This window comes from Bradyrhizobium sp. CFUWI (genome assembly GCF_056429085.1).
Genome location: NZ_JBWJZE010000021.1, coordinates 56,048 through 111,253 on the forward strand (window position 1 = coordinate 56,048; position 55,206 = coordinate 111,253).

Genomic DNA, 55,206 nt, shown 5'->3' on the forward strand with positions numbered 1-55,206 from the left:
CACAGCCTCGGGCAGATCGATGGCCTGCACGCTGGCACCGGCGCGCTCCGCGGCCTTGATCGCGGCCAGCAAGCCCTGTTCGGCCGCCGGCTCCACGCTGCCTGCGAACTCCTGCCTGACCACGCCGATCCGCGGCGCCTTCGCCGGAACGATGCCGGAAAACTCGGTACGGCCCGTCATCGCCAGGAGTCCGCGCGCGAGATCTTCCGCGCGGGCGCCGAACAGGCCGACCGTGTCGAGCGCCCACGAATAGCACTTCACGCCGACCGTCGGCAGCATGCGGAACGACGGCTTGATCGCAGCAGTCCCGCAATAGGCCGCGGGCCGGATCACCGAGCCGCCGGTCTGGGTGCCGAGCGCCAGCGGGATCATGCCGGCGCCGACCGCCGCCGCCGAGCCCGCGGAGGAGCCACCCGGCGAATGACCTGTATTGTGGGGATTGAGCGTCGGCGTCGGATCGCGCGAGGCAAACGCCGTGGTCGTGGTCTTGCCGATGATGGTAGCGCCTGCCCGCTTCAGCATCATCACGACCGGCGCGTCAGCGCGCGGCTGCCAGCCGCGGTAGATCTCCGAACCCATCTCGGTCGGCATATTGGCGGTGTCGATGATGTCCTTGATGCCGACCGCGATGCCGCGCAGCGGGCCGGAAGCCTGCGCTGTTGCCGCCTTGTCGTGGCGGACAAAGGCGCGGACGTCCTTCTCCCGCGCCTCGATCGCCGCATGCGATTGGGCGATGGCGGCATCGGGCGACAACTCGCCGGCTTCGATGCGGTGCTGGAGGTCGGCGAGTGAGATCATGGCAAAATCCTTCTTATTGGCATCGCTTTTAGCATCGGCGCGAAGCCACGCAAGCGCACGTCGCTGTTGCGCAACGCCCTCAGGTTGTTCCATGCTGGGGCTACAAGGAGCCGCCGTGGACGCCATCAATCCGAGCGTGGAGCTGACCGAGGCTGAGCGGATCGACCGCCTGCGGCTGATCCGCTCCGACAACGTGGGCCCGCGCACCTTCCGCTCGCTGGTCGACCATTTCGGCACGGCGCGCGCCGCGCTGGAGCGGCTGCCCGATCTCGCGCGCCGCGGCGGTGCGCAGCGATCGGGCCGCATCTGTAGCGCCGATGAAGCCAAGGCCGAGCTGGCCGCGAGCCGCAAATTCGGCATCGCCTGGCGCGCGCCCGGCGAGGACGGCTATCCGGCCCGGCTGGCGATGATCGACGACGCACCGCCGCTGCTCGCCGTGCGTGGCGATACGAAAACCCTGATGCGGCCGATGATCGCCATCGTCGGCTCGCGCAACGCTTCCGGCGCCGGGCTGAAATTCGCGGGCCTGCTCGCGCGTGAGCTCGGCGAGGCCGGCTTCGTCGTCATCTCGGGCCTCGCCCGCGGCGTCGATCAGGCCGCGCATCGCGCCAGCGTCGAGAGCGGCACGATCGCGGTGCTGGCCGGCGGGCATGATTGCATCTATCCGCCCGAGCATGGCGATCTGCTCACGGCGGTGCTCGACCACGAGGGCGCTGCGATCTCCGAGATGCCGCTTGGCCACGAGCCGCGCGCCCGCGACTTCCCCCGCCGCAACCGCCTGATCTCCGGCGCCTCGCTCGGCGTCGTCGTGGTGGAGGCGGCGCACCGCTCGGGCTCGCTGATCACCGCGCGCATGGCGGCCGAACAGGGCCGCGAGGTGTTTGCGGTGCCGGGCTCCCCGCTCGATCCGCGCGCCGCCGGCGCCAACGACCTGATCAAGCAGGGCGCGACCCTCGTCACCGAAGCTGCCGACATCGTCAACGCGGTGCAGCCGATCATGGAGCGGCCGTTGATGCTTCCTGCGGGCGAGCCCGACAGCGAGCCGTTCGAGAGCGATCCGCAAGGCCACGACCGCGATCAGATCACCGGCCTGCTCGGCCCGGCGCCGGTTACGATCGACGATCTCGTGCGGATGTCCGGCGCCTCGCCCGCGATCGTGCGCACGGTGCTGCTGGAGCTGGAGCTGGCCGGAAAGCTCGAACGCCACGGCGGCGGCCTGGTGTCGCTGCTGTAGAGCCGTGCCTCGAACTCCCGTTCACTGAGGATTCGTCATTCCGCGGCGCGACGAAGTCGCAAGCCCGGAATCCATTCATCCATCTACGCTGGGGCCAAATGGATTCCGGGCTCCCTCGCTCCGCTCGGGCCCCGGAATGACCGAGAAGATCGTCGGATGTGCGCTATAGCGCACCGGCAATGTTGAACCCGTCATCCTGAGGCGCGAGTGGCGGGATGCGGAGCATCGCGCCGGGAGCCTCGAAGGATGAGCGGCCGGGATGCAGCCGGGCCATCGTCCTTCGAGGCTCGCCCTGCGTTGCAGGACGAGCACCTCAGGATGGCGGTGACAGACTTAGCTAGCCGTTATTGCGCCGATCGAATTGCGTACGTGCAGCCTCGATCTGCGTCAGGTGGTCCATCGCCCACTGCCCGAGCGCCTTCACCGGCTCCGACAGCCCACGGCCGAGATCGGTCAGCTCATAGTCCACGCGCGGCGGAATCGTCGGAAAGATCGTGCGCGTCACCAGGCCGTCACGCTCCAGCCCACGCAGTGTCAGGGTCAGCATCCGCTGCGAGATGCCGTTGATCATGCGCTTCAGCTCGTTGAAGCGCTTCGGCCCGTCGCCGAGCATCATGATCACCAACACGCTCCATTTGTCGCCGACACGAGACAGCACGGAGGCCACCCCGCGGCAGTCGGCATGATCAGGATCCGGCCGACGCGAGGCGGTCAAATCGGTGTGCGCAGGTTTCAAAGATGTGCCCATGGCCCAAAAAAGTGCGTTCTTGCGGGAGTTTCGATAGTCACTCATGTAGTCCTGGTTACAAACTTATACCATGGTGACCCCAAAATGAAACTGCTCCATCTCGACTCCAGCGTCCTCGGCCCCCAATCCGTCTCCAGGCAGGTCTCCGCTGCCATCGTCGACCGTCTCAAGCAAGCAACGCCCTCGCTCGAAGTGGCCTATCGCGACCTGACCGAGACGCCGCTTGCCCACCTCTCCGGCTCTCATCTCGCCGCCGCGCAAGGCGCGCCCGCGCCGGCGGAACTCGGACCCGACCTTGCCGCTAGCGCTGCCGCGCTCGACGAGTTTCTTTCTGCCGACATCGTTGTGATCGGCGCGCCCATGTACAATTTTACGATTCCCAGCCAGCTCAAGGCCTGGATCGACCGCATCGCCGTGAGGGGCAAGACGTTCAGCTACGGCCCTAACGGACCGCAGGGCCTCGCCGGCGGCAAACGTGTCATCATCGCGATCTCGCGCGGCGGCTATTACGGCGCGGGCTCGCCCGCCGCGGCGCTGGAGCACCTGGAAACATACTTGCGCAGCGTGTTCGGGTTCATTGGGATCAGTCCCGAATTCATCGTCGCCGACGGCATCCAGGTCGGGCCGGAGCATCGCGAGAAAGCGCTGGCCGGCGCCCTCCACGCCGCCGCAAGCCTGCGCGCCGCCTGAGGTCGCAAGACGCAGAATTCGGCCGGCGCAATTGCGGACGCGGCGCCGGCCGATTCAGATTGTGGCCGATTTGATCAGCCGCGATAGATCGGCGCGCCGCTTGGAGAGGCCACCGCGCCGCCGTCGACGAAGATCTCCTGGCCCTGCACATGCGCGGCATCGTCGGAGGCGAGGAACAGCACCGTCTTCGCTACGTGATCGGTCTCGCCGATGCGGCCGAGCGGCGTCGACAGCGCGATCCGCTTCTCGAACGCCTTCTCGGCTTCCGGCGTCGCGGTCGCAGGCCCCCAGATCGGCGTGCGGGTCGCGCCGGGCGCCACGACATTGACGCGAATGCCGCGCGGCGACAGCTCCGAGGCCATGATCCGCGCCATCGCCCGCACACCGGCCTTCGCGGCGCCGTACGCCGCGTAACCGGGAATGCCGAGCACCGAGATCACCGAGCCGTTGAGGACGATCGAGGCGTTGTCGTTGGGATGGGGCAGCGCCGACTGCACCGTGAAGAACACGCCGGTCAGGTTGGTGCTGATGACCTTCTCGAACACGTCAAGCGTGGCCGAACCCAGCGGCGTGCCGCCGGCGATGCCGGCATTGGCGAACACGATGTCGAACTTGCCGAACTTATCGGCACCCTGCCTGATCGCGGCTTCGGTCGCGGCGATGTCGGTGGCATCGGCGGCGAGCGCGAGCGCGTTCGGCCCGAGCTGCTTCGCCGCACTCTCCAGCGTCTCCTTGTTGCGCCCGGTGATCACCACCTTGGCGCCTTCGGCCACGAACAGTCTTGCGGTCGCAAGGCCGATGCCGCTATTGCCGCCGGTGATCAGGGCCGTCTTGTTCGTCAGTCTCACGCTCGCCTCCAATGGTTGCATCATAAAACTAGATTGCGATCTAGGGCACATGGTTTTATGATGCAACCACACAAGCGCGTGATCGGCGTTTGGATCGTGCGAACGCGACAGGACCGGAACGATGGTGAAACGAACGAGCTTCGAGGGCGATTCCTGCCCGATCGCGCGCTCATTGGAGGCGATCGGCGATTGGTGGTCGCTGCTGATCATCCGCGAGGCGCTGTTCGGCCTGCGCCGTTTCGGCGAGTTTCAGAGCAAGCTCGGCATGGCCAAGAACATCCTGTCCGTGCGGCTGCGTTCACTGGTCGATCACGGCATTCTGGCCACCGCCCCCGCCTCCGACGGCAGCGCGTATCAAGAATATGTGCTGACGCCGAAGGGCCGCGGCACCTTCCCGATCCTGGTGGCGCTGCGGCAATGGAGCGAGGAGTTCGACGACCACCCCGAGGAGATCGCGACCATCTTGGTGGATCGCGAGAAGGGCCGCCCGGTGAAGAAGCTGGAAATGCGCGCGGAGGATGGGCGCCTGCTCAGTCCCGCCGACACCACGCTGAAGCCGCGGCCGGCGCGACGGCGGTCGGCCTGATTGCGGCGACGAGCTGCCGCCACAGCGTCAATGCCAGCGGGGCGAACTCTGGCTAGCATCCGACCAGGGTAGCCCTGCGAACCATTTTCAGGCGATCGGCGCGTTGGCGCCGGCCGAACTCTGCCTCGTAGTTCAGATCATAAACGCAGCCGACCTTCATGGCGGCAAAGTCTGCATTCCGCTCGATAGTGTAATGACCGGAAGGCTCCGTCTTGAGATGGACGCGACCGGGCTCGAACCAAGCTTGATCGACGCCGCGATAGATCACCCGATCGGTCCAGCCGACGGTCGCAAACCAAAGGATCAAGCCTCCGATCAATGCCACCATGATCACGAGGCCACGAACATCGTTGCGGAGCTTGTCCGCAAGGCTCGAGGGATTGAAGGCGTTCTTCACATTGGCTTTGTCGTCGGTAGAACGCGATAGTTCACGCCAAACCATCCAGCCTTGTCATGACAGCTTGCGCTTGCTCCGCAGCCTCAAGTGCTCGTCGGCCTCGAGCTTGGTCATGCCCAACAGATAATGCAGCACGGCGAGCTTGTGCCGCTCGGCGAGCTTGCGTAGCGCCCCGACCTGCTCGGCGATGAAGGCGACGGCCTCGTCCGCGCCGCCCTCCCCCGGTTCCTCGTGACGCGAGCCTCGCGGCGCGCCGACAGCGGCGCGTGCCCGTTTCTTTCCCGGCCTAGTCACCAGACCCCACCCGAATCTATGCTCCACGCGACATTACGCCGACATCGGCCGCAACTCCAAGGTGGTGTTTTACAACTTTTTCGATATGAAACTTTTCCCATTCGGCGGGCCTTCGACACCCGTCGATTTGACAGCGGAGGCCTCACCACCCATGTTCGGGTCGAAACGGCCGACCCGAATCCTTTCGTTTTCGGCCTCAGATTTTCCCGTAAGTTACTGGAACTGCATGAATATCGTCATTGTGGAGTCGCCGGCGAAAGCCAAGACGATCAACAAGTATTTGGGCTCGTCCTATGAGGTTCTGGCCTCGTTCGGCCATGTTCGCGACCTGCCCGCGAAGAACGGTTCCGTCGATCCCGATGCCAATTTCAAGATGATCTGGGAGGTTGACCCCAAGGCGGCCGGCCGGCTCAACGACATCGCCAAGTCCCTGAAGAACGCCGATCGCCTGATTCTCGCCACCGACCCTGATCGCGAGGGCGAGGCCATCTCCTGGCACGTGCTGGAGGTGCTGAAGGAAAAGCGCGCGCTGAAGGATCAGAAGATCGAGCGGGTGGTGTTCAACGCCATCACCAAGCAGGCGGTCTCGGACGCCATGAAGCATCCGCGCCAGATCGACGGCGCGCTGGTCGACGCCTATATGGCGCGCCGTGCCCTCGACTACCTCGTCGGCTTCACCCTCTCCCCGGTGCTGTGGCGCAAGCTGCCCGGCGCCCGCTCGGCCGGCCGCGTGCAGTCGGTGGCACTGCGCCTCGTCTGCGACCGCGAGCTCGAGATCGAGAAGTTCGTCGCGCGTGAATATTGGTCGCTGATTGCGACGCTGCTCACCCCGCGCGGCGATGCGTTCGAGGCCCGCCTCGTCGGCGCCGACGGCAAGAAGATCCAGCGCCTCGACATCGGCACCGGCGCGGAGGCCGAAGACTTCAAGAAGGCGCTTGAGGTGGCGACCTACGCCGTCACCGCGGTCGATGCCAAGCCGGCCCGGCGCAATCCGCATGCACCCTTCACCACCTCGACGCTGCAACAGGAAGCCAGCCGCAAATACGGCTTTGCGCCGGCGCACACCATGCGGATCGCCCAGCGGCTCTATGAAGGCATCGACATCGGCGGCGAGACCACCGGACTCATTACTTATATGCGTACCGACGGCGTGCAGATCGATCCGTCAGCGATCACCCAGGCCCGCAAGGTGATCGGCGAGGATTACGGCAACGCCTATGTGCCGGATACCCCGCGCCAGTACCAGGCCAAGGCCAAGAACGCGCAGGAAGCCCACGAAGCGATCCGCCCGACCGACATGTCGCGCCGCCCCGCGAGCATGAGCCGCAGGCTCGATGCCGATCAGGCGAAGCTCTATGAGCTGATCTGGAAGCGCACCATCGCGAGCCAGATGGAATCGGCCGAGCTCGAGCGCACCACTGTCGACATCACCGCGAAGGCAGGCTCCCGCACGCTGGAGCTGCGCGCCACCGGCCAGGTCATCAAGTTCGACGGCTTCCTGGCGCTCTATCAGGAAGGCCGCGACGACGAGGAGGACGAGGATTCGCGCCGCCTGCCCGCGATGAGCCAGGGCGAGGCGGTGAAACGGCAGAGCCTGTCGGTCACCCAGCACTTCACCGAGCCACCGCCGCGCTTCTCCGAGGCCTCGCTGGTCAAGCGCATGGAAGAGCTCGGCATCGGCCGCCCCTCGACCTACGCCTCGATCCTGCAGGTTCTGAAGGACCGCGGCTACGTCAAGCTGGAGAAGAAGCGCCTGCACGGCGAGGACAAGGGCCGGGTCGTGATCGCGTTCCTGGAGAGCTTCTTCAGCCGCTACGTCGAGTACGACTTCACCGCGGGCCTCGAGGAGCAGCTCGACCGCATCTCCAACAACGAGATCTCCTGGCAGCAGGTGCTGAAGGATTTCTGGACCGGCTTCATCGGCGCCGTCGACGAGATCAAGGATCTGCGCGTCGCGCAGGTGCTCGACGTGCTCGACGAGATGCTCGGGCCGCACATCTATCCGCCTCGCGCCGACGGCGGCGACGTCCGCCAGTGCCCGAATTGCGGCACCGGCCGGCTGAATCTCAAGGCCGGCAAGTTCGGCGCCTTCGTCGGCTGCTCGAACTATCCGGAGTGCCGCTACACCCGCCAGCTCGCCGCCGATGGCGAGGCCAGCGCCGACCGTTCGCTCGGCCAGGATCCTGAGACGGGGCGCGATGTCTGGGTCAAGGCCGGCCGGTTCGGACCCTACATCCAGCTCGGCGAGCAGAAGGATTATGAGGAAGGGGAGAAGCCCAAGCGCGCGGGCATCCCGAAAGGCACCTCGCCCGCGGATGTCGATCTCGAGCTCGCGCTGAAGCTCTTGTCGCTGCCGCGCGAGATCGGCAAGCATCCGGAGACCGGCCAGCCCATCACCGCCGGGCTCGGCCGCTTCGGGCCGTTCGTCAAGCACGAGAAGACCTACGCCAGCCTCGAGGCCGGCGACGAGGTGTTCGACATCGGCCTCAACCGCGCGGTGACGCTGATCGCGGAGAAGGTCGCCAAGGGCCCGAGCCGCCGCTTCGGCGCCGATCCCGGCAAGGCGCTCGGCGATCATCCCACCCTCGGCACCGTCACCGTGAAGAGCGGCCGTTACGGCGCCTATGTCACTGCAGGCGGCGTCAACGCGACGATCCCGGCCGAGTTCGAAAAGGACACCGTCACGCTCGCCCAGGCGATCGCCCTGATCGACGAGCGCGCGGCCAAGGGCGGCGGCAAGGGCGGCGGCAAGGCGAAAGCCAAGAAGGCGGCCAAGCCGGCCAAGGCCAAGAAGACTGCAGAGAAGGCCGCGGACGGCGAGGACACCCCGCCAAAGCCGAAGAAACCGGCCGCGAAGAAGGCGGCCAAATCGAAAACCGAATCCATCAGCAAGGCGCGCGCCGCCGTGCCGTCGACGGCAAAAACGTCGCCGACCAAGGCCGCCGCCACCAAGGCTCCGGCCAAGAAGAGTGCCGGCAAGACTTGAGATCAAGAATTAGAGGTTAAGTGAAACGCAAGAATGACCATGGCTTTCCCGACCGGCAAGCCATCGTCGCCTTCATCAAGGCAAATCATGGAAAGGCCGGAACCCGCGAAATCGCACGCGAGTTCGGCCTGAAGAACGCCGATCGCGCCGAGCTCAGGCGCATGCTGCGCGAGCTCGCCGACGACGGAATCGTTAAGAAGAAGCGCCACAAGGTGTCCGAGCCGGACGCGCTGCCACCCACGCTGCTTGCCGACATTACGGGGCGCGACGCCGACGGCGAATTGATCGCCTCCCCCGCCGAATGGGACGAGGTCGAAAGCGGCGAGCCGCCAAGAATCCTGATCGAGATGCCGCGCCGGCCCAGGCCCGGCACCGCCGCTGGCGTCGGCGACCGCGCGCTGTTGCGCATCGAGCCGACAGGCGAGGACGACGGCCCGGCCTGGCGCGGCCGTATCATCAAGGTCATCGACAAGGCCAAGAGCCGCATCCTCGGCGTGTTCCGCGAGCTTCCCGAAGGTGGCGGGCGGCTCGTGCCTGTCGACAAGAAGTTCGCCGACCGCGAGCTGAACATCGCCAAGGCCGATACCGCCGGCGCGCAGGACGGCGACCTCGTCAGCGTCGACATCGTCCGCTCGCGCGGTTTTGGTCTGGCCTCGGGCAGGGTCAAGGAGAAGCTCGGCTCGGTCAAGTCGGAGAAGGCGATCAGCCTGATCGCGATCTACGCCCACGACATCCCGCTGCAATTCTCCTCCGCCGCGGAGCGCGAAGCGGAAGCCGCCGAGCCTGCGAACCTGAAGGGCCGCGAGGACTGGCGCGACGTGCCGCTCGTCACCATCGATCCGCCGGATGCGAAGGATCATGACGACGCGGTGCATGCGCAAGCGGACGACGATCCCAACAACAAAGGCGGCTTCATCGTCAATGTCGCCATTGCCGATGTCAGCTTCTACGTGCGGCCTGGCTCGGCGCTCGACCGCGACGCGCTCGATCGCGGCAACTCGGTCTATTTCCCCGACCGCGTCGTGCCGATGCTGCCCGAGCGCATCTCGAACAATCTCTGCTCGCTGGTGCCGGGCGAGCCGCGCGGCGCGCTCGCGGTGCGCATGGTGCTCGGCCCCGACGGCCGCAAGCGCTCGCACAGTTTCCACCGCATCCTGATGCGCTCGGCAGCGAAGCTCGCTTACGCGCAGGCGCAGGCTGCGATCGACGGTCGGCCCGATGACACCACCGGCCCCCTGCTCGATCCGATCTTGAGGCCGCTCTATGCCGCTTACGCCTGCGCCAAGCGCGCGCGGGACGAACGCGATCCGCTCAATCTCGATCTGCCCGAGCGCAAGATCCTCTTGAAGAGCGACGGCACGGTCGATCGCGTCGTGGTGCCGGAGCGCCTCGACGCGCACAAGCTGATCGAGGAGTTCATGATCCTCGCCAACGTCGCGGCCGCGGAAATGCTGGAGAAGAAATCGCTGCCGCTGATCTACCGTGTGCACGACGAGCCGACGCTGGAGAAGGTCCACGCGCTCTCCGAATTCCTGGAGACGCTCGACGTTCCCTTCACCAAGTCAGGCGCGCTGCGCCCGACGCTGTTCAACCGCGTGCTGGCCCAGCTCGAAGGCCACGATTATTACCCGCTGGTCAGCGAGGTGGTGCTGCGCGCGCAGGCTCAGGCCGAATATTCCTCGGAGAATTACGGGCACTTCGGCCTGAATTTGCGGCGCTATGCGCATTTCACCTCGCCGATCCGCCGCTACGCCGACCTCGTCGTGCACCGCGCGCTGGTCCGCGCGCTGGGCATGGGCGAAGGCGCCCTGCCCGACAGCGAGACGCCGGAAACCTTGAGCGAAGTCGCCGCGCATATTTCGGTGACCGAGCGGCGCGCCATGAAGGCGGAGCGCGAGACGGTCGACCGCCTGATCGCGCATCACCTCGCCGATCGCATCGGCGCCAGCTTCCAGGGCCGCGTCTCCGGCGTCACCCGCGCCGGGCTGTTCGTGAAGCTGAGCGAGACCGGCGCCGACGGATTGATCCCGATCCGATCCCTCGGCACGGAATATTTCAACTATGACGAGAGCCGGCACGCGCTGGTCGGCACGCGCAGCGGCACCATGTACCAGCTCGGGGACGTCGTCGATGTCCGCCTGATCGAAGCCGCCCCCATCGCGGGCGCGTTGCGCTTCGAGCTGCTGTCATCATCCAGCGAGACCGCGCCACGCCAGCGCCGGCCGCTCGGTGCGCAGCGCAAATCCTCCAAGCCCCATCCCGGACGCAGTCCGGAGAGAAAACGCAAGCCGGCGAAGCCGAAATCCGGCAAACCCGGGAAGGGCAAGGGAAAGAGCAAGGGCAAAGGCAAGAAGGGCAAGGCATGGTGACGATGAGCACGGCCCCAAAGATCTGGACGCGCGAGACGGGTCTCATCGAGAAGCGCGACGTCTTTGCGGCGATGAGGCGCGGCTTTCGCGGCCGTTGCCCGCGCTGCGGCGAGGGCAAGCTGTTCCGCGCTTTCCTGAAGACGGCCGACAATTGCGCCAAATGCGGTCTCGATTTCACGCCGCATCGCGCCGACGATCTGCCCGCCTATCTCGTCATCGTCATCGTCGGCCACATCGTGGTGCCGGCCGTCTTGTGGATCGAGACCAATTACACCACGCCGGTCTGGATCAGCTTCGCCGCCTATCTGCCCTTCACCTTCGTTGCCTCGCTCGCGCTGCTGCAGCCCGTAAAGGGAGCTGTGGTCGGCTTGCAATGGGCTCTGCGCATGCACGGGTTTGACGAGACCCCTCCGGATGGTATTCCGCCGGTGTAGGCAGAATAAGCAAGAACGGTCTGGGTGAGGACATGACGGATATTGCGCACGTCGCGGAGAAGGCAAAGGTCCACGAGGAAAAGGAAGCCGATCACCATCCCTATTTCCGCCCGAAGGATGCGGCGACCCTGATCCTGGTCGATCGCAGCGGCGCCGTTCCGAAAGTGCTGGTCGGCAAGCGCCACGACAAGGTGGTGTTCATGCCCGGCAAGTTCGTCTTCCCGGGCGGGCGCGTCGACAAGGCCGATTATCGCGTGCCCTGCGCGGCCCCCATCACGCCCGAGCTCGAGGCCAATCTGGCCAAGGGCAGCCCGAAGACCCCCGCCTCGCGCGCCAAGTCGCTCGCCATTGCCGCGATCCGCGAGGCCTGTGAGGAGACCGGGCTTTGTCTCGGCCGCAAGACCGAGGGCAATCTGACGAAGCTCGATGGTCCGTGGAAGCCGTTCGCCGATGCCGGCCTGCTACCCGATCCATCCAGCCTGTTCCTCATTGCGCGCGCGATCACCCCGCCCGGCCGCGTCAAGCGCTTCGACACGCGCTTCTTCACCGCGGATGCTTCCGCGATCGCTCACCGCGTCGACGGCGTCATCCATGCCGATGCCGAGCTGGTCGAATTGATCTGGGTCGAGCTCGGTTCGAAGCCGCTCGCCGACCTGCATCCGATGACGCGCAACGTGCTCAACGAACTCCACAGCCGCCTTGCCGCCGGCCCGCTTCGCCACGACGCGCCGGTGCCGTTCTTCCATTTCTACGGCGGCAGGATGCAGAAGGATATTTTGGGCTAGGCTCCGGCGCCAAGCCCTCGTTCGTCATTCCAGGGCGCGGCTCTCTCGTCATTCCGGGGCGCGCGCAGCGCGAACCCGGAATCCATTCATCCACCGTCTCCGCGGTCCGATGGATTCCGGGCTCGCCGCTCCGCGGCGCCCCGGAATGACGTGCTGAGAGATCTGCAAAAAACAAAATAATCTTCCCGCCGCTGCCGATGGCGCGGCTCCACGGCATGCCTATGTCTTTCCGAGCGTCACCAAGAATGGACCCCGGGCGATGGCACAACGGCAACTCAAGCTTGGCGCGTTCATGCGCCCGATCAGCATCCACACCGGCGCCTGGCGCTATCCCGGGGCCTGGCCCGACGCCAACTTCAACTTCCCGCACATCAAGCAGCTGATCAGGAAGCTCGAGGCCGGCAAGTTCGACGCCTTCTTCATGGCCGATCACCTCGCCGTGCTGAACATGCCGATCAACGCGCTGAAGCGCAGCCACACCGTCACCTCGTTCGAGCCCTTCACGCTGCTGTCGGCGCTCTCGGCCGTCACCGAGCGCATCGGCCTGATCGCGACCGGCTCGACCACCTTCGACGAGCCCTATCACGTCGCGCGGCGCTTCGCCTCGCTCGACCATCTCAGCGGCGGCCGCGCCGGCTGGAATATCGTCACCACCTCGAATCCGGACGCGGCGCTGAATTTCGGCCTCGACGATCACATGGAGCACGCCGAGCGCTACAAGCGCGCCCGCGAGTTCTACGACGTCGTCACCGGCCTGTGGGATTCCTTCGCCGACGATGCCTTCGTGCGCGATGTCGAGAGCGGTCTGTTCTTCGATCCCGCCAAGATGCACACGCTCGACCACCACGGCAAATATCTGAAGGTGCGCGGCCCGCTCAACATCGCCCGCCCCGTGCAGGGATGGCCCGTGATCGTGCAGGCCGGCGCCTCCGAAGACGGCAAGCAGCTCGCGGCGGAGACGGCGGAAGCCGTGTTCACCGGCGGCGGCAGCCTTGCCGACGGGCAAAAGCTCTATGCCGACATCAAGGGCCGCATGGAGAAGGTCGGCCGCGACCCCGAGCATCTGAAGATTCTTCCCGGTGCCTTCGTCGTGGTCGGCGACAGCGTCGATGAAGCCAGGGAGAAGCGCGCTTTGCTCGACAGCCGCGTGCATTACGACAGCGCCATCGCCTCGCTCTCCGTCATCCTCGGCACCGACGCCTCCGGCTTCGATCCCGACGGGCCCCTGCCCGAGATCCCCGAGACCAATGCCAGCAAGAGCGGCCGCCAGCGCATGGTCGATCTCGCCAGGCGCGACAAGCTCACCGTGCGCCAGCTCGCCCAGCGCGTCGGCGGCTATGGCGGGCTGTCCTTTGTCGGCACCGCCAAGACCATCGCCGACCAGATGGAGGAATGGCTGGTCGGGCGCGGCTCCGATGGATTCAACATCATGTTCCCGTTCCTGCCCGCCGGCCTCGACGATTTCGTCGACAAGGTCGTCCCGGAGCTGCAACGGCGCGGGATTTTTCGGAAAGAGTATGAAGGGGCCACTTTGAGGGAGAATCTGGGCCTGCCGCGGCCGAAAAACCGGTTCTTCGAGGCCTGATCGGCCCGATTTGGGTGCTTTTCGGGGTGTAAAACCTTGACATCAGGCGGTTTCTGGCTAGGTTGCCGGCCAACGCGGGCCGTTTGGCCGGCTCCAGATTCCCCTGATATTCTGAGGTTCAGAACATGGCCAAAGCGGTCACCATCAAGGTCAAGCTCGTGTCCTCGGCCGACACCGGCTTCTACTACGTCGCCAAGAAGAATTCGCGCACCATGACCGACAAGCTGGTCAAGAAGAAGTACGATCCGGTCGCGCGCAAGCACGTCGAATTCCGCGAAGCCAAGATCAAGTAAGATCGCGGGACGTTGAAGACTTTGACGGGGCCCTCTGGGCCCCGTTTTCATTTTCTCCGCTGCGTGTCCCGGGCGCGCTGCAACGCGCAAGCGTTGCTGCGCAGAACCGGGACCCCGAGGGCGACACGGCACACTGCGGAGACATCGACCCCGGCTCTGCAGCGCACCGTCGACGTGACGCTGCGCTGCGTCCGGGGCACGAGAGCGGAAAATTGACGGCGGCTTGCTCTCCGCGTCATTGCGAGGACTCTCGCCGCGGAAATCTACTTCTTCGCCTCTTTCCTTTTGACGTCGATACCTGCGATCGCGGATCAGTCGGCCCTTGTCCCGATCCTGGTTTGGGCGGCCGCGGTGCTGCTCATCGCCTTTGCCGCCAACAGGAACAGGCGCTCTGCGGCCACCGCTTGTGCTGAAGCACCTATCTGAGGACGCTCGGACTCATCACCTACCCGCTCTATCTCACGCACAACGTCCTGGGCGCTGCAATCATCCGCGCCCTGGTCGATGCCGGCCTGGACGCGACCTCCGCCGTTTGGGTCGCGCTGGGCATGCTTGTCCTGGTCTGCTGGTTCATTTGCGCGAAGATCGAGCCGGCCATCAGGTCGGCGCTGATGCAATCCCTCCCATATTTCGGCAAGCTGCCGCAGAGGCGGCCGGCAACGCGCCGCCCGGCATTGGCCCGGGGGCTGCGTCTTCCGCTGCCCGTCCCGGCGAAGGTGAACGTCGCGGCGTCGTAATCGGTGTTCATCTGCTGAAACCGCGTCGCTCGATGTCGACGATGGCCATAACCGGTTGACGCAGATCAAAGTGATGTTGGCAGCACGCTGCAAACTTGCTGACCATGCAGACTACCGGGCCAATGACCCCACCTCACCGTGAGCGGACGGCGTGGGCGTGGATCTGGAAATCCGCCGTATCCGGACTGAGCGGCAGCACCGCTTCGACCGCGCTCATGTACTTCAAGGCAAAGGCCGGAATCCTGCCGTCGTTCCAGCCATATGAGCACTTCCAGATGGCGGCAGCGAACTTGATCGGGCACGACATCCATCCAAGAGTTCTTTGGCTGGCCTCGTTCTTCAACGGGTCGACTGCCGTCGGTCTCGCCTTCGGCTATCTCTATCGGTACTTGCCAGGAGGCAGTGGCGCCTCAAAGGGGATGGTTTTCGGGCTTTGCGGCTGGCTGATCATGAACCTGTTCGCATTTCCGCTGGTCGGCCTCGGCTCGTTTGCAACCGCCTTAGGACTAGGGCTTTGGCCGGCAGCATTTTCGCTGGCGATGCTGTCGACTTACAGCGTTACGATGGGATTGATCTACGGTCTGCTGGATCGATCCGAGAACAAGGAATGATAGTGGCCCAATCGGCTCGCCCATGACCATCTTTGGCAAAGTGTAAGAAGCCAATTTGCGTCACATCAAGCAGCTGCCGGCAATGGTCGACCACGTTGCGGCGAGAGATCGCTTGGAGGATTGGCCATGCTGCCATTTACACAGCATCAATTTCTTGCGGTGTTCTCGGATTACAACGAAGCTATCTGGCCGAGCCAGATTGTCGCGTACCTGCTCGGCGGCATGGCCTTTCTTCTGTTGTTTCGGCAAACGGCGAGATCGAGTCGCGCGATCGCGGTTGTACTCTCGGCGATGTGGATATGGACCGGCGTCCTCTATCATGGGATCTGGTTCTCCCAGATCAACAAGTCTGCATATCTGTTCGCCTTGTTGTTCGTGATCGAGGGAGGTGGCCTGCTCCTGGCTGGCGCATACGGACATCAGTTGCGCTTCGGCTTCCGCCGCGGTGCCGCAGCCTGGATCGGAGCGTCACTGGTCGGCTATTCTGCGATTGTCTATCCATTGATCGGTATGGCCACGGGTCATGACTATCCTGCGGTTCCGGTATTTGGCGTCACGCCCTGCCCGGTTGCGATCTTCACATTCGGCATGCTCCTATTGACCATTGGTCCGGTGCCGCACTGGCTTCTTGTCGTTCCTGTCATCTGGTCCTTGATCGGCGGCAGCGCCGCCATACTGCTCGCCGTGCCGCAGGATTGGCTCTTGCTGGTGAGTGGGCTCGTCGCCGCTCCTCTCATCGCTATTCGTCGCGTCGATGTTCAGTCGGCGTCAACATGAAGTCCGCTTCGGGTCCACAAGCGGCCGATCCTGACCAGGCAGCGTGGCGTCCGCTCTGGCTCCCGAGCTGACGAAAAGCGATCACACGTTCCGCCTACGCCGTCCGCAGCACGGGCGCCGGCGGCTGCGACGGCCTGACCAGCGCGAACGCGACCTGCACGATGCCGCCGGCAAGCCCCAGCGCCACGCCGATGCGCCAGGCCATGGTGTAGGAGCCGAGCGCGTCATAGAGCACTCCTCCTCCGTAGGCGCCGAGGAAGCTGCCGATCTGGTGGCTCATGAAGGCGAGCCCCTGGATCATCGCCTGCCAGCGCAGGCCGAACATCTCGGCGACCGCGCCCGCGACCAGCGGGCCGACGCCCATCCACAAAAAGCCCATGATGGCGCCGAACAGCAGCGTCGAGAACGGCGTCGCCGGCAGCGTGAAATACCAGGCGAGCGCCAGCGAGCGCAGAATGTAGATGCCGCCGAGCAGTGCCAGCTTGTTCCAGCGCTGGCCGGCCCAGCCGAAGAACAGCGAGCCCAGCACGTTGAAGCCGCCGATCATGCCGAGCGTCTGCGCGCTCAGCATCGGATCGAGGCCGCAGATCGCCAGATATGACGGCAGATGCGTGGTGAGGAACACCAGTTGCATGCCGCAGACCAGATAGGCGCAGGTCATCACCACGAAAGAGGCGTTGCCGAACGCCGCCTTCGTCGCCGCCGCCGCGGTCGCATCGACGATGTCGTCGGCGGCGGGCTTGGGCAGCGGGACCTGATCGACGCGGCCGGCGTACCAGGCCGCAGGGATCATCAGCACCGACATGACGACGAAGCCGGCAAGGCCGATGCGCCAGCCAAACCCCTCGTTGAGCATCTGCCCGATCGGCGCCGACAACAACGCGCCGAGCGAACCCGCCCCGGAGACGATACCGAGCACGGTCGAGCGCACCGTTTCCGGCACCGCACGCGCCGCCACCGACATCGCGATCGCAGCCGCGGTGCAGGCCAGCGACGTCCCGATCAGCACGCCGGCGCCGACCATGATGCTGAAGAGCCCGTTCGCGGTCGCCATCAGTGCGAGCCCCGCGATATACATCAGCGCGCCCGCGATCATGATGGCACGGAAGCCGTAGCGCACCGTCATCGCGCCGGCGAGCGGCTGCAGAAAGCCCCAGGCGAGGTTCTGCACCGCCAGCGCCAGCGTGAAATCCGAGATCGAGATGTGGATGTCGTGCGTCAGCGGCTGCATGAAGATGCCGAGCGACTGCCGCAGCCCCATGCTCAGTGTCAGCATGATCGAGGCGCCGATCAGGATCGGCAAGGTCGGACGCAGGACCTGCAGCAGGGGCATTCTTCTTCTCCCTTTTGGGCACGGCGCACATGCCGCCGTCTGCTTTTGCCGCTGATTTTGGTTACACAGACCTGTGTACTTAGGCTATGATCGGCAGGTGCTGTCAAGCGAACAGGACGCTTTCTGCTGCATGGCTCCCCCGCCCGCCCCACAGACGATGAAAGAGCGGATCCTCCAGACCGCCGACAAGCTGTTCTATCTGCAAGGCATTCGCGCGATCGGCGTCGACACCATCGCGGCCGAGACCGGCATCAGCAAGCGCACGCTCTACAATCACTTCCCCTCCAAGGATGCGCTGATCGCGGCCTATCTCGAGCGCCGATTCGTGCACGCATCCCCTTCCGACAAGCCGCCGGCCGAGCAGATCCTCGCCACCTTCGATTCGCTGGAGCGGCGTTTTGCGGCCAAGGATTTTCGCGGCTGCCCGTTCGTGAACGCGGTCGCTGAGCTCGGGCCTGCCGACCGCGCCGTGAAGAAGATCGCGATCGCCTTCAAGGAAAGCCGCCGCCTCTGGTTTCGCGACCGCCTGAACGAGCTCGGCGTGGCTGATGCGGACGCGCTCGCAACGCAGCTCGTGCTGCTGGTCGACGGCTCGATCGCGCAGGACCTCGTCCGCGACGACCCCGCGATGGCGCGCGCGGCGAAGGACGCGGCGAAGGTGTTGTTGCGGAATGCGGGGGTGGATGTGCCGGCCGACGCAGTGAAGGCTGCGACGACGCAAAACAGACGTCCACCACGCTGACCATCGTCGCCGCATCGGACGGTGTCATCACCCGCGAAAGCGGGTGATCCAGTATTCCAGAGCCGATTGTGATTGAACCGAGAAGCCGCGGCGTACTGGATTCCCAGCTTCTGCGGAGAATGACAGCGGAGCTTGGGGGACCGTCGCGATCCTACCAACATGCTCCTGTTTTGCCCGACGGGTCAAAGGGCGCGACCAGCAGCGCAAGGCCATTTCGCCACCCGCGTAACCCATTGATCCCGCTCGCGCCGGCTACTGTGCATGGGGTTGTTTTCGCAAATCTTGTGCGAGCGGCCTCATGCCGCCTGCGACACCACGCGGTTGCGACCGTCGTGCTTGGCGCGGTAGAGCGCGGTGTCGGCGCGCTTGAGGACGTCGGCGACCGCCTCGCCCTTTCGCTCCAGCGTGGTGAGGCCGATCGAGATCGTGACCTCGATGCGCTTGGCGCCCTTGTGGATCGCGAACGGCTCGCCCGCGATCGAGCGGCGCAGGCGCTCGGCGACCATGCCGGCGACGTGCAGATCGGTCTCCGGCATCACGATGACGAACTCCTCGCCGCCGTAGCGGCAGGCGAGATCAATGCCGCGGATCGACTTGCGCACCCGCACCGCGAATTCGCGCAGCACGTCGTCGCCGGCGTCGTGGCCGTAATTGTCGTTGATCGACTTGAAGAAGTCGATGTCCAGGATCATCAGCGCCAGCGGCTTGCCGCGGGTCGCGGCCTGCTCGGCGAGCGTTGCCAGATGGCTCTCCATGTAGCGGCGATTGTGCAGGCCGGTGAGCGCGTCGGTGATCGCCATCTCGATCGAGTTCTGCACGTTGTCGCGAAGATGATCGGTGTAGCGGCGGCGGCGGATCTGGGTGCGGGCGCGCGCCAACAGCTCGGTCTTGTCGATCGGACGCAGCAAATAGTCGTTGACGCCGATCTCGAGGCCGCGGAGCAGCCGCGTCGCGTTCTCGGGGTCGGCGATCGCCAGGATCGGCACGTGGCGCGTGCGCTCCAGCGAGCGCGCCTGGCTGCAGAGGCGAAGGCCGTCGAAATTGTTGAGGTCGAGGGAGACGATCAGCAGGTCGTAATTGCCCTCGGCGGCGTGGAACAGCGCCTCCGTCGGGTTCGGCTCGACGTCGATCGTGTGCTCGGCGGCGAGGATCGTCGCCAGCCGCTCGTAGGAGGACTGGCGGTCGTCGACCAGGAGGATGCGGCCGCCCTTGCCGGTGTCGGAGACGGCGCTGCGCTCCGGCGCCTGCATGCCGATCTCGAGCGAGGTGATGGCGCGCATGCGCAGCTCGTCGGTCATCATCTTCAGCCGCGTCAGCGAGCGCACGCGCGCGATCAGCACGACGTCGGAGACGGGCTTGGTCAGGAAATCGTCGGCGCCGGCCTCGAGGCCGCGATTGCGATCGGAAGGACTGTCGAGCGCCGTGACCATGACGACGGGAATGTGATGCGTGGCCGGGTCGGACTTGATGCGGCGGCAGACCTCGAAGCCGTCCATGTCAGGCATCATCACGTCGAGCAGGATGATGTCGCATTCGGCGCGATGGCAGATCGCCAGCGCCTCGGTGCCGTTCGAGGCGGTCATCACGTCGAAATATTCGGCGGAAAGGCGGGCCTCGAGCAGCTTGACGTTGGCAGGAACGTCGTCGACGACCAGGATACGCGCAGACACTGTGAACTCACTTCCTATCCGATAAAACGCCGGACCGTCTCAATGAATTTGCCGACCGAGATCGGCTTGGACAAATAAGCCTCGCAGCCGCCCTCGCGGATGCGTTCTTCGTCGCCCTTCATCGCGAATGCCGTGACCGCGACGACGGGAATGGAACGCAGCTCCGGATCGTCCTTGATCCAGCGCGTCACCTCCAGCCCGGAGACCTGCGGCAGCTGGATATCCATCAGCACCAGGTCGGGCCGCATCTTGCGAACGAGGTCGAGCGCCTCGTAGCCGTTGCTGGTGCCGGAGGTCTGGTAGCCGTGCGCCTCCAACAGGTCGCGGAAGAGCTTCATGTTGAGCTCGTTGTCTTCCACGATCAGGACGGTCTTGGCCATCCCGCCCTCCCGATTGGTCCGAAGGACCGGTCCATGTGACGCCTCAGACGCCGCTTTCCGGCGTTTCGAAAACTGGATTCAAACTAGCCTCAGATTCGCTTGAGTTTCGTTAAACCCGAGGGTCGACTTTCTGCGATGTGGTTTCCAGCTGCTTGTCTGGGGTCGGAAGACTCAGAGGCGAGACTCGGGCATGATGCAAAGTAGACACCGAAAGTTAACGGAAAGGCAAATTGTCCCCTTGAAAAAGCCTGTTCACAACCCCCGCGAAGTCGCTGAAATCGTTGCGATTCAGGCTCTGTCCTTCGTTGCGAGCGAACCCGAGCGGCTGGGCCTGTTCCTGGCTGAGACAGGGGTCGGTCCGGAGACCCTGCGCAATGCCGCCGCGGACCCCAATTTCCTGCTCAGCGTGCTCGATTTCGTGATGCGCGATGACGCCACCGTGAAGGCCTTTGCCGGCTCCGTCGAGCTGCATCCGACCAACGTCGCCGCAGCGCGGCAGGTCCTCGGCGACGCGCTCGGCGACCCCTCCTGGGAGCGCGACGTGCCGTGACCGTCCCCGACCCGGCCGGGCCCCGCTGCTTCTGCCGGGATTGTCTGGCCGATCTGGGTATGGGGGTGCGGCGCTGCTCGGCCTGCGGTTCCCCTCGCCTCGTCCGCCACCGGGCACTGGCGGGCCTGACCATCGCCCATATCGACTGCGACGCCTTCTACGCCACGGTCGAGAAGCGGGACAACCCCGACATCGCCGACAAGCCGGTCATCATCGGCGGCGGCAAGCGCGGCGTGGTGTCGGCCGCCTGCTACATCGCGCGCACCTATGGCGTGCGCTCGGCGATGCCGATGTTTCGGGCACTCGAAGCCTGCCCGCATGCGATCGTGATCCCGCCCGACATGGCGAAATATGTCCGGGTCGGCCGCGAGGTGCGCCAGGCCATGCAGGCGCTGACGCCGCTGGTAGAGCCGCTCTCGATCGACGAGGCCTTCCTCGATCTCTCCGGCACCGAACGCGTCCACGGCATGATCCCGGCCAAGGTGCTGGCGCGCTTTGCCCGCGAGGTCGAGCGCGACATCGGCATCTCCGTCTCGGTCGGCCTGTCCTGCAACAAGTTCCTGGCCAAGATCGCCTCCGACCTCGACAAGCCGCGCGGCTTTGCCGCGCTCGACCAGGAGGAGGCGCGCGCGATGCTGGCGGACAAGCCGGTCGGCTTCATCTTCGGCGTCGGCCCCGCCACGCAGGAGCGCCTCGTTCAGCGCGGCTTCCACATCATCGCCGATTTGCAGAAGGCCGACGAGATCGAGATGATGCGGAAGTTTCCGAGCGAGGGCCGCAGGCTGTGGCGGCTCGCGCGTGGCATCGACGACCGCCGCGTCGAGCCTGACCGCGGCGCCAAGACCATCTCCAGCGAGACCACCTTCGAGAGCGATATCCGCGATTTCGCGACGCTGGAGAAGATCCTGTGGCGGCTGTGCGAGAAAACCTCGTCGCGGCTCAAGAGCGGCGAGCTCGCCGGCTCGACCGTCACGCTGAAGCTGAAGACCGCCGATTTCCGCCAGCGCACCCGCTCGCAGTCGATCGCCGCCCCGACGCAGCTCGCCGCGAAGATCTTCTCGATCTGCCGCGAGATGCTGGCGAAAGAGATCGACGGCACCGCTTTCCGCCTGATGGGCGCCGGCGTCAGCGCGCTGCGCGAGGGCTCGCCCGCCGACGACACCGACATGCTCGACCGCCGCGCCGCCCACGCCGAGCGCGCGGTGGACAGCCTGCGCAAGAAGTTCGGCAGCGCCGCGGTGATCCGCGGCATCGCCTATGAGGGCCCGGAGAAGGCGCCGGAGTGATCGCCGGTCGGCCCGCGCTCTTGGTTACAGCCCGTTCAGCCGGTCTCGCAATTGATGGTCCGTTTCGTGGACGAGATCGAGCAGACCGAGATAGGGATCTCCGGCGATCTCGAGCACGGCGGCAAAGGCTGGCTCCGTTTTTGCACCCTGCGATCTCAGCCGAGCGACGGCGCTGCGCAGGCGACCATCGTCGAGTGCCAGAAGCCTTCTTTCGATCTCGAAGTGCAACCATCCCGGCTGCTCGTCGACCGGTCGTTGCGCTCCGAAAATCTCGAACGGCCACCCGCCCCACACGAAGCGCGCAACCAATGGACGCCCCGCAGACGTCCATTGATAGATCAGGAAATCAGCGCAGGAATGATATCGCCGCCAAATCGTCTCGGCAAAGCCGACGGGATCAAAGGCGTGGCAGACGACATCCACGTCGCTGCCCGACACGGCAAGTCCGAGGGGCAATGTGCCGACCACGCGCGGGTCGAACGCACGAAGCGTCTCCAACACCCCTGAACTTTCAATCGCAGCTTCGTAGTCCATTGCAGTTCGTGTAGCACCGGTTACTGTCGCAGGATTGCGAAATCATCCGCGGAAGGCAACGCGCCATGCCAGGTGAGCTCGATCTCGGCGCATTGTTGAGCAACATGAAGCCGGACCTGCATGGGGACATCTTCGTGTTCTGCACCATTCCGCACGACGAGCCCCTTCCGACCGCCACTTGCCTGCTGACGTTCCGCGAGCATGAAGGCACGACACTGGTGATGCGGCGTGAGGATGCCGAGCGTGCCGGACTGCGCTACGACTTCGCCTCGCGCCTGATCACCCTGACGGTTCACTCCGCGCTCGATGCGGTCGGCTTTCTGGCGGCCGTCACCTCAGCTCTGGCCGAAGCCGGCATCAGCGTGAACGCCGTTTCGGCCTTCCATCATGACCATCTCTTCGTGCCCGTTGACAGGGTGGACGTAGCGATGGCAGTTCTACAAGAGCTGTCAGCAGAGTAGGATGGGTAGAGCGCAGCGAAACCCATCAAGCTCTTTCCGGGCGAGAGGATGGGTTTCGCTGCGCTCTCCCCATCCTAAAGTCAGTTCAATCCGCGACCGCAATGGCCTCGATCTCGATCAGCCATTCCGGCGCTGCGAGCGCGGAGACGCCGACAAGCGTGGATGCCGGCGGCTCCATGCCTTCGAAGAAGGCCGAGCGGGCCTTGCCGATGATCGGCCGCAGCTCCGGCTTGTAGTTCACGACGAAGGTCGTGATCTTGACGATGTTCGAATAGCTCGCGCCGGCCGCCTTCAACGCGTGGCCGAGGTTCTGCATCACCTGCGTGGTCTGCGCGGCGATATCCCCCTCGCCGACGATCCGTCCCTCCTCGTCCACCGAGACCTGGCCCGAGATGTAGATGGTGCGTGCGCCTGAGGCGGTGACGACGTGGGAGTAAGCGGGATTGTGATGCAGGCCGCTGGGGCGGAGATGGTCGAGCTTGGGCATGGGCTGGCTCCCTGAGGTTTTTGGTTGGGAGAGAGCGTAGCTGGAGAGAGAGCAGAGAGCCAGTCCCGTCATTGCGAGGAGCTCTTGCGACGAAGCAATCCAGAATCTCTCCGCGGAGAGACTCTGGATTGCTTCGCTACGCTCGCAATGACGGAGGAGAGAGATCTCGTGGGGTGGGCAAAGGCGCATAGCGCCGTGCCCACGATCTTTCTCAATGGCAACAGATGGTGGGCACGCTTCCGCCATCGCTCTTCGAGCTATGGCGGACAAGTCGCTTTGCCCGCCCTACGGCACCGCGCGCGCGGGGAAATCCCCCTCAATTGCAGGGCTTGCTGTCCTTGACGTCGAACTTGCCCATCGCACCGGAAATCACGAAGTCGTTGTAGTCGAGCACGAGCTGGCGCGAGACGCCGTTCTCGTACAGCTCGAACGCCATCGCATAGACCGGCGTCTGCTCGCCCTCCTTCTGCTGGGCGTCGCGGTCGAAATAGCTGACGGTGACCGGCCAGCGCTTGAGCGATTTCATGTGCTCGTCCGACGTCGACGGATCGGCGGAGGTGGGACGGTCGGCGGGGATCGGCTGGCCGATCACGGTCAGCGTGTTGTAGACCTTCTGGCCGTCGTCGGAGCCGTCATAGACCGAGAGCTCGAGCAGCGATTTGCCGTCCCTGGCGGCGGCGATGATGCGCTGGATCTGCTCGGTCGGGAACACGATCGTGCCGTCGAGGGTAAAACTCTTCGGCGCCGGCAGCTTCAGCTTGACGTTGATGTGGTCGCCGTCGCGCTCGGCCGTGCCGTCGACCCGGCCGGCATCGGCCTCGTTCATGCGCGTCTCGATCTTGAAGCGGTAGCTCTTGCCGGCGGCGTCCTCCCAGGAATTGGAACGGAGGTCGCTGAGCGTGACCTTGCCCTCGCCGCTGTCGAGCTCGGACACCTGGCGGAATTCGGACGTGTAGCCCTCGCACGCGCTTCCGGTGAAGTTGTAGAGGATGCGGCCGCGCGCGCTGTTGACCGAGTTGGAGCGCGATTTCACCAGGCTGAGGTCATAGAGCGCCTGGTGCGGCAGGAACGGACCGTTGGCGGCCTGCGCGCCCCCGCCGAGGCCGAAGCTGGCCGCCGCGAGCGCCATCACACCGAGCGAAGTCCGGAAAAGGTGCACCATGTCTATTCCTTGGGGACGCGTCCTTGCGAAGCGCAGATTCGACATTTTAATGACCGTTCCATTGCGTCGCAACTGAGGCCGTTTCACGTAAAGTTGCGGCCCTCGCGCTGAACCTGCTGGCCGACCTCAACAAAATACGGCCCCTTCCGGTTGCTTGCATGTGGCGGCCCGATGGGCGAAACAGGGCGCGCCCGGCCACTTTTGCGGACGCGCCGGGGCGAATGGATTTTTTGGACAACGAGGTCGGACATGGCGGGCACGGTCGAGCAGAAGCTGGCGGAACAGGGCATCAAGCTGCATGAGGCCCCGACCCCCGTCGCCAATTACGTCCCGTTCGTGCGCACCGGCAACCTGCTGTTCGTCTCCGGCCAGGTCTGTTTCGATCCCGCCGGCAAGCTGATCGCCAAGGGCAAGCTGGGTGCCGGCGTCTCCATCGAGGACGGCGCCGCGGCCGCGCGCGGCTGCGCGGTGAACCTGCTGGCCCAGGTCAAGGCGGCGCTCGGCGATCTCGACAAGGTGGTGCGCGTGGTGCGCCTCGGCGGCTTCATCAACTCGGCGCCGGACTTCCTGGACGGGCCGAAGGTGCTCAACGGCGCCTCCGACCTGATGGTCGCCGCCTTCGGCGACAAGGGCCGCCATGCCCGCACCACCGTCGGCGTCGCCTCGCTGCCCGCCGATGCCGCGGTCGAGGTCGACGGCGTGTTCGAGGTCGCCTGACGCGACATGCGCGCGCCTGATTGGCTGACAGCCCGGCCGGTCGCCCATCGCGGCCTGCATGACATCTCCCGTGGCATCGTCGAAAACATGCCCGGCGCGGTGCAAGCCGCGATCGCAGGCAATTTCGCGATCGAGGTCGACATCCAGCTCTCCGCCGACGGCGAGGCCATGGTGCATCACGACCATGCCCTCGGCCGCCTCACCGAGGCCACCGGCGACGTGATCTCGAAGACCGCGGCCGAGCTGAAGGCGATCAGGTTCAAGGACACGCCCGAGCGGATGATGTCGCTGTCCGACCTTTGCGCCCTCGTCGCCGGCCGCGTGCCGCTGGTGATCGAGGTGAAGAGCCATTTTGGCGGCGACCGCAAGCTGGTGAAGCGGATGGCCGAGGTGCTGGCGTCCTATGAGGGGCCAGCCGTCGGCATGTCCTTCGATCCCGACCAGGTGCTGGCGCTGCGCGAGCTGTTGCCCTCCCGTCCGCGCGGCATCGTCGCGCAGCGGACCTATGAGGACGATTACTGGGCCAGGCTCACGCGGGAGCAGCGCGACAGCATGCTGTACCTGCGCCACGGCTTTCGCACCCAACCCCATTTCGTGGCCTTTCGGGTCGACGACCTGCCGGCCCCCGCCCCCTGGATCGCCCGCAACGCCTTCGGCTGCGCCCTGCTCGGCTGGACCGTCCGCACCCCCGAGCAGCGGACCCGGGTCGGGCAGTACGCGGACCAGATGATTTTTGAAGGGTTTGTGCCGTAGGGCTTGGCTCCCTCCACCGTCATTGCGAGCGCAGCGAAGCAATCCAGGATCCCTCCGCGGAGAGATTCTGGATTGCTTCGTCGCAAGGGCTCCTCGCAATGACGGCGGTGGTGGCCGCTCGACCTGCGCCTCCCCACCCCCTTGAAGTCGCTGGTGCAATGCACGATCTTGGGCCCGATGGCATCATCCGAAATGACCCTGGAGGCTGTACCGTCCATTGGCGAGGTCTCGCCCGGGGATTGGGACGCCTGCGCCAATCCCGGCAAGGCCCTTACCGAAAAGGCCTGCAACGGGCATGGCCCGGGAACCTCATCTCTCCCTTCAGGCGATTCCCTCGGCCTCTCAAGACCTGCCTATAACCCCTTCGTCTCCCACGCCTTTCTTTCCGCAATTGAGAAATCGGGTTCGGCGACCATCCGCACCGGCTGGGGCCCGCGGCATCTCGTGGCCAGGATCGATGGCCGCGTCGCCGGAATCGTGCCCTGCTATCTGAAATCGCATTCCCAAGGTGAGTACGTCTTCGACCGCGGCTGGGCGGACGCTTATGAGCGCGCCGGCGGGCGCTATTATCCGAAGCTCCAGGTCTCGGTTCCCTTCACCCCGGCGACGGGTCCGCGGCTCCTGGTCCGCGACGGCGTCGACCGCGAGCGGATCATGGATGCACTGGCGAGCGGGCTGGTGGCCCTGTGCGGCGTCAGCAAGGCCTCCTCGGTGCACGTCACCTTCGCGCGCGAGGCGGAATGGAAGCTGCTCGCCAAGCACGGCTTCCTGCAGCGCACCGACCAGCAGTTCCACTGGCACAATGAGGGCTTTGCGAGCTTCGACGATTTCCTGGCGACGCTGAACTCGCGACACCGCAAATCGATCAAGCGCGAGCGGCGCGATGCGCTGGCCGCGGGCGTCACCATCCACTGGCTCACCGGCAAGGACATCACCGAGGAGGCCTGGGACGCCTTCTTCGAATTCTACATGGAGACCGGCTCACGCAAATGGGGCCGGCCTTACCTGACGCGGGAATTCTTCTCGTTGATCGGCGAGACGATGAGCGAGGACGTGCTGCTGGTGATGGCCAGCCGCAACAATCGCTGGATCGCGGGCGCGATCAACTTCATCGGCTCGGACACGCTGTTCGGCCGCAACTGGGGTGCGGTCGAGCATCATCCGTTCCTGCATTTCGAGGTCTGCTATTACCAGGCGATCGACTTCGCCATCAAACGCGGCCTCACGCATGTCGAGGCCGGCGCGCAAGGCGAGCACAAGATCGCGCGCGGCTACCTGCCGCGCACCACCCATTCCGCCCACTTCATCGCCGATCCGGGCCTGCGCCGTGCCATCGACGACTACCTCAAGCGCGAGCGCGCCTATGTCGCCGAGGCCGGACGGGAGCTCGCCGAGCTCGGCCCGTTCCGCAAGGGCGCCGACGAGGCGCCTTGACGGTTTGCCGTTGCTGGTGACAGTAAGCGCAAAATTCCAGGCGCAGAGTTCTCGGGAGCCGCCAACATGACAGCCTACGACACCAACAACATCTTCGCGAAGATCCTGCGCGGCGAGCTGCCCTGCTACAAGGTCTACGAGGACGACCACGTGTTCGCCTTCCTCGACATCATGCCGCGCGTCCCCGGCCACACGCTGGTGATCCCGAAAGCCCCTGCCCGCAACATTCTCGACATCGCGCCCGACGATTATGCCCATGTCGCCCGCGGCGCGAAGAAGATCGCACTCGCCGCGATGAAGGCCTTCAAGGCCGACGGCATCACCGTGCAGCAGTTCAACGAGCCCGCCGGCGGCCAGGTGGTGTTTCACCTCCACATGCACGTGATGCCGCGCCACGACGGCGTGGCGATGCTGCCACCCGCCAGCCGCAAGGAAGATGCCAAGGTGCTGGAAGAAAACGCGGCGAAGCTGATCGCGGCGTTGAAGGCGGGGTAGCCCCACAGCCTCCGTCATTGCGAGGAGCCCTTGCGACGAAGCAATCCAGGATCCCTCCGCGGAGGCAGTCTGGATTGCTTCGTCGCTTCGCTCCTCGCAATGACGACGGAGTTGCGTGCCTATTCCGTCTCGAAATCGCCCTGCTGCGGCGCCGCCAGCGGGGTGAACTCGCACCGATCCGGCTTGATGTCGATCAGCGGCGTATTGTCGAGGCAGTCGAGCCCGCGCACCAGGATGGCGTTGCCCTCGATGCCGACCAGCTTCACGATCGACGTGCCGATCGGGTTCGGCCGCACCGGCGAGCGCAGCGAGAATGTGCCCCGTGTCTTGTCGTTGTTCTTCGGACTCTGCAGGATGATGTCGCGGCGTGACTGGTCGAGCCAGTAGAGCACCTCGAGATTGCTGTAGAAATCGACGCCCTTGATGGCTGGCACGAACGGCTCGAAGATCTCGAGACGGCAGATCGGGCCATCCTGACGCCCCTGCCGTGGCGTTTCCATCCGCGAGGTCCAGGGCGTGCGGATGCGGCCGATGAAGATCAGGCCGGCATCCTCCGCGGGCGGGAGCTCGATGGCGACCTCGCCCTCGCGGAGCTCGTTCTTGCGAACCATATTTCCAATTCCTTGCTGTCGAGCCGTGTTTTAGCCCAACCACCACTTGCCGGCCAGCATGAAGACTTCGCCGGTCACGACGCCCGCAAAGATCGAGCGGCGCGTCAGCAGGAACACGACGAGACCGGCCGCCACCGCCCCATAGCGCAGACTATCAGGCACGCCGGCCAGCGCGCCCGGCGGCTCGACCACGATCTGGGCGATGACGCCGGCGAGGATGGCGGTGGCGACCGCCCGCACCCAGACCAAGAGCTCGGAGCCTTCGTCGATGCCGCCGCCGAACCACAGGCCCAGCATGCGCCAGATCTGGTTGGGAACGACGCCGGCGACGAACAGCACCGCCAGCGCATGCCAGTCGCCGATGAGCTGCGCCGCGCTCATGCGCGCACCTCCCGCCACCAATGCACGCCATAGGCGATCGTGCCCGCCACCACCCCGCTGACCAGGATATCGACGCCGGAGCTCAGCTTCGCGGCCAGCGGATACAGCACGATGCCGAGCACGAGCGCGACGACGTCGGCAACCTCGCGGCTGTTGCGCGCGGTCGAGAACAGGAAGGACAGCGGCGTCAAGAGCAGGATCGCCGCGCCGAGCGTCTGCGTCAGATTGGCGGCGAGGAAATAGCCCACCGTGTTGGCAACGAGACAGACCGAGACGAGGCCGCAGCCGAGCCCGTGAACGAAGGCGATGCGCCGCTCGCGCGGCACCAGCGGCAGGAAGCGGTGGCATTCGACCCACAGCGTCACCGCGGTGAGATGCGCGGCAAAGACCAGTTCGCGCCGCTTGGTCGTCGGCGTGCGCATCAGCGGCAGCACCGAGACCACCATCGGAAACAGCCTGATAGCGCTGACGGTGACGGCAATCGCCGACTGGATGATGGTGGCCCCGGAGCCGAGCGTGGTGATCAGGATGATCTGCGCCGGCCCCGCCCAGACGAACAGCGTCGAGGCGAGCGCCCAGAGCAGGCTGAAATGGGTGTCATGCGCGAGCGCGCCGATGCCGAGATAGGTCACGAACAGCACGATGGTGAGGATCGTCTGCGTGATCGAGCGCAGGCCCCAGCCGAAGGCAAGCCAGGGGCTATTCCATTGCGGGGAATCGAGCGGGGGAAGCGCCACGGGAGCTTTGGTCGGGGTTACGGAATCGTGCCCGCATAACGGGCAATGGGGGCATCCGCGTCAAGGAAGCCCGCGGCGGGGCTGGCATGCGTAGCACCCGCACCCTCACCGTCATTCCGGGGCGCGCGAAGCGCGAGCCCGGAATCCATCGGGCCGGAGAAATTGCCGTGCGATGGATTCCGGGCTCGCGCCCAAGGGGGCGCGCCCCGGAATGACGGAGCGGAGCTACCCGCTCACACCCCTGTTCCTCAGCACGAAGCACGCCCCGCCGGCTTTCCGGATCCGGTTGCACAAATCATCCGCCTCGTTGCGCGTCTCAGTGCCGATGCGCACCTGGTAGAACGCGCGCGTGCCGCGGCTGCGCATCACCGAGGATAGCAGGCTCGGATCGCGCTCGCCGATCACCGCGCTCAGCCGCGTCACGGCACGCGAGTACATCGCCAGCGCCCTGTTGCGGTCGAAGCCGGCGGCGAGCTGGACGCCCCAAGCCTTGGCGGCCGCAAGCTCCACGTGCTGCTCGAGCTCGGCGACGAAGGCATTCGGTGCGCGCTTCAATAGCGCCATCAGATCGCGGCAGCTCGTCGGCGGTGAGCTTGGCGGACCCTTGCCGGTCGCTCCTGCCTTGGCCCAGGCATCGACGCTGGTGCCGGTGATGGCGTAGACGTAGTTGCGGGTCTGCTCCGGCATTCCGCCGGTCCCGGCGAGCCATTCCTGCACGCGCCGCGGGCCGGCATTGTAGGCCGCCGCGGCGAGGCCGAGATTGCCGAACTGGTTGCGCAGCTCGCTCAGAAATTCCGCCGACTTCGGCAGCGCCTGCACCGGATTGAACGGATCGAGCAGCCCGCGCTCGCTTGCCGTGCCCGGCATGAACTGCGCGATCCCTTGTGCGTGCTCGCCGCTGCGCGTCATGGGGCCGACCGCGTCGGCCTGGAAACGGCTCTCCTGCCAGATCACCCGGGCGAAGAATTCCAGCGGGAGATTGGCATCGCGCGCCGCCGCCTCCACGATCAGGCAGATCGATTCCCGCGTATCGCTCTCGCGGGCGTCTTTCGGCTGCTCCGGCGGCTTCGCCGGTTCCTCGGCTTTCGGAGGCACGTCAGGGGCCGGCGCCTCCTCTGCCAGCGCCGGCGACAGCACGAGGGCCTGGCACAAGACAGCGATAACCCGAGCTATTTGCATGGCATCGACGTGACAGGACAAATCGGACCTTGACTTGGAACCCCAGCCAACTAGCAACAGACGGCAGTATCAACGCAGGTCCGGCCCGATGGTGACAATCTTTTTTGATCTCGACGGCACCCTCACGAACCCGAAGCCGGGGATCACGCGCTCGATCCAGTACGCGCTGGCGCGGCTGGACGTCGCGGTGCCGAGCGAGGACGAACTGACCTGGTGTATCGGACCGCCGCTGCATGCCAGCCTGAAGAAGCTCACCGGAACCGACGAGCTCGCCGACCGCGCATTGCTGCTCTATCGCGAGCGCTTCAGCGATATCGGCCTGTTCGAGAACGAGGCCTATGCCGGCATCGTGGACACGCTGACGACGCTTGCCGCGACCAACCAGCGCATGTTCGTCGCGACCAGCAAGCCCGCGGTCTACGCCAGGCGCATCGTCGATCATTTCGGCCTGAATCCGTATTTCGAGCGCGTGTTCGGCTCCGAGCTCGACGGCACGCGCGTCGACAAGCGCGACCTGCTGCGCTATGCGCTGGACGAGACGAAGGTCGATGCCGGGAGCGCGATCATGATCGGTGACCGCAGCCATGACGTGGTCGGCGCCCGCACCAACGGCATGACGGCAATTGGCGTGCTCTATGGCTATGGCAGCGAGGCCGAGCTGAAGGACGCCGGCGCGCATCACATCTGCGCCGCACATCCCGAATTGCTCGGCCATTGTGTGGCTTGACGTAGGCCGTCTTTTCGCGCGGCGACGATCAGCTCGCCGCCGCGGCGATGTCCGTAGGCTCGACGGTATCGGCCGGCAACGCGAACTGCTCGACGCGCTGGTACCGCTTCTTGTTGAGCAGCAGCCGCGTCACGTCCGGGCGCGAATAGTGACCGGCCGGGTCAGCGGCATTCTTGGCGACGCCGATGGCGCCGAGGTCGATCTCCGCGATCAATAGCCCCTCCTGGTCCGGCGCGAGCTTGTCGCCGATCTGGCTGCCGTCGGGGCCGTAGATCGCGGCGAAACCGCCGCCGGCATGGAGCAGCGCGTGCTTGTCCGGCCGGTCGCAGAGCTCGTCGATCATCGCCTGCGACACCGTCGCGCAAGGCGCCAGCACGAAGCATGAGCCATCCACCGCATAGACGCGCGAGGCGGCATTGTTGACCTCGGCCCCGAGCGCCGGCGCGAAGGGATCGTAGAGCGAGAAGCTCGGCCAGGCCGCGACATGCACCTGCTCGTTCTGGGCGTACATCGCGTATTTCGACAGCGGCTGCAGATGCTCCCAGCAGCACAGCGCGCCGAGCCGGCCGATGTCCGGCCGCGCGTGCACGGCAAGGTCGCTGCCGTCGCCCTCGCCATAGACAGTGCGCTCGGCATGGGTCGGCCGCAGCTTGCGGCGTTTGGCGATGGTCTCGCCGTCGGGCCCGATCAGCCATTGCGCCAGATAGAGGCTGCCGCCGTCGCGCTCGGACAGGCCGATCACGGCGGTGAGCTTGGCCTTGCGCACGGCATCGCGCAGCCGTTCGGCCTGCGGGCTGTCATAGGCCAGCGAATTGTCGAAATAGCGCTGCACGAAGCCGCGGCCGATCGCCCAGGCCGGCGAGTCCATCCAGATATGCCAGGGATAGCCGGGAATGAAAGCCTCCGGGAAGGCGATCAGCTTGGCACCCTTCTCGGCGGCCTCCCTGATCAGCGCGACCGACTTGTCGATCGAGGCGTCGAGGTCGAGCCAGGCCGGCGCCGCCTGCACCACCGCCACCTTGTATTTCGGATGTTCGATGCCCATTGCCGCCTCCCTGGCCGGTTGATCGGAAGCCATCTCCGATGCACTCTATTGGACCAAAGCGGGCGATCGAGCGCTCGACCGCGGCGGAACAAAAACTCGACCGGGCGGAATTCCTGCCGGGTACGGGATTTGCCTCCGGTCAGGCTGGGTCCGTCCATTGGCGGTTTTGCTGGACGGGAAAAGGGAGGCTTTCCAGATGCCAATCCAGTTCACGACGGACGGCAGCCCGGCCCATCGGCGGCTCTCGCTCTGGCAGGACATCGTCTGCGACGTCTTTGTCGGGCTCGACTGCAAGTCCGATCTCGGCAGCGCCTTTCGCGGCTCGGTCACGCAAGCTGCGCTCGGCAAGGCCGTATGCTCCGAGGTTTGCTCCGATCGTCAGCATGTGTTCCGCACGCCCTCTCGCATCGCGCGCTCGGACCAGGATTTTGTTCTCATTGCACTCGGCAATCGCGGCAGCGGTGGTGTTGTGCAGGACGGCCGGGAGACCGTGATCCATCCCGGCGAGTTCGCACTCTATGACACCACGCGTCCGTATGAGCTGAAGTTCAACGACGCCTTCACGCAGACCATCTTCAAGGTGCCGCGCGAGATGCTGCGGCGGCGGCTCGGCGGCACCGAGACGCTGACGGCGATGTCGTTCGGGGCCGACGCGCCGCTCGAGCGGCTCGCCTATGATTTCATCTTCCGGCTTTGCCAAAGCGCGGACGGGCTGGCCCCGGACACCGCCGCCGCGCTGTCGGAGCAGGCGGTCGATCTGCTCGCCATGGCTTTGAGCGAGCGGCTCGGCAGGACATCGCTGCCGTCCTCGACCCACCGCTCGGCCCTGCTCTACCGGTTGAAGACCCACATCCGCGCCCACCTCGCCGATCCCGACCTTTCATTGTCGGAAACCGCGGCCGCGCTCGGCATTTCGCCGCGCTACGTCAACGACCTTCTCGCCGACGAGAACACCTCCTTCCAGCGCCATGTTCTTGCCCAACGCCTCGCCCGATGCCGGCGCGACCTCGCTTCGCCCGTGCTCGCCCATCGCCACATCAGCGAGGTCGCATTCGGCTGGGGCTTCAACGACCTCTCGCATTTCGGCCGCGTCTTCCGCGAGCATTTCGGAATGTCGCCGCGCGACTTCAGGCAGAGCCAGTTGCGGCACTGACACCCGTCAGCCATTACCTTAAGCCTTCGTCTCGGACGAAGGCAATGCTCGCCAAGTCCCGATTGTCTTGCCACCTCGCGTGCCTCAGGCTGGCACGCATGAGGACTCAGTCAACAATAAGCGGATCGGAACTACTGCTCAGCGTAATCGCGATCCGGCTCGCGGTGTTGGTCGTGGTAGGCTGGAGCCTGACGCTCTTGCCGCGGCAGGTTCACAACAGCGAAACTGCTTGCTTCCCCTCACCCTCGGAAAAGTTCGAGGCGCAAGCAACAGCGAAGTTGACCGGCTCGCGCCTCGCCGATACTGGGTTCGATGACATGCGCCTGCACGATTAGGGCGTGAGCGCATCGCTGGGAGACGCCACCCGGGCCTTCATTGCCTCACTCATGGGAAGCTGGAGGTTTTGTCCCTTGGGCGGGATCGGCGCCTCGAACCACTTGGCATAGAGCTTGTCGAACGCACCGGATGCCATCTTCTCCTTGATCGCGGCATCGACCAGCGCCTTGAACTCCGGATCGTCCCTGCGGATCATCAGCCCGTAATAGGACGGCGCGTAGGTCGCCACCAACATGCGGAACACCTTGGGATTGGACGCGTTTGCGACCAGCCCGGCGATCAGGATGTCGTCCTCGAACCACGCTGTCGCTCTTCCCGTTTCCAACATCAGCAGCGACTCGGCATGGTCCTTGGCCTGAACGATCATCACATTCAGCTTCTGATCGTCCATAATCTTCTTGGCAACCGCGAAATTCAGCGAGCCCTGCGTGATGACGACCGTCTGCCCGTCGAGGCCTTTCGGCTCAGTCACCCCCGAGGCGGCGGATACCAGCCAGCGCGGCGATGCCACATAAGTCGCAACGGAAAACGCGACCTGCTTCTGCCGCTCGGCGGTGTTGGTCGTGCTGCCGCACTCGACGTCGATCGTGCCGTTCTGAAGCAGTGGAATGCGGTTGGACGCATTCACCGGGACGTAGTCGATGCCCAGTTCCGGCCGCCGCAGCGCGATCCTGATCTTGTCGGCCACCGCTGAGCAGAGATCGAGTGAAATCCCGGTGGGCTTCTGATCCGATCCAAGATAGGCGAATGGAATCGAAGCCTCGCGATAGCCGAGGGAGATCTTGCCGACCTCCTTGATCTTGTCGAGGGTCGGACTCGCGGCCTGCGCTGCCGGCAGCTGGAACAGGGCGAGCGACGTGGCGGCAAGAACGAGCTTGGACGAACGTCTGCGGATCATGTCAGCCTCCGGACTGTGCTCAAGCGGCGGGGTTTCGCGACAGCTCGTCGAGGCTTTCCCGCAAGGCGCGATCCAGGATATCGACGGCGCGGTCGATCTCCTCGGACGAGACGGTGAGCGGCGGCGCGATACGCCATACCGATCCGCGTTCGGGCCGGCGGCGTATGTTCATGCTCAGCCCGTATTCGAAGCACTTCTTGGTCGTCAGCCCGCCGAGCTGATGAGCCGCGCGCCGGCTGTTGCGATCGGTGACGAGCTCGACGCCGAGCAGAAGGCCCATGCCCCTGATGTCGCCGATCTGCTCGTATTTCTGCTGGAGCCCTTCGAACCGGCCACGCAGATAGCTGCCCATGACGTTGGCACGCTCGACGAGCTTCTCCTCGGTAATCACGCGGAGCACCGCGAGCCCGACCTCCGCCAGCAGCGGATCGGAGACGTGACTGGTGTAGTAAGTGAAGTGATCGTCGTGCAGTTTTCTCTCGATCGCTTCGGTGGTCGAGACCGCCGCGAGTGGCAGCCCGCCGCCGAGCGTCTTCGACATTGTCATGATGTCGGGCACGACGCCGAAATATTCCGATCCTGTCTTCTTGCCGATGCGCCCAAACGCGGTCTGGGCCTCGTCGAAGATCAACAGCATGCGGCGTTCGTCGGCGGCCTTGCGTAGCGCTTCCATGAAGGCTTTCGGCGGCACCAGCACGCCGCCGGCGCTGATCACGGGCTCGGCAATGATCGCAGCCCCCCGGCCGCTCGACTGCATGTCGAACATTTTGAGCGCGAGCTCAAGATTGGCGAGCGCGGATTCTTCGTCGCTGCCCTTCGCGATATAGGGCCGATAGGCGTTCGGCTCGGGGATCACGAACACGCCGGGCGGCGGCACGCCGTAGCCTTTGCGATCGCTCGCCATCGAGACCGAGGCCGCGCCGCCGGTGATGCCGTGCCAGGAGCCGCCGAGGACGAGCACCTCGTAGCCGCCGGTGTACATCTTGGCCATCCGAAGCGCGACTTCGGTCGCTTCCGAACCGGTGTTGATGAAGATCGAGCGCTTGAGGTCGCCGGGCAGCCAGTCCTTCGCCAGCACCTGGGCAAGCTCAGCGACGACTTCTGGTATCATCCCGCTGAAGAGATGGAAGGCCTTCTTACCCGCCCGCTCCACCGCCGCGACGATGGCGGGATGGTTGTGGCCGATCGTCGCGCACATCTGCCCCGAAGTGAAATCGAGATAGTCGCGCCCGTCGCTGTCGGTAACGATCGTCCCCTTCGCGGAGGTGAAGAGGTTCTGGAACACGTCTCCGCCGTATCGGACCAGAAATTCATCGGCTGCATGTTTCAGCGCTGAAGTCATGGGGGTCTCCTCGGGCAAGCGGCATCCGCCGCACGGCTCCGCGGCGCGGTGATGCGGAGTCCGCTCACCGGTCTCGGGTCGGGTTTCGGGCACGAAGCTGTTGCGTCGCGGCGTTCGCGGTACGAAACTTGCCCGTGCAACAGGGAAATTCGTACCGGGCAGGCATGATGGGCGCCAGTTCAAAAAACTCAGCAGCCGATGAGCTGGAGTCAACGGAGCGGTCGCGAATGCCGCCGCTCAAGGCACTGTCAGCGTTCGAGGCAGCCTCGCGTCACGGCAGCTTCAGCCGCGCCGCCGAGGAGCTCGGGGTCACGCCCTCGGCAATCAGCCACCACATCCAGAAGCTCGAAGACTTCCTTGGCGTTCGCGTGTTCTCGCGACATGCCGGCCGCGTGGTGCTGACCAATGCCGGTCGGCTCTATGCCGGCGAAATCGAGCGCGCGTTCGGTACGATCATGGGCGCGACGCGGCTGGTAGCGCCGCAATCGCAGCGCAATCATTTGTTCATTGCGAGCGGCCCGAGCTTTGCCGCCAAATGGCTTCAGCCGCGGATCGGCAATTTCATCGGCCAGCATCCGGAGATCGGGATCAGACTGTCGACAATCGCCGACTTACGCGACCTCGAAACCATCCGCTTCGATCTCGCCATTGCCTATGGGCGCCCGCCGGTTGTGAACGACAGGCAGATCGAGCCGCTGCTCGCCGAGCGCTTGCGGCCGCTCTGTAGCCCACGGTTGATCGAACAGCTCAATCTGTGCGAACCCGCCGATCTCGCCCGCGCCACGCTGATCCATTCCTCCAACGCGCTGACCTGGACCGACTATCTGCGCAAGGTCACCGGCGCGAGCATCAAGCCGCGCCATGAATTGTGGTTCGACCGCTCCACCATGGCCATCGACGCGGCGGTCGAAGGTCTCGGCGTCGTGCTGGAGAGCGAAATTCTCGCCGCCGAGGAGCTCGACAAGGGCACGCTCGTTGCCGTTCCACCAGCCCGAATTCGAAGTGGAGACGGTCTCCTACTATCTCGTGCGATCTGCCGAGGCGAAGGGGCGCAGCCATGTCGGCGCGTTCGAGGCCTGGCTGCGCGCAAAGATCTCGGCAGCGAACTTGCAGACGACAAGCGTGGCCTAGCAAATACGAACCGCGCAAAGCAGAGCCGCCATGTGCACGCGCAATGGTGCGAGGTGCCCGCTTGCGCTAGCTTCGGCACCAAGGCCGCACCGATCAACCGGCGGCCAGCCGAGGAGCATATCGATGGAATACCGACGCTTGGGCCGGTCAGGCCTCATGGTGCCCGCTCTCAGCCTTGGCACCGGCACCTTTGGCGGCGTCGGCCGCCTCGCTGCGTGGGGGACCACGGACGCGACCGAAGCGCGGCGCCTCTTGGACATCTGCCTCGAAGCCGGCGTGTCGATGTTCGACACAGCGGATGTCTATTCGCTCGGCGAATCCGAGCGCGTGCTCGGCGAAGCCATCAAGGGCCGCCGCGACAAGGTGCTGATCTCGACCAAGGCCACCTTCCGCTTCGGCGACGGCCCCAACGACATCGGGTCGTCGCGGCACCATCTGCTCACCGCCATCGACGGTTCGCTGCGCCGGCTCGGCACCGACTACATCGATCTGTTCCAGCTTCACGGCTTCGACGCCTTCACGCCGCCCGAAGAGGTGCTGTCAACGCTCGACGTGCTCGTGCGCGCCGGCAAGATCCGCTATGTCGGCGTTTCGAATTTCTCGGGCTGGCACCTGATGAAGTCGCTCGCACTTGCCGACAAGCACGGCTTTCCGCGCTACGTCGCCAACCAGACCTATTATTCACTGATCGGGCGCGACTACGAATGGGAGCTGATGCCGCTCGGCCTCGACCAGGGCCTGGGCGCGGTGGTCTGGTCGCCGCTCGGCTGGGGGCGCCTCACCGGCAAGATCCGCCGGGGGCAGCCGAAGCCCGAGGTGAGCCGCCTGCCCAAGACCGCCGAGTTCGGCCCGCCCGTGCCCGACGAGCACGTCTATCGCGTCGTCGAGGCGATCGACGAGGTAGCGAAGGAAACGGGAAAGAGCGTGTCGCAGATCGCGCTGAACTGGCTGCTGCAGCGTCCCACGGTGTCGACGCTGATCATCGGCGCGCGCAACGAGACGCAGCTCCGCGAAAATCTCGGCGCGGTCGGCTGGTCGCTGACCAAGGACCAGATCGCAAAGCTCGATGCGGCGAGCAAGGTGACGCTGCCCTATCCCTATTGGCACCAGAGGACGACGTTCACCGACCGCAACCCGCCGGCGGTGTAGGACCCTTGAGCTGCATCAAGCACGCTGGCGTCGGCCGTGACACAGTGCGGCCGTCGCGAGGCCACGATGCGTCGATTCGCCATGAAGGCTCTGTTCACGGTCCTCAGTCTGAGCCGCGCCGCACCGGCATTGCTGGCCGTTGGCGTTCTATGGAGCACCGTGAGTCAAGCCCTGGACGCTGACCAGCGGCGCGCGGAAGCATTGCTGCAGCGGATGTGCGCGGAGTGCCATGCGGTCGGCAGGACGGGCGCGAGCCCACATGAGTTGGCACCGCCTTTCCGGAAGCTGGGTGAGAACAAGCTCTATGACCCCGGTTTCACGCAGCGCCTCCAGGACGGCTACAGCAGCATTCACCGCGCCATGCCGACGGCCCGATTCGGCCGCGGCGACGCCGAGGCCGTGGTAAGCTACCTCCGGGCGATTCAGGAGCCGCGGAAGCCGAAATAGGAGCCGAAGCGGCCGCCGCCTTGGCTGGAACCATCCCGGGTCGGACCAAGTTGCGGACCAGCAACCGCCTCTCAACCGAACGCGGCTCACGATGTCGTCCACCACGATCGAGCATGTCGACGGCCTGCCGCAGCCGCAGCGCAACCAGGCGGTGCTGACGATTGCGCTCGGCATCATCATGGCGGTGGTCGACAGCGCCATCGCCAATGTCGCGCTGCCGACGATCGCGGCCGACTTGGACGCGAGTCCGGCCTTCTCGATTTGGATCGTCAACGGCTACCAGCTCGCGATCACGATCTCGCTGCTGCCGCTGGCCTCGCTCGGCGAGATCGTCGGCTATCGCCGCGTCTATCTGGTGGGGCTGGTGCTGTTCACGCTGGCGTCCGCATTGTGCGCGCTGGCGCATACGCTGCCGCTGCTGACGGTGGCGCGCATCATCCAGGGCTTCGGCGCCGCCGGCATCATGAGCGTCAATGCGGCGCTGGTGCGCTTCACCTATCCGCGCAATCTGCTCGGCCGCGGCATCGGGCTCAACGCGCTCGTCGTCGCCTTCTCCGCCGCAATCGGCCCGACGCTCGCCGCGGGCATCCTCGCGGTCGGAAGCTGGCCCTGGCTGTTCGCCATCAACGTGCCGCTCGGCGCGGTGACGCTGTTGATCGGCCTGCGCAGCCTGCCGCATACCAAGCCCGCCGGCCGTTCCTTCGACTGGCAGAGCGCGGGCCTTTCCGCGATCACGTTCGGCGTCGGCATCGCGGCGATCGACAGCGTCGGTCATGGCGAGGCCGCGATCACCTGCCTGATCGAGTTCGCCGTCGCCATCGTCGCCGGCGCGCTGTTGATCTGGCGCGAAACCCACATGACCTCGCCGCTGCTGCCGGTCGATCTGTTGCGCATCCCGGTGTTCGCGCTGTCGATCGCGACGTCGATCGCCTCGTTCTGCGGGCAGATGCTCGCCTTCGTCGCGATCCCCTTCTACCTCCAGAGCCGCTTCGGCTATTCGGCGGTGCATATGGGGCTCCTGATCACGCCATGGCCGATCGCGCTGGCGTTCGCAGCGCCGCTCGCCGGCCGCCTGGTGGAGCGTTATCCGGCCGGCCTGCTCGGCGGTATCGGGCTCACGCTGTTCGCCTGCGGCCTTGCCGCGCTGGCCTTGTTGCCGGCGGCCCCGACGCCGTTCGACGTGATCTGGCGCATGGCGCTGGCGGGCGCCGGCTTCGGCCTGTTCCAGACCCCCAACAACCGCACCATGATCGCCGCCGCCCCGCGCGAGCGCGCCGGCGGGGCCAGCGGCATGCTGGGGACGGCGCGCCTGCTCGGCCAGACCACCGGCGCTGCGCTGGTGGCGCTGCTGCTCGGCCGCTATCCGGTCGAAGGCACCAGGCTGGCCCTCCTCGCAGGCGTCGGATTTGCACTCTGCGGCGCGGTCCTGAGCATGCTGCGGCTGTCCCCGGCCGGCGCGCGCGGCGCCGAGCACGTCCGCGTGCAGGACGATCAGCGCCTGCGCGGCGACTGACGGCATCCACCTTCCGGTCCCTGCCATTTCCGTGCACAACCCCTGCGTGACTTAACTATCCAGACCAATGACCTATTGCCCTCACGCTCCGGTTGCGCTTGATAGACGCGGGGAATATGGGGCAGTTCATGCGTTTATTGGGAATTGTGGCGCTCGGCGTCATGCTGGGCGGCTGCGCGTCTGTCACGCGCGGCACGACCGAGAACATCAGCATTTCATCGACACCTTCGGGCGTGGAAGCCGTCGTGAGCGGAATGGAGGTTCCGACCACCTGCACGACGCCCTGCGCCGTGGTCGTCAAGCGGAACGCCGACCTTTCGATCACCTTCCAGAAGGAAGGCTATGAACCGCAGATCGTGCCGCTCAGCCGGGACATACCGACGTCGGGAGCCGCCGGCTTCGCCGGCAATCTCCTGCTCGGCGGCGTCATCGGCATGGGCGTCGATGCCGCGACGGGGGCGGCAACCGATCACAAGCCCAATCCGGTCATCGTGACGATGCAGCCGTCGGCCCCTGCCCGCGGCGCCCGGCCAGCCGGCCCCCGCAAGCCGCGTCCGCCGGCGGCGACGCCCGAAGCCGGAACGTAAGGGCCGCACATCGCTTCAGAAACAAAAAGGCCGGCTTTACCAGCCGGCCTTTCGATTCCTGATGCGGCAGATCAAGCCTTGACCAGCGGGCCCTTCGAGATCGGCCCCTTCGAGCCGCCGGGACCGCCCGGCTTGGACTTGCCCGGCGGGCGCTTGCGGGCGCCGGGCAGCTTCTCCTGCTTCGGCGTGACCGGGCCCTCGACGAATTCGAAGCCGATCTTCTCCTTGGTCTCGTCGGCCTCGTCCTTGACCAGAACGACGCGGACGTGACCGCCGCCCTTGAGCTTGCCGAACAGCACCTCGTCGGCCAACGGCTTCTTGATGTGCTCCTGGATCACGCGGGCCATGGGCCGCGCGCCCATCTGCTCGTCGTAGCCGTGCTGGACCAGCCAGGCCTTGGCGGGCTCGGACAGTTCGATGGTGACGTCGCGATCGCCGAGCTGCGCTTCGAGCTGAAGCACGAACTTCTCGACCACCGTGCCGATCACCTCGACGCTGAGATGGCCGAACGAGACGATGGCATCGAGACGGTTGCGGAATTCCGGCGCGAACTGCCGGTTGATCGCCTCGTGGTCGTCGCCTTCCCGCTTCGAGCGCGTGAAGCCGAACGCCTGCTTGGCGAGATCGGACGCACCCGCGTTCGTGGTCATGATCAGGATCACGTTGCGGAAGTTGACCTGCTTGCCGTTGTGATCGGTGAGCCGGCCGTGATCCATGATCTGGAGCAGCACGTTGTAGAGATCGGGATGCGCTTTCTCGATCTCGTCGAGCAGCACCACGCAATGCGGATGCTGGTCGACGCCGTCGGTCAGGAGGCCGCCCTGGTCGAAGCCGACATAGCCGGGAGGCGCGCCGATCAGGCGCGACACGGTGTGCCGCTCCATGTATTCGGACATGTCGAAGCGCAGCAGCTCGACGCCGAGGCTCGCCGCAAGCTGCTTGGCGACTTCGGTCTTGCCGACGCCGGTCGGACCCGAGAACAGGTAGCAGCCGATCGGCTTCTCCGGCTCGCGCAGGCCGGCCCGCGCCAGCTTGATCGAAGCGGCGAGCGACTCGATCGCCTTGTCCTGGCCGAACACGGTGCGCTTCAGCGTCTGCTCGAGATGCTTGAGCACCTCGGCATCGTCCTTCGACACGCTCTTCGGCGGGATCCGCGCCATCGAGGCGATCGTGGTCTCGATCTCCTTGATGCCGATGGTCTTCTTGCGCTTGTTCTCGGCAACCAGCATCTGCGCCGCACCGGACTCGTCGATCACGTCGATCGCCTTGTCGGGCAGCTTGCGGTCGTGGATGTAGCGCGAGGAGAGCTGAACGGCAGCTTCGATCGCCTCATTTGTGTACTTCAGCCGGTGATAGTCCTCGAAGTACGGCTTGAGACCCTTGAGGATCGCGATCGCGTCCTCGACCGTCGGCTCGTTGATGTCGATCTTCTGGAAGCGCCGCACCAGCGCGCGGTCCTTCTCGAAGTGCTGGCGATATTCCTTGTAGGTGGTCGAGCCCATGCAGCGGATCGTGCCCGAGGCGAGCGCGGGCTTGAGCAGGTTCGAGGCATCCATCGCCCCGCCCGACGTCGCACCCGCACCGATCACGGTGTGGATCTCGTCGATGAACAGGATGGCGTTGGGATGCGCCTCGAGCTCCTTCAGCACCTGCTTCAGGCGCTCCTCGAAATCGCCGCGATAGCGCGTGCCCGCGAGCAGCGTGCCCATGTCGAGCGAGAACACCGTGGCCGCCGCCAGCACCTCCGGCACCTCGCTGTCGACGATGCGCTTGGCGAGGCCTTCGGCGATCGCGGTCTTGCCGACGCCGGCTTCGCCGACGAACAGCGGGTTGTTCTTCTGCCGGCGGCACAGCACCTGGATCGCGCGGTTGATCTCGGAATTGCGTCCGATCACCGGATCGATCTTGCCGTCGCGCGCCTTCTTGTTGAGGTTGACGCAATAGGTCTCGAGCGCCTCGCCCTTCTTCTTGGCATCCTCGCTGCCCTTGGCCTCGGCCTCCTCGTCGACGCCGCGAACCGGGCGCGCCTCGGAGACGCCCGGCCGCTTGGCGATGCCGTGGCTGATGTAGTTGACGGCGTCGTAGCGCGTCATGTCCTGCTCCTGCAGGAAGTACGCGGCATGGCTCTCGCGCTCGGCGAAGATCGCGATCAGCACGTTGGCGCCGGTCACCTCTTCACGACCGGAGGACTGCACGTGGATGACCGCGCGCTGGATCACGCGCTGGAAACCGGCGGTCGGCTTGGCGTCGTCGGCGCCATCGGTCACCAGGTTCTCGAATTCGGTCTCAAGATAGTTGACGAGGCTCGTACGGAGCTTGTCGAGATCGACGCTACAGGCGCGCATGACGGCGGCTGCATCGGAGTCGTCGATCAGGGAGAGCAAGAGATGCTCGAGCGTCGCGTATTGGTGATGACGCTCGTTTGCGATCGCCAGCGCACGATGCAGGGATTGTTCAAGGCTTTGGGAAAAAGTCGGCATTCGCGTCCTCTATGGCCCCCACCATCATGGTCGTGATCGCCCGGTCAGGCAACAACAACCTTTGTCACATATAGTTATACAAGACCGCGGCGAAAGACCGGTTCCGCGACTCGGCGACTCCACACTTTGGGACTTTTTGATGCAAAACCCGTTCCGATTGGGCGGCAGCGGCGCCGGCGCGGAATTCCGTCGTTTTGCCGACTGCGACACGCCTCGTGCGCACCGGCGTCACGCGACGCTTACATTGCGACCGACACAAGGGTCGGCATCAGACACACCGTCTACTTCTTTTCCATCACGCATTGCAGCGGATGCTGGTGCTTGCGGGCGAAATCCATCACCTGCGTCACCTTGGTCTCGGCGATCTCGTAGGTGAACACGCCGCACTCCCCGATACCGTGATGATGGACGTGAAGCATGATCTTGGTCGCGGCCTCGATATCCTTGTTGAAGAACTTCTCCAGCACATGGACGACGAATTCCATCGGCGTGTAGTCGTCGTTCAGGATCAGCACGCGGTAGAGGTTCGGCCGTTTGGTCTTGGGCTTGACCTTGGTGATGACCGACGTGTTCGGGCCCGACGGGCTGCCCGAACGGTTCTCGTCATTGCTCATGCGAGGAGCGGAGGCAGCGGCTGGCGCGGACAGGTCGAGTCTGGAAGTCAATTGCGGCATGGCTCAGGCGTTCAAAATTCCCCACGGAAGCGAATGGCGGTCACCGCGCGACCCCGCCCTTCGGAGCCTGGCGCAGGCGCGCCGCCTTGTTGGATCGCCGCTCCCGACAGATCCGGCCCAAGCCGGATCGTTCGCCAGCAATATGGGCCTGCCCCCGGCCCGCCGCAAGCGTGCAAAGGTCCCACCGACGGCCGCGGCAGTCCCGATTCCCGGTCCGGGCGATCCGGGGCAAGGTTAATCAATCCGGACCGGTTTGACAAAAATTTATGCCCGTACCGCTTAGAATCTGTTGACCAGGAACCAAGCCATTTAACACGATTGCGACGTTCCCCCGGGATACCCCGGTCTTCTACGGTGCGATTTACCAAGCCTTCAACGGCGTGGCGCGAAATCGGGCAAAACCACCGATCTCGGGGCTCGTCATGTTTCGCTCGCCGCTCGTCAGCCTGATTGGCCGACAGTTCGCCCGCTTCGCAGCGGCCGAGCAAGGCAATATCGCCATGGTCTTCGCGATCGCCCTGATCCCGGTGCTGAGCTTCGTCGGTGCCGCGATAGACTATAGCCGCGCCGTCCAGGCCCGCACATCCATGCAGGCGGCCCTCGACTCCGCCGCTCTGATGCTCTCCAAGGATCTGTCGACCGGCACCATCACCGCCTCGCAGCTCGGCACGAAGGCGCAGGCCTATTTCAACGCGCTGTTTACAGCTACGTCCGCCCTGCCCTCGGTCAGCGTCGCGGCCACCTATACGGCGAGCACCAGCATGGGCTCAACGATCCAGCTCACCGGAACTGGCACCTACACGACCACCTTCATGAAGATCGCCGGCTTTCCGACGCTCGACGTCGGCACCACGTCCACCAGCGCCTGGGGCAACGTCCGCATGCGCGTGGCCCTGGTGCTCGACAACACCGGCTCGATGGCCAGCGACGGCAAGATGGAGGCGATGCAGACGGCCGCCAAGAATCTGGTCGATCAGCTCAGCGCGCTCGCCAAGAATCCCGGCGACGTCTACATCTCGATCGTCCCGTTCGCCAAGGACGTCAACGTCGGCGCCGGCAACTACAACAAGAGCTGGATCGATTTCAGCGATTGGGATGCCGCCAACGGCAGCTGGAGCTGCACGTCGGGCAATTCCAACAATTGCAACAAATGGAAATGGACGCCGGCGAACCGCGATACCTGGACCGGTTGCGTGGTCGATCGCGATCAGGACTACGACACCAAGAACACCACGCCGACGAGCGGCAATGTGGGGACGCTGTTCCCGGCCGATCAGTACTCCTACTGCAGCACGGCCAGCTGGTCCTACCTGCAACCGATCATGCCGCTGAGCTACGACTGGGCCGCGCTCAAGAGCCGGATCGATGCCATGAAGCCCACGGGTAACACCAACCAGGGCATCGGCCTCGCCTGGGGATGGATGACGCTGTCGACCGGCGATCCCATGAACGCGCCGGCCAAGGACACCAACTACACCTACAAGGACGCGATCGTGCTGCTTTCCGACGGTCTCAATACGCAGAACCGCTGGTACAACAACGCCGCGCAGATCGACGCGCGGCAGAAGAAGCTGTGCGACAACGCCAAGGCCCAGCCTTCCAACATCACGATCTACACGGTGCAGGTGAACACCGGCAGCGATCCGACCTCGAGCGTGCTGCAATATTGCGCCAGCAGCGCCGACAAGTTCTACCTGGTCACGTCGGCCAGCCAGACCGTATCGGTGTTCAAGGACATCGGCACCTCGCTGTCGAAGCTGCGCGTGGCGCGCTGACTGATCGACCGCGAGCAAACAAAAAGCCCGGCTGGTTGAGCCGGGCTTTCGATTCCAAGATGTCCTGAAAACGTTACTGGGCGGCCGGGGTGAACTTCGACACGATGGTCTCGACCGGCTTGAACGCCTGCTTGGCGAGGTCGCTGTAGAGGCCGGCGATCTTTTGCGATTCCGCAACGAAGGTCTCGTAGGCGGAACGGGCGAAATCGGTCTGCGCTTCCATGGCCTTGTCCAGCGACTTCACGCCGGAAAGCTTCTCGACGAAGGACTTGGTGTCTTCGAACGACTTCTTGGTGTAGTCGCCATAGGCACTGGCGATCGCCTGGAAGCCGTGCTGCACCGAGGTCGCGGAAGCAACGCACTGCTCGAACTGCTCTTTCCCGTAGTTCTGAAAGTCTTCAACCTTGAACATTTCGGAATCCTTTTCCCTGGCTTTCGTCGGAAGCCCCGGCTCCCTGACTGTGCCCATAATTAGTGCAACGCACAAATAAGTCAAGAATATTTGTGCGACGCACAAAATTCGACGCAAATCGAGGAGATTTCCGGGGTTTCCCGCAAGGTTTCCTTAAGCTTTTGGAAACCGCGGCCCCCTACCCTGATTCCCGGACGTGTTCAGCTTCCGAAGGCGGTCGAAAGCCGTTTGAGAACATCACCTTAGCCAGAATAGCGGCTCAGGTCCAACGTCCCCCGCGGCGAACACCAGCGGAGGGACAGCCTGAGCAGGTAATGATCCCGGGTCCGTTGGGCACAATTTCGCCTCACGAGCCGGTGATCTAGTCAGAAACGGGGACGGGGTTCCATGCTTCGTAAAAACTTGTCTGCCTCGCGCTTGGCGCGGGTTGGCGTTTTTGGGCTTCTCACCATCACCAGCGCGGTCATCTTCACCATCGATGCCGCCGAGGCACGGCGCCATCGCCGGCACCACGCGCACCATCGGGTGCAGCGCGATGTATCCGAGAGCTCCAGCCCGAAATTCGCGTCCATCATCGTCGACGGCAATTCGGGTGCGGTGCTGCAGGCAACCAGCCCCGACGCAATCCGCCACCCCGCCTCGCTGACCAAGATCATGACGCTCTATCTGCTGTTCGAGCGCCTCGAGTCCGGCAAGATGAAGCTCGACACCGAGATGCCGGTGTCCAAGCACGCGGCCGACCAGGATCCGACCAAGCTGAACCTGCGTGCCGGTCAGACCATTCGTGTCGAGGACGCGATCAAGGGTCTCGTCACCCGCTCCGCCAACGACGCCGCGGTGGTGATCGCGGAAGCAATCGCCGGCGACGAGGACGACTTCGCCCAGATGATGACGCGCAAGGCACGCGCGCTCGGCATGTCCAAGACGGTGTACCGCAACGCCAACGGCCTTCCCAACGACGAGCAGGTCACGACCGCGCGCGATCAAGCCACGCTCGGCCGTGCCATCCAGGAGCGCTTCCCGCGCTACTATCGCTATTTCGCGACCTCCACGTTCAACTGGCGCGGACAGTCGATCCGCAATCACAATCACCTGCTCGGCAGCGTCGAGGGCGTTGACGGCATCAAGACCGGCTACACCCGCGCCTCCGGCTTCAACCTCGTCACCTCGATGCGCCGCGGCAACCGCCACCTGATCGGCGTCGTGCTCGGCGGCCGCAGCGGCGGCTCGCGCGATGCCATCATGCGCAACCTGCTCGCGGAAAATCTCGACAAGGGCGCGACCGTCCACACCGTTGCCGCGGTCACCGAGCGCAACGGCGCCGATACCGCGACCGATGTTGCCGCCGCCTCGGATACGCCGCCGGCCCGTCACGCGCCGCAGGTCCAGGCCGCCGCCGCTCCTGCTCCCGAATCTGCCCCGTCTCGTCTTGCGGCCCGCCTGTCGACGCTGGCCGCCGCGACGGCCGCGGTGCCCCCGGCCCCGACCAAGCCGGAAATCAGCAAGCCTGAGGTTCGGCCGACGGAATCCAAGATCGAGCCCGCTCCGCTCACCAATGGCGTGATCTCGAGCCAGCCGCTCTCCATCATTCCCGGCTCGTCCGAGCCGATGAAGCCGGTCCGGGTCAAGACGGTTCAGGTCAAGGCCGGCCCCGTGAAGGTCGCCTCCGCCGCCCCGGCCCCGGTCCAGGTCCCCCCGCCGGTCACCCATGCCGTTCCGTCCCGCTCCGACGTCGCGGAAACCTCCGGCGCCGTCGTCGCCCGGGCCGACCTCATCAACAAGCCCGAGATCGTCAGCCAACCGGAAGCGCCGAAGGCCGAGATCGCCCGCACCGAGCTGCCGCGGCAGCCGGCCGGCTTCGGCACCGGCAACGGGATCCTCGGCGTGCTGCCGGCCGCAACGGCCGCCGCGCCCGCCCCGGCCGCTCCGAAGCTCGCCTCCGCCGATCCGATGCCGGTCCAGATGAGCTCCACCACCAAGCCTGCCGTCACCCACAGCGGCTGGATCGTCCAGGTAGGCGCGCTCGAGAGCGAGAACGAAGCCCAGCAGCGTATCGACGCCGCGCGCAGCTCGGCCCGCGGCCTGCTCAGCAAGGCCGATCCGTTCACCGAGCCCGTTGTCGCCAAGGACAATCGCAAGCTCTATCGCGCCCGCTTCGCCGGGCTCGAGCGCGACCAGGCCGAGGCGGTCTGCCGCACCCTGAAGCGCGCCGAGATTTCCTGCATCACCGTGCGCAACTGATCTGGCTTCCCGTTCCTGACAAAATGCCCGCGCCTTGCGCGGGCATTTTCGTTTTGGGCACGGGTTCGTGATGCAGACACGGTGGCGCGATCGCGACAAGGCCGTTCCGCGACAACCTCTCGTCAAGACTTTACGGTTAAAACTTTACTCAACGGGATCGACCACGCCGGAATGGCGGGCATCGGGGCGACGGCAGACAGAGCAAGCGGAGCTCACACGGTACGGGCGTTTGTGGCGTGGTGCCGGAGTTAGCCGTTATGCGTACGAAGCAGAGTATCCTTGGCCTCGTTTACCCGGGCAGCGAGATAGTTCGAGCCCCCCTGGTCGGGATGGAGTTTCTTCATCAGGGACTTGTGCGCCCGGGTGATGTCGTCACGCCCCGCGCCCGGCTGCAGGCCAAGGATCTGATAGGCCTCCTCCGCCGTCATTTTGCCGCTCGCCGCCGTGCGGCGCTGCCCCCCTGCCGCATCGCCCTGCGCGTTCTGACGCCAAGCGGGAAACCGGCGGTCCAGATAGCTTTCAAGTAAGGCCACGCTCTCGGCGTCGAAGGTCGGGACCATCGCCAGCAGGCTCGGAAGATCGAACTCGCCGAGATCGCGCCCGGCGTGAGGCCCGGCGACGATCTGTCCGCCGAGCTGGCCGGAATCGTGGTCGAGCCGCATATCCAGAAATTGCGAGCGCACGCGCGAGCTCTGCCCTGACGCGGGCGCACCGCCGCCGAACAGCCCGCCGATATTGCCGAAGCCGGCGTTTGCCAGCGGGCTCCAGCCCAATAGCCCGGCGCCGAAAATCCCCAGCGGAATCGCCACCGCCAGTTCGCCGCGCAGGCCCGTGAACGCGGCGACCGCCAGCGCCAGCACGCCGCCGCCAAATCTGATAGCGCGCGCCAGCACCGCCGGGTTGGCGGAGCGGAACATCTGGAGCAGCAGGTAAAGCGTGATAACGGCTACAGCGCCGGCGAGCAGAGTCATGGCAGGAATATAGTCGCCCTCGCGGCAAAATGCATGGCACACGCCGCGCCACGAGCCGGGACGGCGCTATTTCATCTGACTGATCAGCTTGGCCGCGCCGCTCGCGGACGCCGCCAATTTCAACAAGGCCGCGCGACCGCCGGCGGCATAGGCCGCGGCTGCCCGCAGCAGCTCACGCAACTGCGCGGCCGCACCTGGATCGAACCGGCACCAGGCACCGCCGGTGAGGCGCGCAATCTCGCGAAAGGCCTGCTCGGCGACCGCGTCATGACCTTCCTGAAACACGAACACGGGCACCTTGAGCATGCCGAGCTCGCCGGCCTTGGCGCAGAGCTCGTCGACGTTCTCCTCCATGGCATCGCCGACGAAGACGACGGCCCGCACGCCCGACGCGATCGCTTCGCGTCGCGCCTCCGTCAGCACCTTGCCGATCTGGGTATCGCCGCCGCGGCAATCGATCTTGCTCATCAAAGCCGCAAGCCTGGTACTGTCGGAGATCCACCCCGTGGTGCGGCACTCGTTCAGACCGCGATAGTAGACCAGCCGGATATCCAGGCTGCCGAGCGCCGCGGTCTCGCGAAACATGTCGGCCTGAAGCGCGCAGGCCATGTCCCAGGTGGGCTGCCGGCTCATCGTCGCATCCAATGCGAAGATCAGCCGCCCCTTCGCGCCGGGCGCATGGGGTGACAGCGCTCGCGCCTTGGCGACGAAAGCGGCGATGTCATCCGCGGTCGACGTTCCGGCCTGCGGCACCGCGCCGCCGGCTTGCGCCGGGACGGCATCGCCGCCGCGCGGCTTGATGGGTTCGCCCGACATCTCTTGACCCTTACGTGGGCGGTTAATGTGGTCAGCGCGGGCGTGCTGGTCAATGTGCAAAGCCCCCGCGGACGGAGCCGGCGGGGGCCTTGAGAATGAGACGGACGACGAAGGGCGTCAGCTCTTGACGCATTAGCCCTTGGCAGGCGCCATCAGCGCGACCGGACCAGGCTCGAGGACGTTGGGCGGCGACGATTGCGTATCGACCGGCGCGATCTCGCTATCGGTCGCGCTCAGGAATTTGTCGAGCATAGTCTGGATCGAGCTCTTGGCCACATCCGGACCAGTGTCGCGCATGTCGTTATGCTGGAATTCGGTCTTCACGACCTGGATGCCCGCCTTCTCGCATTCCTCGTCGGTCGGGATCACGCCCGCATCGGCCTTGAACTGCGGATCCTGCGAGCGGAACGAGAGGATCTTGAACTTGCCGGCAGTGACGAAGGGCACGCGCAGATTGTCGAGCGTGACGACCTTCTTGACCTCATCCGGATATTGCTTGGCGAAATACATCGTAATGTCGCCGCCCATGGAATGGCCGACCATCGTCACCTTGGCGTAGTCGGCATTGGGCTGAACCTTCTTCAGCTCCTGCATGGCGAGATGGATGTTGGCAACGCCGCGCAGGATCTGCGGCAGCCGGCCGACATAGAGCTCGCCGGGTTTGGTGACCATCGGGGGATCGGTCGGCAAATCGTGCTGCGGGCTGACGACCATGTAGCCGCGCGCAGCGAAGATGTTGGCGAGGAAGCCGTATTCGGTGTTCTTGACGGTATTGCCGTGGTTGATCACCGCGACCGGCAGCGTGATCATGCCGGCATTGGCCTGCATTTCCTTGTCGCGGCGCACCGCGATTTGGACGGGCACCGGACGGTTGTCGCGCGAGGCGTCGTAGAAGGTGATGGTCTCGTGCTTGATCGCCCACTTGCTCGCCGTGAAATAGGCGATGCCGCAGAGAGCACTGACCGAAACCAAAACGGCAATTCCACGCTTCATTTTCGTCCTCAGCCTCAGGCGCTTGTGGCCTGAATCCCTGTTGAAAATCGTGTTCTCCGGGGCTCTCCGTCCCCTTGTCGCCTATCGCTAATATATGTCACAGGCGCGTGACAGGAAGGCCAAATATTGTGAACCTGCAGCCCTTTCGTTGTGCGGCGCACACGTTTTCTGAGCACCCTGTTATCCCGCCGCTACGTCAGGATGCAGCTTACCATCCGACGCAACCGGACCCGGTCGGGTTCAATTTCACGGTAAACGCAGAATAAAAACGGCCGAGCGCGATCGCGGTTCCAGAGGAATCCGGCGCGGTCAGATGATGGGAAGTAGCGGTATACCGCCTCAGGCGCCCAGGATGTCGTGGACTTCGAGCGGCTTGTCGACCTGGTTGAACCACTCGGCCCGGTTCGCGGCGCGGCGGCGGCCGCGCTCGTCGAGCGGCAGCTTGAGCTGACGCAGCAGGCTCGTCACCTCTTCCCGGGCGGTGAGATGGCCGAGATTGGGCCGCATGCCGAGCGTGGCCTCGTCGATCTCGTCGAGGGCGGTCAGGCCGCGCGGGAAGAATTCGCGATAGACGACGCGCTCGGCGAAGCCATCGACGTAGCGGAAGCCGAGCCGCAGCGACAGATCCTTCAGCCCCTCGGCGACCAGCTGCTTGTTGCGCGAGCCGAGCATCGACAGGCGGTTGCGCACGACGATCCAGTCGGTGGTCGAACCGTCCAGCTGGCGGCGCTTGCGCCGGACGTCGCGCACCATCTCGGCGTAATGGCTCTCGCCGGTCACCGCGTAGCTCGCGGGATCGACGGTGCCGAGCACGTCGAAATCGAGGAAGCTGTCGTTGATCGGCGTGACCAGCGTGTCGGCCATCGAATGCGCAAGCCGCATCAGGTAGCTGTCGGTGCCCGGCGTATCGATCACGATGAAGTCGAAGCTGCTCTCGACTACCGAGACCGCCTCCATGAACTGCTGGAACTCGGAATTCTCGTTCTCGGCGATCTGCATGGTCTCGCCGAGCTTGATGCAGCGATGCACCGGCAGTTCGAGGTCCAGCTTGGTGCGGCGCGCCCAGGCGGCGCGGTTGTTGATGTAGTGGGTGAAGCTCTGCTGACGGCAGTCGAGGTCGATGGTGGCGACGCGCTGGCCCGCCTTCAGCAGCGCAACGGCGATGTGCAGGGCGGTGGTCGACTTGCCGGAGCCGCCCTTCTCGTTGCCGAGCACGACTACATGCGCCGAGCCGGATTGGCCTTGGCTAGCCTGCACAAGCATGGCGATCCTCAACACCCCTGATGAATATCTTCGAGTTGGCCGCGTCTGCGGTCAAGTGAAATGCGTGACAGGTCATGCAAATCGTATTGCGCCGTTCTTCATCATGAATCGCGGCGCCAATCTTCGTCTGTGATCCAGCCCATAATGCCGCGATGTCGTGCGCGGCCTTGCGCGGGATGCTGTGCCGCATCCGGGTGCATGGCGTCCATGATCGCTGCTTGTTAAGGTTAGTCCTCCCGGGCGCAGATCGCGCCGCACCGATTCCCAACCCTGCCGAGTCTCGATGTCATCAAGCCCCTTGATCGCCCGCACGGTCCCAACCTTGCGCCGCGCCCTCGACAATCTTCGCAAGCGAAAGGCCACGATCGCGCTGGTCCCGACCATGGGGGCCCTCCATGACGGGCATGTGTCCCTCGTCCGCCTCGCCAAGCGGCGCGCCAGCCGCGTCGTCGTCTCGATCTTCGTCAACCCGACCCAGTTCGCCCCGACCGAGGATTTCGGCGCCTATCCGCGCACCTGGAAGGCCGACATCGCCAAGCTCGCGGCCGAGGATGTCGACATCGTCTGGCATCCGGACGTCAAGGCGATGTATCCGGAGGGCTTCGCCACCCGCATCGTGCCGGAGGGGCCGGCGCTCGCCGGCCTCGAGGATCGCTTTCGCCCGCATTTCTTCGGCGGCGTCGCCACCGTGGTCGGCAAGCTGTTCACGCAGTGCCGGCCGGACTTCTCGATCTTCGGCGAAAAGGACTTTCAGCAATTGCGGGTGGTGACGCAGATGGCGCGCGACCTCGACCTCGGCGTCAAGGTGATCGGCTCGCGCACCGTGCGCGAGCGCGACGGACTCGCGATGTCCTCGCGCAACGTCTACCTGTCGGCCGAGGAGCGGCAGACCGCCCCCATGCTCTACCGGGCCATGAAAGAGAGCGCGCGGCGGATCAAGGCCGGCGACGCCATCGCGCCGGCGATGGCCGGCGGCGCCGAGATGATCAAGGCGGCGGGCTTTGCGCTGGACTATTACGAGCTCCGCCATGCCGAGACGCTGGCACAAGTCGCCTCGCGCAAGGACGGCCCGTTGCGGATCCTGGTGGCGGCCAAGCTCGGCAGCACCCGGCTGATCGACAATATCGCGGTTTAGAGCAGCCCCAGATCGCGCAGTTCGCGCCGCATCGGCTCCGGCATCGCCGCGATCGAGCCGGCGGCGGACCTGCCGAGATCGGGCGGCACGGAATCCTCCGTGAGATAGCGCCAGCCCTGGAACGGGCGCATCGGCCGCGGCGATACCGAGATCACCTTCGGCTGCATCACGATGCGGCAGCGCCCGATACCGTCCTTGTCGCGGAACGGCTCGATGCCGATGATCTTTTCCCGCGCGGCGATCTCGCCCTTGATCACCCAATAGAGCGACCCGCCGGCGAGGATCTCGGCGTCGCGCTTGGGCACCATGCGGGTGATGTGGATGTGGCGTTGCGGCAGACCCTTCTTCTTGGCGGTCTGCATCCGTTCGGCGACCCACTCCTTCAATTCCTTGACGGAGTCGCAGCCGACGGCGAGCTTGATCAGATGTAGCGGCATGGCCCAGCATTAGCCGGGCAACACCGCATTTGGAATGCCGAACTATTCGTTATCCGCAGCCGCGGGAGCCGCCGCGGTCGCCGGCGGAGGCGCGAGCGGAACCGGTGCTGCGGTGGCCCGCGCAGCCTTCGGGGCCGGCGGCCGCTTCGCAGCAGGCGCCGCAGGCGCTGAAGCCTGTGCCGAGGCAGCTGCCGGCGCGCGCGAAGCGGCCGGCGCTGCCGCCGCGTTTGCCGGCGGCGCGGCCTGCCGCGCCGTCGCCGCGGGCTCCGGATTCATGATGCTGACCGGCGGCGTCGACGAGGAGCTCGGGAACTCGGCATTGGTCGGCTTGCCCGTCGGCATCGAGGGCGGCAGACCCGCGAGCGCCGCATTCGGCGGCAGCGCCGCTGCCGCCGCCGTCGCCGGCGCATTCCAGGTCGGCGCATGGCGCGCGACCAGCACGTCGTAGAGATGGGAATCCATGTTGGCAGCGACCTGCTGCTGGTCGGTCAGCGAGCGGAACGCGGCACACTCGAACTGGGTACAGCCGTCGCGCACGACCAGCACCTGCGCCACCAGGCCGTAGCGATCGCGCTCCAGCGCCTTGCGCAGCGCTTT

The 55,206-nt window shown here is 65.3% G+C and carries 58 protein-coding genes and 1 pseudogene (2 of these 59 only partly in view); 32 read left to right on the forward strand and 27 right to left on the reverse strand.

Features of this window, described 5'->3' with window-relative positions:
- Positions 1-798, reverse strand: partial view of an amidase gene (locus tag AC066S_RS31800; protein ID WP_478271459.1) — the 5' portion only. It extends 444 nt beyond the left edge of the window; 798 of the gene's 1,242 nt are visible here — the first part of the coding sequence; the start codon lies at positions 796-798; its stop codon lies off the left edge, out of view.
- A 91-nt stretch (positions 799-889) separates the two neighbouring features.
- Here AC066S_RS31800 and dprA point away from each other — a divergent pair, with 91 nt between their 5' ends.
- A complete protein-coding gene (gene dprA, locus AC066S_RS31805; RefSeq protein ID WP_478271460.1) occupies positions 890-2,032 on the forward strand; it encodes a DNA-processing protein DprA in 1,143 nt (380 codons plus the stop codon).
- Between the two features lie 337 nt (positions 2,033-2,369).
- Here dprA and AC066S_RS31810 read toward each other — a convergent pair whose 3' ends face one another.
- Entirely contained in the window at positions 2,370-2,780 is a 411-nt protein-coding gene (locus tag AC066S_RS31810; RefSeq protein WP_478271495.1) for a winged helix-turn-helix transcriptional regulator, read from the reverse strand.
- A gap of 84 nt (positions 2,781-2,864) precedes the next feature.
- On the opposite strand from AC066S_RS31810, the gene AC066S_RS31815 reads away from it, so the two are divergent.
- The gene (locus AC066S_RS31815) at positions 2,865-3,470 is read left to right on the forward strand and encodes an FMN-dependent NADH-azoreductase (protein WP_478271461.1); all 606 of its coding nucleotides are present in this window, start codon (positions 2,865-2,867) and stop codon (positions 3,468-3,470) included.
- A gap of 74 nt (positions 3,471-3,544) precedes the next feature.
- Here AC066S_RS31815 and AC066S_RS31820 read toward each other — a convergent pair whose 3' ends face one another.
- The gene (locus AC066S_RS31820; protein WP_478271462.1) at positions 3,545-4,318 is read right to left on the reverse strand and encodes an SDR family oxidoreductase; all 774 of its coding nucleotides are present in this window, start codon (positions 4,316-4,318) and stop codon (positions 3,545-3,547) included.
- A 121-nt stretch (positions 4,319-4,439) separates the two neighbouring features.
- On the opposite strand from AC066S_RS31820, the gene AC066S_RS31825 reads away from it, so the two are divergent.
- Positions 4,440-4,904: a winged helix-turn-helix transcriptional regulator gene (locus AC066S_RS31825; protein ID WP_135169395.1), complete on the forward strand. Its 465-nt coding sequence runs from the start codon at positions 4,440-4,442 to the stop codon at positions 4,902-4,904.
- A 52-nt stretch (positions 4,905-4,956) separates the two neighbouring features.
- Here the strand turns inward: AC066S_RS31825 and AC066S_RS31830 are convergent, their stop codons facing one another.
- Positions 4,957-5,346, reverse strand: coding sequence for a hypothetical protein (locus AC066S_RS31830; protein ID WP_478271463.1), 390 nt, complete (start codon positions 5,344-5,346; stop codon positions 4,957-4,959).
- Between the two features lie 9 nt (positions 5,347-5,355).
- Positions 5,356-5,595, reverse strand: a complete 240-nt coding sequence (locus tag AC066S_RS31835) for a hypothetical protein (RefSeq protein WP_126258588.1) — start codon at positions 5,593-5,595, stop codon at positions 5,356-5,358.
- Positions 5,596-5,821: 226 nt separating this feature from the next.
- On the opposite strand from AC066S_RS31835, the gene topA reads away from it, so the two are divergent.
- From topA to AC066S_RS31880, 9 genes are all read left to right on the forward strand, one after another.
- Complete coding sequence (gene topA / locus AC066S_RS31840; protein WP_478271464.1) at positions 5,822-8,581, forward strand: type I DNA topoisomerase; 2,760 nt, start codon at positions 5,822-5,824, stop codon at positions 8,579-8,581.
- 20 nt (positions 8,582-8,601) lie between these two features.
- Entirely contained in the window at positions 8,602-10,950 is a 2,349-nt protein-coding gene (gene rnr, locus AC066S_RS31845) for a ribonuclease R (protein WP_126258590.1), read from the forward strand.
- A complete protein-coding gene (locus AC066S_RS31850) occupies positions 10,944-11,384 on the forward strand; it encodes a DUF983 domain-containing protein (RefSeq protein WP_126258591.1) in 441 nt (146 codons plus the stop codon). Before rnr ends, AC066S_RS31850 begins: the two co-directional genes overlap by 7 nt.
- A 32-nt stretch (positions 11,385-11,416) precedes the next feature.
- A complete protein-coding gene (locus AC066S_RS31855) occupies positions 11,417-12,169 on the forward strand; it encodes an NUDIX hydrolase (RefSeq protein ID WP_478271465.1) in 753 nt (250 codons plus the stop codon).
- Positions 12,170-12,428: 259 nt separating this feature from the next.
- The gene (locus AC066S_RS31860; protein WP_478271466.1) at positions 12,429-13,754 is read left to right on the forward strand and encodes an LLM class flavin-dependent oxidoreductase; all 1,326 of its coding nucleotides are present in this window, start codon (positions 12,429-12,431) and stop codon (positions 13,752-13,754) included.
- 125 nt (positions 13,755-13,879) lie between these two features.
- Positions 13,880-14,047, forward strand: a complete 168-nt coding sequence (rpmG, locus tag AC066S_RS31865) for a 50S ribosomal protein L33 (RefSeq protein ID WP_007603295.1) — start codon at positions 13,880-13,882, stop codon at positions 14,045-14,047.
- Between the two features lie 548 nt (positions 14,048-14,595).
- Complete coding sequence (locus AC066S_RS31870) at positions 14,596-14,784, forward strand: hypothetical protein (RefSeq protein ID WP_478271467.1); 189 nt, start codon at positions 14,596-14,598, stop codon at positions 14,782-14,784.
- A gap of 104 nt (positions 14,785-14,888) precedes the next feature.
- Positions 14,889-15,395, forward strand: a complete 507-nt coding sequence (locus tag AC066S_RS31875) for a DUF6789 family protein (RefSeq protein WP_245481427.1) — start codon at positions 14,889-14,891, stop codon at positions 15,393-15,395.
- 126 nt (positions 15,396-15,521) lie between these two features.
- Complete coding sequence (locus tag AC066S_RS31880; RefSeq protein WP_478271468.1) at positions 15,522-16,172, forward strand: DUF6064 family protein; 651 nt, start codon at positions 15,522-15,524, stop codon at positions 16,170-16,172.
- Positions 16,173-16,266: 94 nt separating this feature from the next.
- Here AC066S_RS31880 and AC066S_RS31885 read toward each other — a convergent pair whose 3' ends face one another.
- A complete protein-coding gene (locus AC066S_RS31885; RefSeq protein ID WP_478271469.1) occupies positions 16,267-17,505 on the reverse strand; it encodes an MFS transporter in 1,239 nt (412 codons plus the stop codon).
- Between the two features lie 130 nt (positions 17,506-17,635).
- Between AC066S_RS31885 and AC066S_RS31890 the strand changes: the two genes are divergently transcribed.
- Positions 17,636-18,247 (forward strand): TetR/AcrR family transcriptional regulator, encoded by a 612-nt coding sequence (locus AC066S_RS31890; protein WP_478271470.1) that lies wholly within the window; start codon positions 17,636-17,638, stop codon positions 18,245-18,247.
- A 296-nt stretch (positions 18,248-18,543) separates the two neighbouring features.
- Here the strand turns inward: AC066S_RS31890 and AC066S_RS31895 are convergent, their stop codons facing one another.
- Entirely contained in the window at positions 18,544-19,917 is a 1,374-nt protein-coding gene (locus AC066S_RS31895) for a PleD family two-component system response regulator (RefSeq protein WP_126258598.1), read from the reverse strand.
- Between the two features lie 14 nt (positions 19,918-19,931).
- Entirely contained in the window at positions 19,932-20,297 is a 366-nt protein-coding gene (locus AC066S_RS31900) for a response regulator (protein ID WP_008130064.1), read from the reverse strand.
- 238 nt (positions 20,298-20,535) lie between these two features.
- On the opposite strand from AC066S_RS31900, the gene AC066S_RS31905 reads away from it, so the two are divergent.
- Positions 20,536-20,847 (forward strand): DUF3572 domain-containing protein, encoded by a 312-nt coding sequence (locus tag AC066S_RS31905; protein ID WP_126258599.1) that lies wholly within the window; start codon positions 20,536-20,538, stop codon positions 20,845-20,847.
- Complete coding sequence (locus AC066S_RS31910) at positions 20,844-22,133, forward strand: DNA polymerase IV (RefSeq protein ID WP_478271471.1); 1,290 nt, start codon at positions 20,844-20,846, stop codon at positions 22,131-22,133. Before AC066S_RS31905 ends, AC066S_RS31910 begins: the two co-directional genes overlap by 4 nt.
- Positions 22,134-22,157: 24 nt before the next feature.
- On the opposite strand, the gene AC066S_RS31915 is transcribed toward AC066S_RS31910, so the two are convergent.
- Positions 22,158-22,667, reverse strand: coding sequence for a DUF4269 domain-containing protein (locus tag AC066S_RS31915; protein WP_478271472.1), 510 nt, complete (start codon positions 22,665-22,667; stop codon positions 22,158-22,160).
- A 65-nt stretch (positions 22,668-22,732) separates the two neighbouring features.
- On the opposite strand from AC066S_RS31915, the gene AC066S_RS31920 reads away from it, so the two are divergent.
- Complete coding sequence (locus AC066S_RS31920) at positions 22,733-23,128, forward strand: ACT domain-containing protein (protein WP_478271473.1); 396 nt, start codon at positions 22,733-22,735, stop codon at positions 23,126-23,128.
- Positions 23,129-23,213: 85 nt separating this feature from the next.
- Here AC066S_RS31920 and AC066S_RS31925 read toward each other — a convergent pair whose 3' ends face one another.
- A complete protein-coding gene (locus AC066S_RS31925) occupies positions 23,214-23,615 on the reverse strand; it encodes a RidA family protein (protein ID WP_135163700.1) in 402 nt (133 codons plus the stop codon).
- A gap of 316 nt (positions 23,616-23,931) precedes the next feature.
- The gene (locus tag AC066S_RS31930; protein WP_167771961.1) at positions 23,932-24,777 is read right to left on the reverse strand and encodes a cell envelope integrity EipB family protein; all 846 of its coding nucleotides are present in this window, start codon (positions 24,775-24,777) and stop codon (positions 23,932-23,934) included.
- Between the two features lie 249 nt (positions 24,778-25,026).
- Here AC066S_RS31930 and AC066S_RS31935 point away from each other — a divergent pair, with 249 nt between their 5' ends.
- From AC066S_RS31935 to AC066S_RS31950, 4 genes are all read left to right on the forward strand, one after another.
- Entirely contained in the window at positions 25,027-25,494 is a 468-nt protein-coding gene (locus AC066S_RS31935) for a RidA family protein (protein ID WP_018321130.1), read from the forward strand.
- 6 nt (positions 25,495-25,500) lie between these two features.
- On the forward strand, positions 25,501-26,247 hold the full coding sequence (locus AC066S_RS31940; RefSeq protein ID WP_126258606.1) for a glycerophosphodiester phosphodiesterase: 747 nt from the start codon (positions 25,501-25,503) through the stop codon (positions 26,245-26,247).
- Positions 26,248-26,424: 177 nt separating this feature from the next.
- Complete coding sequence (locus AC066S_RS31945; RefSeq protein WP_478271474.1) at positions 26,425-27,681, forward strand: GNAT family N-acetyltransferase; 1,257 nt, start codon at positions 26,425-26,427, stop codon at positions 27,679-27,681.
- Positions 27,682-27,747: 66 nt separating this feature from the next.
- Positions 27,748-28,176: an HIT family protein gene (locus AC066S_RS31950; RefSeq protein WP_126258608.1), complete on the forward strand. Its 429-nt coding sequence runs from the start codon at positions 27,748-27,750 to the stop codon at positions 28,174-28,176.
- 119 nt (positions 28,177-28,295) lie between these two features.
- Here the strand turns inward: AC066S_RS31950 and tsaA are convergent, their stop codons facing one another.
- The 4 genes from tsaA to AC066S_RS31970 all read right to left on the reverse strand — a co-directional run bounded on the left by tsaA (position 28,296) and on the right by AC066S_RS31970 (position 31,084).
- Positions 28,296-28,787 carry a tRNA (N6-threonylcarbamoyladenosine(37)-N6)-methyltransferase TrmO gene (gene tsaA, locus AC066S_RS31955; protein ID WP_126258609.1) on the reverse strand — a complete coding sequence of 164 codons (492 nt, stop codon included), beginning with the start codon at positions 28,785-28,787 and terminating at the stop codon, positions 28,296-28,298.
- Positions 28,788-28,817: 30 nt separating this feature from the next.
- Positions 28,818-29,168: an AzlD domain-containing protein gene (locus AC066S_RS31960; RefSeq protein ID WP_478271475.1), complete on the reverse strand. Its 351-nt coding sequence runs from the start codon at positions 29,166-29,168 to the stop codon at positions 28,818-28,820.
- Entirely contained in the window at positions 29,165-29,905 is a 741-nt protein-coding gene (locus AC066S_RS31965; RefSeq protein ID WP_135169379.1) for an AzlC family ABC transporter permease, read from the reverse strand. Before AC066S_RS31965 ends, AC066S_RS31960 begins: the two co-directional genes overlap by 4 nt.
- Positions 29,906-30,130: 225 nt before the next feature.
- Entirely contained in the window at positions 30,131-31,084 is a 954-nt protein-coding gene (locus tag AC066S_RS31970) for a lytic transglycosylase domain-containing protein (RefSeq protein WP_126258612.1), read from the reverse strand.
- An 88-nt stretch (positions 31,085-31,172) separates the two neighbouring features.
- Here AC066S_RS31970 and AC066S_RS31975 point away from each other — a divergent pair, with 88 nt between their 5' ends.
- Positions 31,173-31,811, forward strand: coding sequence for an HAD family hydrolase (locus AC066S_RS31975; protein WP_478271476.1), 639 nt, complete (start codon positions 31,173-31,175; stop codon positions 31,809-31,811).
- 28 nt (positions 31,812-31,839) lie between these two features.
- Here the strand turns inward: AC066S_RS31975 and AC066S_RS31980 are convergent, their stop codons facing one another.
- Positions 31,840-32,856 carry a carbon-nitrogen hydrolase family protein gene (locus AC066S_RS31980; protein WP_478271477.1) on the reverse strand — a complete coding sequence of 339 codons (1,017 nt, stop codon included), beginning with the start codon at positions 32,854-32,856 and terminating at the stop codon, positions 31,840-31,842.
- 196 nt (positions 32,857-33,052) lie between these two features.
- Here AC066S_RS31980 and AC066S_RS31985 point away from each other — a divergent pair, with 196 nt between their 5' ends.
- Positions 33,053-34,009: an AraC-like ligand-binding domain-containing protein gene (locus AC066S_RS31985; protein WP_478271478.1), complete on the forward strand. Its 957-nt coding sequence runs from the start codon at positions 33,053-33,055 to the stop codon at positions 34,007-34,009.
- A gap of 331 nt (positions 34,010-34,340) precedes the next feature.
- Here AC066S_RS31985 and AC066S_RS31990 read toward each other — a convergent pair whose 3' ends face one another.
- Together AC066S_RS31990 and AC066S_RS31995 are read right to left on the reverse strand one after the other, a co-directional pair.
- Positions 34,341-35,243, reverse strand: a complete 903-nt coding sequence (locus tag AC066S_RS31990; protein ID WP_478271479.1) for an amino acid ABC transporter substrate-binding protein — start codon at positions 35,241-35,243, stop codon at positions 34,341-34,343.
- A 19-nt stretch (positions 35,244-35,262) separates the two neighbouring features.
- Entirely contained in the window at positions 35,263-36,585 is a 1,323-nt protein-coding gene (locus AC066S_RS31995; protein ID WP_478271480.1) for an aspartate aminotransferase family protein, read from the reverse strand.
- Between the two features lie 227 nt (positions 36,586-36,812).
- Between AC066S_RS31995 and AC066S_RS32000 the strand changes: the two are divergent.
- The 6 genes and pseudogenes from AC066S_RS32000 to AC066S_RS32025 form a co-directional block, all read left to right on the forward strand.
- Positions 36,813-37,514, forward strand: a pseudogene (locus AC066S_RS32000) (LysR family transcriptional regulator); the annotation flags it as partial.
- Positions 37,515-37,560: 46 nt separating this feature from the next.
- The gene (locus AC066S_RS32005) at positions 37,561-37,716 is read left to right on the forward strand and encodes a hypothetical protein (protein ID WP_478271481.1); all 156 of its coding nucleotides are present in this window, start codon (positions 37,561-37,563) and stop codon (positions 37,714-37,716) included.
- Between the two features lie 123 nt (positions 37,717-37,839).
- Positions 37,840-38,865, forward strand: a complete 1,026-nt coding sequence (locus AC066S_RS32010) for an aldo/keto reductase (protein ID WP_135169374.1) — start codon at positions 37,840-37,842, stop codon at positions 38,863-38,865.
- Positions 38,866-38,931: 66 nt separating this feature from the next.
- Complete coding sequence (locus AC066S_RS32015) at positions 38,932-39,312, forward strand: c-type cytochrome (protein WP_235885082.1); 381 nt, start codon at positions 38,932-38,934, stop codon at positions 39,310-39,312.
- A 91-nt stretch (positions 39,313-39,403) separates the two neighbouring features.
- On the forward strand, positions 39,404-40,825 hold the full coding sequence (locus AC066S_RS32020; protein WP_478271482.1) for an MFS transporter: 1,422 nt from the start codon (positions 39,404-39,406) through the stop codon (positions 40,823-40,825).
- 128 nt (positions 40,826-40,953) lie between these two features.
- Positions 40,954-41,412: a PEGA domain-containing protein gene (locus AC066S_RS32025; RefSeq protein ID WP_478271483.1), complete on the forward strand. Its 459-nt coding sequence runs from the start codon at positions 40,954-40,956 to the stop codon at positions 41,410-41,412.
- 71 nt (positions 41,413-41,483) lie between these two features.
- Here AC066S_RS32025 and clpA read toward each other — a convergent pair whose 3' ends face one another.
- Both clpA and clpS read right to left on the reverse strand, forming a co-directional pair.
- Positions 41,484-43,892: an ATP-dependent Clp protease ATP-binding subunit ClpA gene (gene clpA / locus AC066S_RS32030; RefSeq protein WP_478271484.1), complete on the reverse strand. Its 2,409-nt coding sequence runs from the start codon at positions 43,890-43,892 to the stop codon at positions 41,484-41,486.
- 281 nt (positions 43,893-44,173) lie between these two features.
- Positions 44,174-44,506 carry an ATP-dependent Clp protease adapter ClpS gene (gene clpS, locus AC066S_RS32035; RefSeq protein ID WP_164718725.1) on the reverse strand — a complete coding sequence of 111 codons (333 nt, stop codon included), beginning with the start codon at positions 44,504-44,506 and terminating at the stop codon, positions 44,174-44,176.
- A gap of 482 nt (positions 44,507-44,988) precedes the next feature.
- On the opposite strand from clpS, the gene AC066S_RS32040 reads away from it, so the two are divergent.
- Positions 44,989-46,341: a TadE/TadG family type IV pilus assembly protein gene (locus tag AC066S_RS32040; protein WP_478271485.1), complete on the forward strand. Its 1,353-nt coding sequence runs from the start codon at positions 44,989-44,991 to the stop codon at positions 46,339-46,341.
- A gap of 73 nt (positions 46,342-46,414) precedes the next feature.
- Here the strand turns inward: AC066S_RS32040 and AC066S_RS32045 are convergent, their stop codons facing one another.
- On the reverse strand, positions 46,415-46,753 hold the full coding sequence (locus tag AC066S_RS32045; protein WP_126258625.1) for a phasin family protein: 339 nt from the start codon (positions 46,751-46,753) through the stop codon (positions 46,415-46,417).
- A 387-nt stretch (positions 46,754-47,140) separates the two neighbouring features.
- Here AC066S_RS32045 and AC066S_RS32050 point away from each other — a divergent pair, with 387 nt between their 5' ends.
- On the forward strand, positions 47,141-48,994 hold the full coding sequence (locus AC066S_RS32050; RefSeq protein ID WP_478271486.1) for a serine hydrolase: 1,854 nt from the start codon (positions 47,141-47,143) through the stop codon (positions 48,992-48,994).
- A gap of 248 nt (positions 48,995-49,242) precedes the next feature.
- On the opposite strand, the gene AC066S_RS32055 is transcribed toward AC066S_RS32050, so the two are convergent.
- The 4 genes from AC066S_RS32055 to AC066S_RS32070 all read right to left on the reverse strand — a co-directional run bounded on the left by AC066S_RS32055 (position 49,243) and on the right by AC066S_RS32070 (position 53,037).
- A complete protein-coding gene (locus AC066S_RS32055; RefSeq protein ID WP_478271487.1) occupies positions 49,243-49,965 on the reverse strand; it encodes a DnaJ domain-containing protein in 723 nt (240 codons plus the stop codon).
- A 66-nt stretch (positions 49,966-50,031) separates the two neighbouring features.
- Complete coding sequence (locus AC066S_RS32060) at positions 50,032-50,781, reverse strand: vWA domain-containing protein (protein ID WP_478271488.1); 750 nt, start codon at positions 50,779-50,781, stop codon at positions 50,032-50,034.
- 132 nt (positions 50,782-50,913) lie between these two features.
- Positions 50,914-51,774: an alpha/beta fold hydrolase gene (locus tag AC066S_RS32065; RefSeq protein ID WP_126258629.1), complete on the reverse strand. Its 861-nt coding sequence runs from the start codon at positions 51,772-51,774 to the stop codon at positions 50,914-50,916.
- A 339-nt stretch (positions 51,775-52,113) separates the two neighbouring features.
- Positions 52,114-53,037, reverse strand: coding sequence for a division plane positioning ATPase MipZ (locus tag AC066S_RS32070; protein ID WP_126258630.1), 924 nt, complete (start codon positions 53,035-53,037; stop codon positions 52,114-52,116).
- Here AC066S_RS32070 and AC066S_RS32075 point away from each other — a divergent pair.
- Positions 53,036-53,170: a hypothetical protein gene (locus AC066S_RS32075; RefSeq protein WP_283810597.1), complete on the forward strand. Its 135-nt coding sequence runs from the start codon at positions 53,036-53,038 to the stop codon at positions 53,168-53,170. The two genes, AC066S_RS32070 and AC066S_RS32075, sit on opposite strands and share 2 nt — an antisense overlap.
- A 150-nt stretch (positions 53,171-53,320) precedes the next feature.
- The gene (gene panC / locus AC066S_RS32080) at positions 53,321-54,172 is read left to right on the forward strand and encodes a pantoate--beta-alanine ligase (RefSeq protein WP_478271489.1); all 852 of its coding nucleotides are present in this window, start codon (positions 53,321-53,323) and stop codon (positions 54,170-54,172) included.
- Here the strand turns inward: panC and AC066S_RS32085 are convergent.
- Positions 54,169-54,609 (reverse strand): DUF1489 family protein, encoded by a 441-nt coding sequence (locus AC066S_RS32085; protein ID WP_126258632.1) that lies wholly within the window; start codon positions 54,607-54,609, stop codon positions 54,169-54,171. The genes panC and AC066S_RS32085 overlap by 4 nt on opposite strands.
- Before the next feature lie 42 nt (positions 54,610-54,651).
- A protein-coding gene (locus AC066S_RS32090) for a hypothetical protein (RefSeq protein WP_478271490.1) crosses the window boundary here: on the reverse strand, positions 54,652-55,206 show its 3' portion. Its footprint extends 450 nt past the window's final position; only the last 555 of its 1,005 coding nucleotides appear in the window; its start codon lies beyond the right edge, outside the window; the stop codon is at positions 54,652-54,654.

Coding starts and splice junctions, on each gene's coding strand:
- AC066S_RS32040 (WP_478271485.1), top strand. CDS start 44,989: ATGTTTCGCTCGCCGCTCGTCAGCCTGATTGGCCGACAGTTCGCCCGC.
- AC066S_RS31980 (WP_478271477.1), bottom strand. CDS start 32,856: ATGGGCATCGAACATCCGAAATACAAGGTGGCGGTGGTGCAGGCGGCG.
- AC066S_RS31930 (WP_167771961.1), bottom strand. CDS start 24,777: ATGGTGCACCTTTTCCGGACTTCGCTCGGTGTGATGGCGCTCGCGGCG.
- clpS (WP_164718725.1), bottom strand. CDS start 44,506: ATGAGCAATGACGAGAACCGTTCGGGCAGCCCGTCGGGCCCGAACACG.
- AC066S_RS32015 (WP_235885082.1), top strand. CDS start 38,932: ATGCGTCGATTCGCCATGAAGGCTCTGTTCACGGTCCTCAGTCTGAGC.
- AC066S_RS31885 (WP_478271469.1), bottom strand. CDS start 17,505: ATGCCCCTGCTGCAGGTCCTGCGTCCGACCTTGCCGATCCTGATCGGC.
- AC066S_RS31890 (WP_478271470.1), top strand. CDS start 17,636: ATGGCTCCCCCGCCCGCCCCACAGACGATGAAAGAGCGGATCCTCCAG.
- AC066S_RS31870 (WP_478271467.1), top strand. CDS start 14,596: ATGCTTGTCCTGGTCTGCTGGTTCATTTGCGCGAAGATCGAGCCGGCC.
- AC066S_RS31875 (WP_245481427.1), top strand. CDS start 14,889: ATGCAGACTACCGGGCCAATGACCCCACCTCACCGTGAGCGGACGGCG.
- topA (WP_478271464.1), top strand. CDS start 5,822: ATGAATATCGTCATTGTGGAGTCGCCGGCGAAAGCCAAGACGATCAAC.
- AC066S_RS31815 (WP_478271461.1), top strand. CDS start 2,865: ATGAAACTGCTCCATCTCGACTCCAGCGTCCTCGGCCCCCAATCCGTC.
- dprA (WP_478271460.1), top strand. CDS start 890: ATGCTGGGGCTACAAGGAGCCGCCGTGGACGCCATCAATCCGAGCGTG.
- AC066S_RS32065 (WP_126258629.1), bottom strand. CDS start 51,774: ATGAAGCGTGGAATTGCCGTTTTGGTTTCGGTCAGTGCTCTCTGCGGC.
- AC066S_RS31810 (WP_478271495.1), bottom strand. CDS start 2,780: ATGGGCACATCTTTGAAACCTGCGCACACCGATTTGACCGCCTCGCGT.
- panC (WP_478271489.1), top strand. CDS start 53,321: ATGTCATCAAGCCCCTTGATCGCCCGCACGGTCCCAACCTTGCGCCGC.
- AC066S_RS31900 (WP_008130064.1), bottom strand. CDS start 20,297: ATGGCCAAGACCGTCCTGATCGTGGAAGACAACGAGCTCAACATGAAG.
- AC066S_RS32045 (WP_126258625.1), bottom strand. CDS start 46,753: ATGTTCAAGGTTGAAGACTTTCAGAACTACGGGAAAGAGCAGTTCGAG.
- AC066S_RS31995 (WP_478271480.1), bottom strand. CDS start 36,585: ATGACTTCAGCGCTGAAACATGCAGCCGATGAATTTCTGGTCCGATAC.
- AC066S_RS31920 (WP_478271473.1), top strand. CDS start 22,733: ATGCCAGGTGAGCTCGATCTCGGCGCATTGTTGAGCAACATGAAGCCG.
- AC066S_RS31940 (WP_126258606.1), top strand. CDS start 25,501: ATGCGCGCGCCTGATTGGCTGACAGCCCGGCCGGTCGCCCATCGCGGC.
- AC066S_RS32060 (WP_478271488.1), bottom strand. CDS start 50,781: ATGTCGGGCGAACCCATCAAGCCGCGCGGCGGCGATGCCGTCCCGGCG.
- AC066S_RS31915 (WP_478271472.1), bottom strand. CDS start 22,667: ATGGACTACGAAGCTGCGATTGAAAGTTCAGGGGTGTTGGAGACGCTT.
- AC066S_RS31860 (WP_478271466.1), top strand. CDS start 12,429: ATGGCACAACGGCAACTCAAGCTTGGCGCGTTCATGCGCCCGATCAGC.
- AC066S_RS31975 (WP_478271476.1), top strand. CDS start 31,173: ATGGTGACAATCTTTTTTGATCTCGACGGCACCCTCACGAACCCGAAG.
- AC066S_RS32020 (WP_478271482.1), top strand. CDS start 39,404: ATGTCGTCCACCACGATCGAGCATGTCGACGGCCTGCCGCAGCCGCAG.
- AC066S_RS32075 (WP_283810597.1), top strand. CDS start 53,036: ATGGCGATCCTCAACACCCCTGATGAATATCTTCGAGTTGGCCGCGTC.
- AC066S_RS31880 (WP_478271468.1), top strand. CDS start 15,522: ATGCTGCCATTTACACAGCATCAATTTCTTGCGGTGTTCTCGGATTAC.
- AC066S_RS31950 (WP_126258608.1), top strand. CDS start 27,748: ATGACAGCCTACGACACCAACAACATCTTCGCGAAGATCCTGCGCGGC.
- tsaA (WP_126258609.1), bottom strand. CDS start 28,787: ATGGTTCGCAAGAACGAGCTCCGCGAGGGCGAGGTCGCCATCGAGCTC.
- AC066S_RS32010 (WP_135169374.1), top strand. CDS start 37,840: ATGGAATACCGACGCTTGGGCCGGTCAGGCCTCATGGTGCCCGCTCTC.
- AC066S_RS31925 (WP_135163700.1), bottom strand. CDS start 23,615: ATGCCCAAGCTCGACCATCTCCGCCCCAGCGGCCTGCATCACAATCCC.
- clpA (WP_478271484.1), bottom strand. CDS start 43,892: ATGCCGACTTTTTCCCAAAGCCTTGAACAATCCCTGCATCGTGCGCTG.
- AC066S_RS31830 (WP_478271463.1), bottom strand. CDS start 5,346: ATGGTTTGGCGTGAACTATCGCGTTCTACCGACGACAAAGCCAATGTG.
- AC066S_RS32085 (WP_126258632.1), bottom strand. CDS start 54,609: ATGCCGCTACATCTGATCAAGCTCGCCGTCGGCTGCGACTCCGTCAAG.
- AC066S_RS31825 (WP_135169395.1), top strand. CDS start 4,440: ATGGTGAAACGAACGAGCTTCGAGGGCGATTCCTGCCCGATCGCGCGC.
- AC066S_RS31945 (WP_478271474.1), top strand. CDS start 26,425: ATGGCATCATCCGAAATGACCCTGGAGGCTGTACCGTCCATTGGCGAG.
- AC066S_RS32050 (WP_478271486.1), top strand. CDS start 47,141: ATGCTTCGTAAAAACTTGTCTGCCTCGCGCTTGGCGCGGGTTGGCGTT.
- AC066S_RS32055 (WP_478271487.1), bottom strand. CDS start 49,965: ATGACTCTGCTCGCCGGCGCTGTAGCCGTTATCACGCTTTACCTGCTG.
- rpmG (WP_007603295.1), top strand. CDS start 13,880: ATGGCCAAAGCGGTCACCATCAAGGTCAAGCTCGTGTCCTCGGCCGAC.
- AC066S_RS32025 (WP_478271483.1), top strand. CDS start 40,954: ATGCGTTTATTGGGAATTGTGGCGCTCGGCGTCATGCTGGGCGGCTGC.
- AC066S_RS31960 (WP_478271475.1), bottom strand. CDS start 29,168: ATGAGCGCGGCGCAGCTCATCGGCGACTGGCATGCGCTGGCGGTGCTG.
- AC066S_RS31990 (WP_478271479.1), bottom strand. CDS start 35,243: ATGATCCGCAGACGTTCGTCCAAGCTCGTTCTTGCCGCCACGTCGCTC.
- AC066S_RS31855 (WP_478271465.1), top strand. CDS start 11,417: ATGACGGATATTGCGCACGTCGCGGAGAAGGCAAAGGTCCACGAGGAA.
- AC066S_RS31850 (WP_126258591.1), top strand. CDS start 10,944: ATGGTGACGATGAGCACGGCCCCAAAGATCTGGACGCGCGAGACGGGT.
- AC066S_RS31935 (WP_018321130.1), top strand. CDS start 25,027: ATGGCGGGCACGGTCGAGCAGAAGCTGGCGGAACAGGGCATCAAGCTG.
- AC066S_RS31970 (WP_126258612.1), bottom strand. CDS start 31,084: ATGCAAATAGCTCGGGTTATCGCTGTCTTGTGCCAGGCCCTCGTGCTG.
- AC066S_RS32070 (WP_126258630.1), bottom strand. CDS start 53,037: ATGCTTGTGCAGGCTAGCCAAGGCCAATCCGGCTCGGCGCATGTAGTC.
- AC066S_RS31985 (WP_478271478.1), top strand. CDS start 33,053: ATGCCAATCCAGTTCACGACGGACGGCAGCCCGGCCCATCGGCGGCTC.